The organism is Methylicorpusculum oleiharenae (assembly GCF_009828925.2).
Taxonomy (GTDB): domain Bacteria; phylum Pseudomonadota; class Gammaproteobacteria; order Methylococcales; family Methylomonadaceae; genus Methylicorpusculum; species Methylicorpusculum oleiharenae.
The window spans coordinates 3,112,781-3,170,451 of sequence record NZ_WUTY02000001.1 but is presented as its reverse complement, the minus strand read 5'-3'; the positions used below and the strand labels follow the sequence as shown (position 1 = coordinate 3,170,451).

51 protein-coding genes and 1 pseudogene (2 of these 52 running past the window's edge) are annotated in these 57,671 nt (G+C 47.6%); 29 read left to right on the top strand and 23 right to left on the bottom strand.

Annotation, left to right across the window (positions count from 1 at the left end):
- Positions 1 to 786, top strand: the 3' portion of a protein-coding gene (locus GO003_RS14300) for a LysR substrate-binding domain-containing protein (RefSeq protein ID WP_159659552.1). 90 nt of this gene lie to the left of the window's left edge; only the last 786 of its 876 coding nucleotides appear in the window; the start codon falls outside the window, past its left edge; its stop codon occupies positions 784 to 786.
- 179 nt (positions 787 to 965) lie between these two features.
- On the opposite strand, the gene rlmN is transcribed toward GO003_RS14300, so the two are convergent.
- Positions 966 to 2,021: a 23S rRNA (adenine(2503)-C(2))-methyltransferase RlmN gene (rlmN, locus tag GO003_RS14295; RefSeq protein ID WP_159659553.1), complete on the bottom strand. Its 1,056-nt coding sequence runs from the start codon at positions 2,019 to 2,021 to the stop codon at positions 966 to 968.
- Positions 2,022 to 2,852: 831 nt separating this feature from the next.
- Between rlmN and GO003_RS14290 the strand changes: the two genes are divergently transcribed.
- From GO003_RS14290 to GO003_RS14270, 5 genes are all read left to right on the top strand, one after another.
- Entirely contained in the window at positions 2,853 to 3,578 is a 726-nt protein-coding gene (locus GO003_RS14290) for a peptidase (RefSeq protein ID WP_164505755.1), read from the top strand.
- Positions 3,579 to 3,644: 66 nt separating this feature from the next.
- Entirely contained in the window at positions 3,645 to 4,355 is a 711-nt protein-coding gene (locus GO003_RS14285; protein WP_231089002.1) for an N-formylglutamate amidohydrolase, read from the top strand.
- Between the two features lie 67 nt (positions 4,356 to 4,422).
- Positions 4,423 to 5,244 (top strand): transglutaminase-like domain-containing protein, encoded by an 822-nt coding sequence (locus tag GO003_RS14280; RefSeq protein ID WP_159659554.1) that lies wholly within the window; start codon positions 4,423 to 4,425, stop codon positions 5,242 to 5,244.
- 689 nt (positions 5,245 to 5,933) lie between these two features.
- Positions 5,934 to 6,539, top strand: coding sequence for a DUF3047 domain-containing protein (locus GO003_RS14275; RefSeq protein WP_231089001.1), 606 nt, complete (start codon positions 5,934 to 5,936; stop codon positions 6,537 to 6,539).
- Between the two features lie 463 nt (positions 6,540 to 7,002).
- Positions 7,003 to 8,013, top strand: coding sequence for an SGNH/GDSL hydrolase family protein (locus GO003_RS14270; RefSeq protein ID WP_159659555.1), 1,011 nt, complete (start codon positions 7,003 to 7,005; stop codon positions 8,011 to 8,013).
- 318 nt (positions 8,014 to 8,331) lie between these two features.
- Here GO003_RS14270 and GO003_RS14265 read toward each other — a convergent pair whose 3' ends face one another.
- From GO003_RS14265 to GO003_RS14255, 3 genes are all read right to left on the bottom strand, one after another.
- Entirely contained in the window at positions 8,332 to 8,538 is a 207-nt protein-coding gene (locus GO003_RS14265; RefSeq protein WP_159659556.1) for a hypothetical protein, read from the bottom strand.
- Positions 8,539 to 9,217: 679 nt separating this feature from the next.
- Positions 9,218 to 11,242 carry a cache domain-containing protein gene (locus GO003_RS14260; protein WP_159659557.1) on the bottom strand — a complete coding sequence of 675 codons (2,025 nt, stop codon included), beginning with the start codon at positions 11,240 to 11,242 and terminating at the stop codon, positions 9,218 to 9,220.
- A gap of 536 nt (positions 11,243 to 11,778) precedes the next feature.
- Entirely contained in the window at positions 11,779 to 12,006 is a 228-nt protein-coding gene (locus GO003_RS14255) for a hypothetical protein (RefSeq protein WP_159659558.1), read from the bottom strand.
- Positions 12,007 to 12,203: 197 nt separating this feature from the next.
- On the opposite strand from GO003_RS14255, the gene GO003_RS14250 reads away from it, so the two are divergent.
- The 5 genes from GO003_RS14250 to GO003_RS14230 all read left to right on the top strand — a co-directional run bounded on the left by GO003_RS14250 (position 12,204) and on the right by GO003_RS14230 (position 16,121).
- Entirely contained in the window at positions 12,204 to 12,485 is a 282-nt protein-coding gene (locus tag GO003_RS14250) for a hypothetical protein (protein WP_159659559.1), read from the top strand.
- A gap of 479 nt (positions 12,486 to 12,964) precedes the next feature.
- Positions 12,965 to 13,384 (top strand): transposase, encoded by a 420-nt coding sequence (locus GO003_RS26190; RefSeq protein ID WP_331001641.1) that lies wholly within the window; start codon positions 12,965 to 12,967, stop codon positions 13,382 to 13,384.
- A 105-nt stretch (positions 13,385 to 13,489) separates the two neighbouring features.
- The gene (locus GO003_RS14240; protein ID WP_231089201.1) at positions 13,490 to 13,900 is read left to right on the top strand and encodes a DUF4112 domain-containing protein; all 411 of its coding nucleotides are present in this window, start codon (positions 13,490 to 13,492) and stop codon (positions 13,898 to 13,900) included.
- Positions 13,901 to 14,291: 391 nt separating this feature from the next.
- Entirely contained in the window at positions 14,292 to 15,290 is a 999-nt protein-coding gene (locus tag GO003_RS14235) for a diacylglycerol/lipid kinase family protein (RefSeq protein WP_231089000.1), read from the top strand.
- 9 nt (positions 15,291 to 15,299) lie between these two features.
- Positions 15,300 to 16,121, top strand: coding sequence for a metallophosphoesterase family protein (locus GO003_RS14230; RefSeq protein WP_159659579.1), 822 nt, complete (start codon positions 15,300 to 15,302; stop codon positions 16,119 to 16,121).
- 207 nt (positions 16,122 to 16,328) lie between these two features.
- Here the strand turns inward: GO003_RS14230 and GO003_RS26600 are convergent, their stop codons facing one another.
- A complete protein-coding gene (locus GO003_RS26600; RefSeq protein ID WP_159659586.1) occupies positions 16,329 to 16,484 on the bottom strand; it encodes a hypothetical protein in 156 nt (51 codons plus the stop codon).
- 286 nt (positions 16,485 to 16,770) lie between these two features.
- Here GO003_RS26600 and GO003_RS14225 point away from each other — a divergent pair, with 286 nt between their 5' ends.
- Positions 16,771 to 17,394 carry a metallophosphatase domain-containing protein gene (locus tag GO003_RS14225; protein WP_159659578.1) on the top strand — a complete coding sequence of 208 codons (624 nt, stop codon included), beginning with the start codon at positions 16,771 to 16,773 and terminating at the stop codon, positions 17,392 to 17,394.
- 24 nt (positions 17,395 to 17,418) lie between these two features.
- On the opposite strand, the gene cysZ is transcribed toward GO003_RS14225, so the two are convergent.
- Together cysZ and mtnA are read right to left on the bottom strand one after the other, a co-directional pair.
- Positions 17,419 to 18,147, bottom strand: a complete 729-nt coding sequence (gene cysZ / locus GO003_RS14220; RefSeq protein ID WP_159659577.1) for a sulfate transporter CysZ — start codon at positions 18,145 to 18,147, stop codon at positions 17,419 to 17,421.
- Positions 18,147 to 19,181 (bottom strand): S-methyl-5-thioribose-1-phosphate isomerase, encoded by a 1,035-nt coding sequence (gene mtnA / locus GO003_RS14215; protein WP_159659576.1) that lies wholly within the window; start codon positions 19,179 to 19,181, stop codon positions 18,147 to 18,149. The genes cysZ and mtnA overlap by 1 nt, the downstream gene beginning before the upstream one ends.
- Before the next feature lie 59 nt (positions 19,182 to 19,240).
- Here mtnA and GO003_RS14210 point away from each other — a divergent pair.
- From GO003_RS14210 to sufT, 5 genes and pseudogenes are all read left to right on the top strand, one after another.
- Positions 19,241 to 20,554, top strand: a pseudogene (locus GO003_RS14210) (TRZ/ATZ family hydrolase).
- Positions 20,555 to 20,699: 145 nt separating this feature from the next.
- Positions 20,700 to 21,407 (top strand): bifunctional 2-polyprenyl-6-hydroxyphenol methylase/3-demethylubiquinol 3-O-methyltransferase UbiG, encoded by a 708-nt coding sequence (gene ubiG / locus GO003_RS14205; RefSeq protein WP_159659574.1) that lies wholly within the window; start codon positions 20,700 to 20,702, stop codon positions 21,405 to 21,407.
- 4 nt (positions 21,408 to 21,411) lie between these two features.
- Positions 21,412 to 22,092 carry an HAD family hydrolase gene (locus tag GO003_RS14200; protein WP_159659584.1) on the top strand — a complete coding sequence of 227 codons (681 nt, stop codon included), beginning with the start codon at positions 21,412 to 21,414 and terminating at the stop codon, positions 22,090 to 22,092.
- Entirely contained in the window at positions 22,083 to 22,811 is a 729-nt protein-coding gene (locus GO003_RS14195; protein WP_159659585.1) for an SDR family NAD(P)-dependent oxidoreductase, read from the top strand. The genes GO003_RS14200 and GO003_RS14195 overlap by 10 nt, the downstream gene beginning before the upstream one ends.
- Positions 22,812 to 22,826: 15 nt before the next feature.
- Positions 22,827 to 23,375, top strand: a complete 549-nt coding sequence (gene sufT, locus GO003_RS14190; protein ID WP_159659573.1) for a putative Fe-S cluster assembly protein SufT — start codon at positions 22,827 to 22,829, stop codon at positions 23,373 to 23,375.
- 158 nt (positions 23,376 to 23,533) lie between these two features.
- Here sufT and GO003_RS14185 read toward each other — a convergent pair whose 3' ends face one another.
- The 6 genes from GO003_RS14185 to chrA all read right to left on the bottom strand — a co-directional run bounded on the left by GO003_RS14185 (position 23,534) and on the right by chrA (position 29,058).
- Positions 23,534 to 24,202, bottom strand: a complete 669-nt coding sequence (locus GO003_RS14185; protein WP_159659572.1) for a peroxiredoxin family protein — start codon at positions 24,200 to 24,202, stop codon at positions 23,534 to 23,536.
- A 23-nt stretch (positions 24,203 to 24,225) separates the two neighbouring features.
- On the bottom strand, positions 24,226 to 25,209 hold the full coding sequence (trhO, locus tag GO003_RS14180) for an oxygen-dependent tRNA uridine(34) hydroxylase TrhO (RefSeq protein WP_159659571.1): 984 nt from the start codon (positions 25,207 to 25,209) through the stop codon (positions 24,226 to 24,228).
- A gap of 33 nt (positions 25,210 to 25,242) precedes the next feature.
- Positions 25,243 to 25,527 carry a hypothetical protein gene (locus GO003_RS14175; protein WP_159659570.1) on the bottom strand — a complete coding sequence of 95 codons (285 nt, stop codon included), beginning with the start codon at positions 25,525 to 25,527 and terminating at the stop codon, positions 25,243 to 25,245.
- Positions 25,528 to 25,746: 219 nt separating this feature from the next.
- On the bottom strand, positions 25,747 to 26,703 hold the full coding sequence (locus tag GO003_RS14170; RefSeq protein ID WP_231088999.1) for a YVTN family beta-propeller repeat protein: 957 nt from the start codon (positions 26,701 to 26,703) through the stop codon (positions 25,747 to 25,749).
- Between the two features lie 11 nt (positions 26,704 to 26,714).
- On the bottom strand, positions 26,715 to 27,278 hold the full coding sequence (locus GO003_RS14165) for an SRPBCC family protein (protein ID WP_159659582.1): 564 nt from the start codon (positions 27,276 to 27,278) through the stop codon (positions 26,715 to 26,717).
- Between the two features lie 406 nt (positions 27,279 to 27,684).
- Complete coding sequence (gene chrA / locus GO003_RS14160) at positions 27,685 to 29,058, bottom strand: chromate efflux transporter (RefSeq protein ID WP_159659569.1); 1,374 nt, start codon at positions 29,056 to 29,058, stop codon at positions 27,685 to 27,687.
- A 402-nt stretch (positions 29,059 to 29,460) separates the two neighbouring features.
- On the opposite strand from chrA, the gene GO003_RS14155 reads away from it, so the two are divergent.
- The 7 genes from GO003_RS14155 (at position 29,461) to GO003_RS14125 (ending at position 36,192) form a co-directional block, all read left to right on the top strand.
- On the top strand, positions 29,461 to 29,643 hold the full coding sequence (locus GO003_RS14155) for a YezD family protein (RefSeq protein WP_159659568.1): 183 nt from the start codon (positions 29,461 to 29,463) through the stop codon (positions 29,641 to 29,643).
- Positions 29,644 to 29,750: 107 nt separating this feature from the next.
- Positions 29,751 to 31,259, top strand: a complete 1,509-nt coding sequence (locus tag GO003_RS14150; protein WP_231088998.1) for an alginate export family protein — start codon at positions 29,751 to 29,753, stop codon at positions 31,257 to 31,259.
- 71 nt (positions 31,260 to 31,330) lie between these two features.
- Positions 31,331 to 32,335, top strand: coding sequence for a sulfate ABC transporter substrate-binding protein (locus tag GO003_RS14145; protein WP_231088997.1), 1,005 nt, complete (start codon positions 31,331 to 31,333; stop codon positions 32,333 to 32,335).
- 77 nt (positions 32,336 to 32,412) lie between these two features.
- On the top strand, positions 32,413 to 33,240 hold the full coding sequence (cysT, locus tag GO003_RS14140; protein WP_159657959.1) for a sulfate ABC transporter permease subunit CysT: 828 nt from the start codon (positions 32,413 to 32,415) through the stop codon (positions 33,238 to 33,240).
- An 11-nt stretch (positions 33,241 to 33,251) separates the two neighbouring features.
- Positions 33,252 to 34,112: a sulfate ABC transporter permease subunit CysW gene (cysW, locus tag GO003_RS14135; RefSeq protein ID WP_159657958.1), complete on the top strand. Its 861-nt coding sequence runs from the start codon at positions 33,252 to 33,254 to the stop codon at positions 34,110 to 34,112.
- Between the two features lie 98 nt (positions 34,113 to 34,210).
- On the top strand, positions 34,211 to 35,254 hold the full coding sequence (locus tag GO003_RS14130) for a sulfate/molybdate ABC transporter ATP-binding protein (RefSeq protein ID WP_159657957.1): 1,044 nt from the start codon (positions 34,211 to 34,213) through the stop codon (positions 35,252 to 35,254).
- Positions 35,255 to 35,265: 11 nt separating this feature from the next.
- Positions 35,266 to 36,192, top strand: a complete 927-nt coding sequence (locus tag GO003_RS14125; RefSeq protein WP_159657956.1) for a LysR substrate-binding domain-containing protein — start codon at positions 35,266 to 35,268, stop codon at positions 36,190 to 36,192.
- A 91-nt stretch (positions 36,193 to 36,283) separates the two neighbouring features.
- On the opposite strand, the gene GO003_RS14120 is transcribed toward GO003_RS14125, so the two are convergent.
- The 8 genes from GO003_RS14120 to GO003_RS14085 all read right to left on the bottom strand — a co-directional run bounded on the left by GO003_RS14120 (position 36,284) and on the right by GO003_RS14085 (position 47,742).
- Positions 36,284 to 37,951 carry a family 2A encapsulin nanocompartment cargo protein cysteine desulfurase gene (locus tag GO003_RS14120; RefSeq protein ID WP_159657955.1) on the bottom strand — a complete coding sequence of 556 codons (1,668 nt, stop codon included), beginning with the start codon at positions 37,949 to 37,951 and terminating at the stop codon, positions 36,284 to 36,286.
- The gene (locus tag GO003_RS14115; protein ID WP_159657954.1) at positions 37,938 to 38,855 is read right to left on the bottom strand and encodes a family 2A encapsulin nanocompartment shell protein; all 918 of its coding nucleotides are present in this window, start codon (positions 38,853 to 38,855) and stop codon (positions 37,938 to 37,940) included. The genes GO003_RS14120 and GO003_RS14115 overlap by 14 nt, the downstream gene beginning before the upstream one ends.
- A gap of 119 nt (positions 38,856 to 38,974) precedes the next feature.
- Positions 38,975 to 39,841, bottom strand: coding sequence for a serine O-acetyltransferase EpsC (gene epsC, locus GO003_RS14110; RefSeq protein WP_231088886.1), 867 nt, complete (start codon positions 39,839 to 39,841; stop codon positions 38,975 to 38,977).
- A gap of 59 nt (positions 39,842 to 39,900) precedes the next feature.
- Positions 39,901 to 40,878 carry a cysteine synthase A gene (cysK, locus tag GO003_RS14105; protein ID WP_159657952.1) on the bottom strand — a complete coding sequence of 326 codons (978 nt, stop codon included), beginning with the start codon at positions 40,876 to 40,878 and terminating at the stop codon, positions 39,901 to 39,903.
- A 215-nt stretch (positions 40,879 to 41,093) separates the two neighbouring features.
- On the bottom strand, positions 41,094 to 41,966 hold the full coding sequence (locus tag GO003_RS14100; RefSeq protein ID WP_159657951.1) for an EAL domain-containing protein: 873 nt from the start codon (positions 41,964 to 41,966) through the stop codon (positions 41,094 to 41,096).
- 379 nt (positions 41,967 to 42,345) lie between these two features.
- Complete coding sequence (locus GO003_RS14095; RefSeq protein ID WP_159658547.1) at positions 42,346 to 43,104, bottom strand: hypothetical protein; 759 nt, start codon at positions 43,102 to 43,104, stop codon at positions 42,346 to 42,348.
- A 214-nt stretch (positions 43,105 to 43,318) separates the two neighbouring features.
- The gene (locus GO003_RS14090; RefSeq protein WP_159658546.1) at positions 43,319 to 46,894 is read right to left on the bottom strand and encodes a hypothetical protein; all 3,576 of its coding nucleotides are present in this window, start codon (positions 46,892 to 46,894) and stop codon (positions 43,319 to 43,321) included.
- Positions 46,895 to 47,175: 281 nt separating this feature from the next.
- Positions 47,176 to 47,742, bottom strand: a complete 567-nt coding sequence (locus GO003_RS14085) for a hypothetical protein (RefSeq protein WP_159658545.1) — start codon at positions 47,740 to 47,742, stop codon at positions 47,176 to 47,178.
- A 486-nt stretch (positions 47,743 to 48,228) separates the two neighbouring features.
- Here GO003_RS14085 and GO003_RS14080 point away from each other — a divergent pair, with 486 nt between their 5' ends.
- The 4 genes from GO003_RS14080 to GO003_RS14065 are packed head-to-tail and all read left to right on the top strand — an operon-like array spanning position 48,229 to position 52,643.
- Positions 48,229 to 49,695: a sensor histidine kinase gene (locus GO003_RS14080; protein ID WP_231088996.1), complete on the top strand. Its 1,467-nt coding sequence runs from the start codon at positions 48,229 to 48,231 to the stop codon at positions 49,693 to 49,695.
- 22 nt (positions 49,696 to 49,717) lie between these two features.
- The gene (locus tag GO003_RS14075; protein ID WP_159658544.1) at positions 49,718 to 50,311 is read left to right on the top strand and encodes a hypothetical protein; all 594 of its coding nucleotides are present in this window, start codon (positions 49,718 to 49,720) and stop codon (positions 50,309 to 50,311) included.
- A gap of 3 nt (positions 50,312 to 50,314) precedes the next feature.
- On the top strand, positions 50,315 to 51,934 hold the full coding sequence (locus GO003_RS14070) for a sensor histidine kinase (protein WP_159658543.1): 1,620 nt from the start codon (positions 50,315 to 50,317) through the stop codon (positions 51,932 to 51,934).
- Positions 51,915 to 52,643: a response regulator transcription factor gene (locus tag GO003_RS14065; protein ID WP_159658542.1), complete on the top strand. Its 729-nt coding sequence runs from the start codon at positions 51,915 to 51,917 to the stop codon at positions 52,641 to 52,643. The genes GO003_RS14070 and GO003_RS14065 overlap by 20 nt, the downstream gene beginning before the upstream one ends.
- A gap of 81 nt (positions 52,644 to 52,724) precedes the next feature.
- Here the strand turns inward: GO003_RS14065 and GO003_RS14060 are convergent, their stop codons facing one another.
- Positions 52,725 to 53,066 carry a zinc ribbon domain-containing protein YjdM gene (locus GO003_RS14060; RefSeq protein WP_159658541.1) on the bottom strand — a complete coding sequence of 114 codons (342 nt, stop codon included), beginning with the start codon at positions 53,064 to 53,066 and terminating at the stop codon, positions 52,725 to 52,727.
- A 312-nt stretch (positions 53,067 to 53,378) separates the two neighbouring features.
- On the opposite strand from GO003_RS14060, the gene GO003_RS14055 reads away from it, so the two are divergent.
- Complete coding sequence (locus GO003_RS14055; RefSeq protein ID WP_159658540.1) at positions 53,379 to 54,770, top strand: glycoside hydrolase family 30 protein; 1,392 nt, start codon at positions 53,379 to 53,381, stop codon at positions 54,768 to 54,770.
- A gap of 18 nt (positions 54,771 to 54,788) precedes the next feature.
- Here GO003_RS14055 and GO003_RS14050 read toward each other — a convergent pair whose 3' ends face one another.
- Positions 54,789 to 57,671 carry the 3' portion of a hypothetical protein gene (locus GO003_RS14050; protein ID WP_231088995.1) on the bottom strand. Its footprint extends 297 nt past the window's final position, so the window shows 2,883 of its 3,180 coding nt (coding positions 298-3,180); its start codon lies beyond the right edge, outside the window; its stop codon occupies positions 54,789 to 54,791.

Genomic DNA, 57,671 nt, shown 5'->3' with positions numbered 1-57,671 from the left:
ACGTTAAGTACTCAGATCAAAAAACTAGAGGATTACTTGGGTGCAGACCTGTTCGTGCGCGAGAAAAATAGCGTGGAAGTGACAAAAACTTGCCAAGAGATTGTACCGATTGCGAGAAGAATTCTCGATGACGTTCAAAGTATTCGGCAAATCGCCACCCACGCCAGCGATAGGCATCGCAACATGCTGTCTCTGGGGGCTTTTCCTTCTCTGGCGAGTTACGTGCTGCCAGAGTATGTATTCCGAATCAAGCAACATTATCCGGATCTCAAGTTACAATTGGTTGAGGAAAAAACCAATGCGCTCATCGATTTGCTGCTCAGCAAAAAACTGGATGCGGCTTTGTTAGCCTTGCCGGTAGAGCATGAGCTACTGGAATGCCGAAGACTATTTGAAGACCCATTTACCTTAGCCGTCTACGTCGACCACCCCTTAGCTGATTTAGAGGAAGTAGACCTAACTATGGCGGCCAAGGAGAATCTGCTGTTACTGGATGAGGGTCATTGCTTGCGTGATCAGGCCCTAAATTTGTGCGACCCATCCCGATTTGTGGAACATGACTTTCGGGCTTCCAGCCTGGAAACCCTGCGTTTCATGGTCAAAAACGGCGTCGGGGTTACGTTGATGCCTTCCGTTGCCGTTCAGCCCGAGGATAACGACATTCGCTATATCAACATACGCCAGCGACCGAGCCGGACTATTGCACTGGTTTGGCTACAGGCTCATCCACGTAGCGCGACTTTTGAGACATTGGCCAAACTGCTGACTTATAAACCACTGCCCTGACACCATGCGGTATCGCAGCTAAAGCTGGCAGAGAATAACTCAATTTCTATTGCTTATTACCAGCTTGTACTATGAAATAAAGTTAATGCACCGCGTAGGCTGCGGTTGGCGGATAGTCAACCCAACATTTCAGGACCATGGCGCAAAGGGTTAGATTGCTAAATAGCTTGTATCCCAACTTACTCTGAATAATTACTTTGATTTTTAGAATTGAGTTGTCCACAAGCAGCTAATACATCATCACCTTTTGCGCTTCTTATTAAAGTCGGGATTCTAAAAGTATCTAAAACTGCTTTAAATTGTTCAATGCTATCCAATTCGGGAGGCTCGTATCGCGATCCCGGAAATGAATTAAAAGGAATTAAATTGATATAAGCCCTTTTATCAGCCAGTATCGTTCCCAATTTTTTAGCATCAACTGAAGAATCATTAAAATCTTTTATCAGAATATATTCATAAGTAATAAATTGCTTTTTATTTAAAGGTATCTTGTCAATATAGGTCAATACCTCATCTAGCGGATATTTTTTATTAATAGGAATAAGTTCATTTCTCTTTTCTTCAAAGGGTGAATGAAGCGATAGCGCAAGGTTCACCCCGGGAATCTCCTGGCTCCATCTTTTAAGCCCAGGTATATAACCCGCCGTTGAAATAGTGATTTTTTGAACACCAATTGAAGTTCCGTGTTGCGATAAAAAAATTTCACACGCCTTTTTAACGGCATCAAAATTATGCAAAGGTTCGCCTTGTCCCATAAAAACAATATTTAAAATCCGCTCCTCTCCAGGCCTGTTTGTTGCCAACCAACGCCAAGCCTGTAGAAATTGCCCAACAATTTCACTTGTTGTCAAATTCCTTTTAAGCCCTTGTTCTCCGGTAAAACAAAAAGAACAATTCATTGCACAGCCAACCTGCGATGAAAGGCAAATAGAATATTTATTATGAAACGGGATAAGGACGGTTTCAATTTTATGATTGTCTTTAAGTTTAAAAAGAAATTTTACTGATCGATCTTTTTTTGACTCATATACCGTATTGATTTCGGGCAAAGAAAAGTCGAAATTTTCTTCAAAAAAGGCCAATGAGGATTTGGCAATATTATCATTGCATTGAGCATTTTCTTTTTTCTTATAATGCCAATTAAAAAGAACCGCCGCTGCTGAGCCGTTTAAATTATTTTGATTTATAACCGTTTCTAAATCAGAAAAATTTAGGTCATAAAAGGATTTTTTCAAAAAATTTCTCCAGGTAATACTAATAATTTACTTATATCCATTATCTTTAAATAGTGGATTTTATACTCCCAATATATGGCAATGCCGTTAAATTAAGGTCATCGCAATGAATCGATGGCCCGCTCTTACAAAATAGGCTTAGCTTAGGCATTGACTCAACTGCCCACACTTTCCGATTACGCGAAATTTCCGTACTGGGCTTTTCTGAACTTCGCACTTTGCAGAACAGGTGTCTTTGGAAATGATGACAGATTCGTGGTTTGGTTTTTTCGGCCCCCTTTTATCATCGCTTTAACCCTTTCTACATTATAACTTTTGCGCTGACTGCGTCTATTAAGCTATTTGTAAAGGAGATTTCCAACTTCATAAACAAAACAACCTGAGCCTTTGCGGTTCCCTCGAATACCGGAGAAATTATAGTATCCAGCCAAGCCAAAGTGGACCCTTCGGGTCAATGACGGGTAAATCGCCTTTTTACGCTTTTGTTGAAACACCCACCTTGATCTTAATCGTCGCTGTTAATGGCCGAAGCTGGTTTAGTTTTGTTGGTCATTAACAGCATGCCCGGATTGGCACAGAACCCCTACTATGTTCGGCAACGTACAGATAATTACTTGTGGCCACTTAAAATGACTAACAAAGTTTAGTCTCCGTCATCCATTTAGAAACTCACGAGGTATGGAAGGGAGGTAGTATATTTGGTAAAAAAATGCACCTCAGATCTAAAATGGAACTGCTTAATCATAAAAATTCGCAACGCTACTACGGCAAACACCCCTATTCAATTGATACAGGATTTCTCTTAAACATCATGAACGACGCAATATATCCATGACTTACTGTACTGGCATCATGCTCGACACCGGACTGGTCTTTGCGTCAGACTCACGGACTCATGCGGGAGTCGACAATATTGCACGATTCTGCAAGATGACAGTGTTTGAACGCGTTAACGATCGGGTCATCATTCTTTTAAGTTCAGGCAACTTAGCCGGAACACAAGCCGTTATCAGCGTGCTGAAACAACGTAACGCCAAAAATGGGGAACCCAACCTATGGAGTGCGGAGTCTATGTTTGATGCCGCGAACTTGGTGTCGGACGCAGTTCGTGACATTGATCGGCGTGACGGCCAACACTTGGCAGCCAGCGCTGTTAGCTTCAATGCCTCGTTCATACTCGGAGGACAAATTTCCGGGGAACCGCCACGTCTTTTTCGACTCTATGCGCAGGGCAACTTTATCGAGGCTAGCCTGGAGACGCCCTATCTCCAAACTGGGGAAACCAAATACGGAAAACCAATCCTTGATCGGGTCATTACCCGCTCAACCTCTCTGAACGACGCGGCAAAGTGTGTCCTCGTTTCTTTTGATTCTACGATGTGCAGTAATTTATCAGTCGGCATGCCGATCGATCTGATCTGCTATCAACGTGACAGTCTTGAAGTGCGAATGCGTCGACGCTTCGATGAGGGGGATGCCTATTTCACTGAACTCGGCAAGCAATGGACGGAAGGCACACGACAGGTTTTTAGACAACTACCCAACCTTGACTGGTGAGATAACTTAACATGAGCCCTGAGAAAATAGCGATGGATGGACTTGTCACCAGTTATGGTGAGTAGCATGGTGATCACGTGTGAGCATGGTGGCAATCGGATTCCCGAGCCGTATCGCTTCCTGTTTCATGACCATCAGTCACTACTGGACTCTCATCGTGGCTTTGACCCCGGCGCACTCAGCATGGCAAGAGGGCTGGCAACGGCATTTGGATCTCCGCTGGTGACCTCCACCGTCAGCCGCCTGCTTGTTGACCTGAATCGCTCTGTCGGCCACCCGCGTCTCCATAACGAAGCGATCAGAAACGCACCCACCGAGATTCGCCAACAAATATTAAAGCATTATTACCAGCCGTATCGTGAGCATACGGAGAGTTTGGTAAAACAGGCGATCGAAGACCACGGTCGGGTGATCCACCTTTCATCCCACAGTTTTACTCCCGAGTTGGATGGCAAGGTAAGAAATGCCGATATTGGCTTACTCTATGATCCAAGCCGAGCGGGCGAAGTGGATCTGTGCGAGCGCTGGAAGGCAGCACTCAAGACTTGCGCGCCCGATCTCCGCGTCCGTCGAAATTACCCTTATGCAGGAAAAGGCGACGGCCTGACTGCCTGGTTTCGGCAGCGGCTGTCACCCACAACCTATGTCGGTATCGAGTTGGAGATCAACCAAAAGCACATTATGCGGACCGGTCGACATTGGACTGCGCTGCGCAAGCAGATAGTTGAGTCCCTGCGCATAATCCTTGAGAGCGATTGTTCAAGGATTTCCAGGTAGAAACGATCCACCCTAACCAACATCAAAGTTTACACCAGACTATTCTGGCGTCAGCAGGAGCACCTCCATGAAGATCCGCATAGGCTACGAACTAATTTACAACTTCCCGCAGCCAACACCCATGATCCTGAATTTGAGCGTGCATTATACTCGTGCCTCAGACATCATCATTCCGGACTACCTGATCACCGACCCGCCAGTCCCGATTACCGCTTATCGCGATAATTTTGGTAACTGGTGTAGCCGTATCGTCGCCCCCCAGGGTCGGCTTAGACTGTCCACCGACGCGCTTGTAAGAGACACTGGCCAGCCAGATAGAACAATCTCACAGGCGAAACAAACACCAGTAGAAAAACTGCCTGACGAAACGTTGTTGTTTCTGTTGGGGAGCCGATATTGCGAAACCGATCGCTTATCCGAGACTGCTTGGCAACTGTTCGACAACTCACCCACTGGATGGGCCCGCGTTCAGGCAATCTGCGACTATGTAAATCAACATATTACCTTTGGCTATGAATATGCGCGCCGCACAAAAACTGCCTGGGAGGTTTTTCAGGAAAGATCAGGGGTTTGCCGGGACTATGCGCATCTTGCCATCACTTTTTGCCGATGCATGAATATTCCAGCTCGTTACTGCAGCGGCTACCTGGGCGATATCGGTATACCGCCACCCTATGGTGTTATGGATTTTGCTGGTTGGTTCGAGGCCTATCTGGATGGCCAGTGGTTCACCTTTGACGCTCGTAACAATATCCCGCGCATTGGACGCGTGCTAATCGCTCGGGGTAGGGATGCCGCCGATGTCGCCATCACCTGCACTTTCGGCCCCAATACTCTGGAGAGCTTCAAGGTTAGGACCGAAGAGGTGAGCGAGATAGATCTAGGATAACGGCTCACTGTCATCTAAGGTACTATCGGTGATTTGCTTTGCATGGCTTGGTTTACTGCCCTGGCAGTTTCAATTAAATGCCTTTTTCATGTATCAAAATCGACTATTTAAAGCTGGATTTTGAGCTAAATTTATTGGGCGCAGAATGCTGTTTCAGCATTGCCATTAAGACCTGCTTGATTCGAACTTTGCATCTGTGATCATGTTTAGTTCGGTAGCTTTACAAACCGAATTTCCTTACCTCGCCTTGGTGGCTACATCCAAGAGCGCGATAGAGGGGCTAACCCGCACGTTGGGCACAGAATGGCTGTTCAAATGCGCTGGACTGTTGCGAGCCACATGACCAGCCTGGGCGTTTCGAGACTGACCGTGTTAAAGATACTCAATCACAGTGAGAGTGGAATCACCGCTGTTTATGATCGGCACAGTCATGACCGGGAAAAACGTGCGGCTTTATTGTTATGGAGCGACCGCTTGCTCGATAGGGCAGCGGCAAAGCAGAAATGCAGGTGTCGGTCACCGGATATATGTGCATCCATCACTCTTAAATTTAGTTGTAAGCCAGCAAATTAGGTGTTAGAAAGTTCGATAATTCCGCTTCATAGAGTAATCCCTTCATGCAAAAATCTCATAAATTAATGTTTTTCTCCCTTTTAATGCTACTCAGTGTAGTTATCCGGGCTGAAATAATGGATGACAGACTGATGATAGGTTCATTTTCATCAGGAATACTCGATAACTGGGAGGCAAAAGAGTTTAAAGGACAAACCCGCTACCAATTAGTTGATCTTCATGGAACCCAAGTATTAAAAGCAGAAAGCGTTGGCAGCGCTTCAGGGCTTTTTAATGAGCAGCGCATTGATTTACAAAAAACACCGGTTATGAACTGGCGCTGGCATATTGAAAATCGGCTGGCCAAAGACATCAATGAGCAGGCCAAATCCGGCGACGATTATGCAGCAAGAATCTATGTTGTCGTCAGTGGCGGCGCTGCTTTCTGGCAAACGAAGGCGATCAATTATGTGTGGTCAAGTACCCTGCCTGTCGGCAAAGTCTGGCCCAATGCCTACGCCCAATCAGGTCTCAACGGTAAATTAATTATGATTGCACTGAGATCATCAACCGATCAAACGGGTACCTGGTATTCAGAAAAACGCAATATTTATGATGACCTTAAACACGAATTTGGAGAGGATATACACTACATTGATGCTGTTGCCATCATGTCTGATAGTGATGACTCCCAAGGTAAAGTAACGGCTTATTACGGTGATATTTACTTTAGTAAAAACTGATTAACTAGGCTCGAAACATGACCCGGTCTTGAGTAAACCGATTTTCCGGCGCTACACAACCACAGGCTCAAGCCGGCAAGTTTGAATAACGGACTAAAATCCGGATACGCAGTAGCTCACGGGTGCGTTTTAGTCGGGGTTTCATTTTGAAAATGTCGTTTGGATTACATTGAATCCTGTAATCCACATCGGATTCGACTGGCGGCACAGGCGGTTTCGCACAAGATGCATCGCAGCTAAGGATTGACTTAGCGCGCCCTGACTGAGTTGCGTTTACCGAAAGCCTCGCCATCGCTTCGGCTTATCTCAAGTCGAATTGCTTGAGCTTTAAAGTGGCTATCAACTTCACGATATTCTGAAGCCGTTATAGCCAAATTACTCAGCTAAGTTTTTTTTATTGTATTCAACCAATTCCAGAGTCCGTTATCATTCAGCACCATCATCTTTAAAGAGGTTACAGAAAATGAACAACCCTAAAAGCAATATCCTGTTATTGAGTTTAATCCTGAGTACCAGCTCTGTCGGAGCTTCTCCCTTTTCAAGTCTCTATGTTTTGGGTGACAGCCTTTCCGATATCGGGGCCAGTTCATCCGCCGTGTACAGTATTTATAATTTTTTGGGGGGCAATTGTGATCCAGGACATCCTTGCCCTCCTTACTATGAAGGACGTTATTCGAACGGCCCGATTACCGCTGAATTATTGGCAGACTCCATCTTACCGGGTGGCGCAGACAGTTCTAACTATTACAGTTATGCGGTTGCCGGCTCAACGACTGGAATAGGAAATTTTGGCGATGGTGGTTCAGCTACTAGTCTGGGATTTGGGCTTTTGCCGGGAATGGCCTTTCAAATTGCGACTTATTTACCCAGTGTAAATACTCATTCTGATACCTTACACTTGGTTTGGGGTGGCGCTAATGACTTCTTGACCGGGGACTCGGCGTCCGGGGCCGCTCAAAACATAGCGGGTACTGTCAGCACCCTTGCCGCAGCAGGCGCTAAAAATATTTTAGTCCCGAATCTGCCGAATCTAAGCGTAACCCCCTTTGTTCAGTCACAAACCTCAGTGGTAATAGAGTCTGCCTATAATTTTTCTGTAGATTTCAATACCGCCCTAAGTGATCATTTAGATCAACTGGGGGCCTTATACCCGACAACCACTATTTTCCAATTCGATACCTTCAGTTTGTTTGATAAAATTATAGAGGATCCGACCAGTTACGGTTTTAGCAATACGGTTGATGCCTGTGTAGTGTTGCCCGATGTTTGCGCTAATGCAAGCGGTTATCTATTCTGGGATGACTTTCATCCTACTCACCAGACACACCAAATATTTGCATCTGCCATGGCCAGTGCCGTGCCTCTTCCCGGTTCACTTTTTTTATTCATAACCGGATTGATCGGTTTAGTGTGGACCCCGATACAAAAGGCCAAATCACTTAGTTTTCCGCCTGGTTTTCCAGGGCGTTCATAAGGGGATGTTCTTAGCTTTAACGTATTAAACCACTAATTGGTGAGAGCATCTGGTCTAATCAAAATCAGCCGGATAGAAAAATGACTCATCGACAAGTTTGGAACCGGCTGAATACGGAAGACTTCCTTAGGAGCCTAACGTATTCAGCTTTTTGGCCATGACTCGAGTGTTAAAGCCATAAGACCGCCGACATGACTGCCAACATAGGCTTAACTGAAGTTTCCCACTCTTTTCAAAAACGGGCTGCTATTTTGCTTGGACTGCAGCAATTATCAGCCACTTTGCGACATTCAAGACTTGAAATGTATGACAATTGCATCACAAATAGCAACTTTTCAGTTTAGCTATTCTGCGCGTGGTCATGTTTGCGGCTTTTATGGCAAGGCTATTTTGTTCGACGCTTACAAGGAAGTAAGCGGTAGACTGCGTCGGGAACTGGCAATCGAGAGCAATGCGCGGAAACAGGCGCAGAGCAAGCTCTGTAACTGTTTCCGCGCCTTGCTCACGTTCCCTACTTCCATCCATGGAGGCAACGCCTCTATCGGACAAAAGAGCGCATCAGAAAACCGCAAATGTGGTCGCGCGAAGTATATAGACCTTTCGCACTTCAAATGTCGGCAGTGCCAAAGGAGGCAACGGGTTGTTCGGCAAAGGCTTTGCCAACATGGATGCTGGCATAGAGCTTACATGGATGTATTTACGGCGTCCTTTGACGGGCACCCCGGTGCCGAATTTCGATCTACAATGGGTATATTTGCTTGATTGCATAACCCTTGGCCAGCTCCTTCAAGACGTTGCCTGAAAAAATTCAGGGACTCTGTCAAGTTTATTTGTAGAAATAAAGTCTGAAAAAGTGGCTCAAAATTGTTGGCCATTTTGGCTCCGTTTATTTCGTCATTAACAGATTGACCCCGACCAGCAGGTATATGGCCTAAATGGGATATCGAGAAACCCTACTGCGCCAAGAAGCGGGCATCAAAAGTTCAACAGGAAATGAACACTTTGTAACGTTATGTAAATCTTCACAGAGCGACCGAGAGCTGCTATTCGGCCAGACACATGCTTGGCTTTTTTGAACGACTTATGCGTATTGGTCAACTGAAGCATGTCATCAGGTACAACCCGTATAGGAAAGCCGCTCTAAATGCTACATCCAAATCAGAAGGCGGAATTCACAGATCAACCAAAAATATGAGTGTTTTCTTCAAATTGGAATAAAAACGAATGCCATCACATCATTATGGTAATTGTCTTTTGTCTTGTATTCCCTATAACCCTTACTAGCGGCAATACCTAGCACATAATTTTCTCCCGAGTGCTTGATTAGCATCGAACGGGTTCCGCCATTTTTCAATTTGAAATAGGCATCATCTATTGGCAATTTATCCCCCACGCGATAGTGAAGATGATTAGCAACGCTCAAAATCATCCCTTTGCGATCAGTAAATACCGCAAAACTATTCGTCATAGGAGAACCGTCGGGCTTTTTTGGCAGGATTTCGCGCAGCATCGCAGCAAATTGTGGCTCACTGTCAAAAACAAGGCCGATTCCACCCAACACTTTATCGGTGTCTATCAAATCAGTAATAGCAGCGTTGTAAATATAGGTAGGGCGATCGTTATAAAGTACTGTGGACGAAAAACTTGATACGCTGTAGGACTGGCTGTTGGCATTATCCATGTCGATCTTAAAGCCTGACGATTTATTGACCTTCACGCCTATCAAACCTGACTGCTGCGGGTTTGAAACTGCAACAATTACGCCTTGCGTATTGTAGACATAGATGTTGGTGTAAACCGTATAGAGGGCGTTGATATAAGAAAGAATTTCACTGATCTCACGCGTATCGACATCAGAAATTTCTGACTTTGCCAGGTTGCGGCGAAACAACGAGGTCAAAGCCCACCATCGGCAATCGTTAGCTCTCTCGTAAAGATTGCGATCCATGATATCTACCGCCAACGATGCCAGGAAGCCGGCATTATTCAGATGCGAGGACATCACGGTTACTTCCTGTAAGCTATTGACGGAGGTTGTAAACAAAGAGGAAATGTCAGTACCAATTTGTTTAATAGCCTCCAACACCGGCATAAATTCCGCAGCGTTTCTTCGGGCCGAAGCAATTTTCCCGTTCAACACCAGTAAACTAAGATCCGCATTGATATCCGAGGAGGCTTTACGGATTACTTTTAGATCCTGTGGAAAACTATCAGATTGGTCAATGATCTCTTTATATTCCTGGCCCTCTTTAACAGACAGGTCTCTCTTAAAAGCCGAATCTAATCGGGTTAACATCTGCCCGTGCCAACCCAGACCATAAAAGCCCTGATAGCCATTGGTCCTTCTCGTGTTAACGATGTAATCAAAGCGTTGAAAACGAGTCAATGAGCTCGTCTCATAGTAATCAGAATAGGTCCCTAATGGTAAAATCTGTTCGTTACTGCTAGCGATAACTCGTCCTTCTGAGTTCAAAATACTGATAACTTCGTTGTTGCATTCACTGACTAAATTGGCAAATATACCCTGCATTTCATCGTCAAATCGGAAACACAAACAGAGTACGCCAAGAATTCGCGAGTTTTTTTGATCAGTTTCAGTAATCTTGCAGGAATAAATTAACGAATGGCGTCGGTTTGCTTGCAGTTCACTGTAGCGAAAGGTTTCCACATAGGCCTGTTGCGAATCTAAGGTTTCCTGTATTAGAGGATCGGTTGATACAGTAATTTGATTGCTAGGGTCTAAATGCGCTCGGATTTTGGCCTGAGTGTCTAATATGATGATTTCGTCGTAAACACTGTATTTTTTGACATATTCCTTTAGGCGATTTTCAATGAACTCAATCTGGCTTTGATCAGATTGAGCCTGGTTAAGAAAAACCCGAATATCATTGTCTGTTGCCAGAAAGCCAACATCGGCGGTGCGTTCAAAAAGATTACGAATCAGTAAGTCAATGGCAACTTGTGCCCTGGAAGCGTTATCCAACAGTAGCTTTTGTAAGTTTTCACGTAACAAGCTGTCGGTCAGGTTTCGCTGCAGTACCCCAAATTTAATTTGAGTACGATTCATGTCATCCAAAATCATCGACGCAACATTGTGGCTGTTAATCTTGCCGATGAGAGTAATTTTACCCCACAATTTGTTTAATTGGGCTAATTGGGTTTCTAAACTTTTGACCTCAGGCAAAGCGGCTAACAGTTTGGTAGAGTGGGTATTGAATAAGGTATCCATGCTTCTCCAAACAGTGGGTTGAAAGGATCAATTAAGACAAATTTTCATTTTGATTCAATATTAATCGCTTACAGGTTTAAGCAAAAATTACACCATAGCCACCCTTGCTGATTTTTCCTAAAATAAATATCGATTGATAATATCCGATGCACTAAAACAGTGCGCTATGCACCTTTATAAGCACTGAGACCTTTCCGAGCGATCACACATCATAGGCTCGATTTAATCATCTATCTCGCCCTAAATAACAGCACAAATCCTGCCTGTCGGTTAAAAAGAACAAAATGTCAGCGAAAATGAAGGCGCACTTAGCGCGTCTCCTCCATGCGTAGTTGCGAGCTAGGAGGCTGCCCGATAATTGAAAAAGCATGGTATCAGTTCATTCCCTGGGAACTAAACGCAGGATCCGGATGCCTTTATGTTATATTGTTTAACAATATCAACAAGATAATGTATCTTTATTAAAAATAACAGGCCTTTGCGCAGCGGTGACGATTCCCTTCAAATCCTGACCGTTTGAGTTTCATCAATACCAATTATTTCCCGGCAGTGTGTTTGACCCCCTTCCGGAGGATCATGAATGCTTTCTCTACGGCGAACTGTTCGAGCAGTTGGATACCGCTAGCGTTGAGCAGACCTATAGCCGGAAAGGCCAGCACGCCTATCACCCGAAGTTGATGGTTTCGATTCTGATCTATGCCTACAGCCGCGGCGTATTCAGGCAACGATAAACCTGCTTGGAACTGAATGCAATTCATAGCCATATGACGAGACTCCTTTGTAAATTAAACAACAGAATGCGTTTTCCCAGTCACGAAATACCGGGTTATCTGGCTTGAGCTGAAGCATCTGGCTAATCAGGAAAAATTAAGTAAGCTATCGCACAGAAATTCTAATAATTAGCAGTCATTATCAATCTAAATAGCCGCTTTAATTAGGGTAACAAGTTTATGTCCAGGATATGCTAGTACAAGCAATCGCTCGGCGTCGCGAAGCACTCCATAGCTTGGTGCAACGAGCCGAGATTGTGTTGTCGGCAAGAACAGCGAGCTATAACAAAACCATCAGCCAAGACTTGGGGTTATGCGAGGAGACGGTTGGTTTTTGGCGAAAGCACTGGGTCGATAACACCGCTGAATTGGAAAAGTTTAAGGATAAACCCAAGCAGTTACGGGAAGCGGTCGGCCAAGTGCTGGCGGACAGACCGCGCCCAGGTAGCCCCGGTACATTTACGGCAGAATAGATTTGCCAATTGTTGGCGGTTGCCTGTGAAACACCCCCGGAATACCTCAGTCACTGGAAGCAGCCGGAGCTAGTTCGGACAATGATCAATCGGGGTATTGTCGCCAGCATATCAGCCAGCGGTGTCGAGCGTTTTTTAATATCAGGGGAACTTAAAACTCCATCGGATCAAATTTTGGTTGATTCATAAGGTCGAGAATGAAGCGAACTTTCGGCAATACGTGCGAGCTGTGTGTAAACTTTATCACCCAGCACAGGAGCTTCATGAGTCGGGCGTTTAGCTGATAAGTGTTGATGAAAAGACAGGCATTCAGGCACTGGAACGGATACATCCCGACCATGCGATGTCCAAAGGGAAACTGGGTTGCATGAGTTTGAATACACGCGGCATGGCACACAATCCCTGATAACTAATTTTGAAGTGGCTACCGGTAAAGTCATCTGTCCCACTCTTGGCGACGCCCGGCAGAAGACGACTTTGTGTCTCACATCCGGGCGACGGTAGCAACCGATCCCGATGCAAAATGGGTGTTTGTCGCCGACCCGCTCAATACCCATAAGTCGGCCTCGTTGGTTGAATGCTTGGCGGAGCTCTGCGGCATAAAAGACGCATTAGGCGAGAAAGGCAAATCCGGTATTTTAGAGAATATGGCTTCCCGCGCAGACTTTTTACAATGCTCTGATCATCGTATCCGTTTTGTGTATACGCCCAAACATTGTTCATGGCTTAATCAGATAGAAATCTGGTTCGGTATCCTGAGCCGTCGGTTACTAAAACGTGGGAGTTTTCCATCAAAGGAAGTTTTAAATGCACGCATTCTGTCATTCATTGAGTTTTTTAATGTGACTTTAGCAAAACCGTTTCGATGGACTTATATTGGCAAACCTCTGCTTGTTTAGATTATCGAATGTATTTCGGAAGCTGGGTACTCGCTTTTTATAGATTAGTACGATCAATCTTATGTAAGTACTGACCAAATTAGCGGAACAATTAACTTGAATAAAATGAAGTCCTTACCCGACGATGAAAAAATTCAGGCTGAGCAAGGTTCTGACGCGTCTCAAGTCCTTGTCAGGTTAACGAAATTGTCAAGTTGGCTAGATGATCGTTACCTAATACCTGGCACCGACTGGCGAGTAGGATACGATAGTATATTAGGTTTGATACCAGGGATTGGAGATATCTTAACCAGTTCTTTAGGCTTATATATTGTTTATAAAGCCAAGCGATTAAATGTGCCGAATTGGGTTTTAGCACAAATGCTATGGTATTTGGCAGTTGACGCGGTGGTGGGCTCGGTACCTGTTTTTGGCGATTTTTTTGATATGAGATATAAGGCTCATCGTAAGAATGTTCAGGTTTTATTGAATCATTTGGAAAATAAAAAGTACGTAAAATCAGGGTTAGATCTCTAGTCACTTTTAATAAGCTCAAAAAAGACTGTAAGTTTACATGAACTAATCGATTGACTTGTCTTGCCGGTCGTCATAATTGGACGCCAGCCCGAGCAAGTGGCTGAACAAAACTATTGAGGTGGTTTCGAGTAAGGTGTTGCCTCTAGAAACGGTAATTTTAAGGTATCTGCTCACCCCCTCCAATTTTAGTGGGTGTAGGTGGTTGATTGAAAAGGCTTCTGCGACAGGGATGTTGCAGAGAACTACAGGGACGTATTGATGCGTCCTTTGAAATCAAGCATCTACACCCTTAATTCAAAGCGGGCGAGCAGTTACATATTAAGTTTACATTACTGTTATTCGCCTGTGACTAAAGAGGACAACAGTAAATCTAAAAATCAAAGTTATCATCATGGCCTGGAGTGCAATGCATTCACTGGCTCCGGGGGTCAACTTAGTTGGAGCTGCGTCAATGTCTAAACTCAAAAATTCTTCTCTCCATATTCTGTTAAATGCTCAGTCAGGAAAAGACGATTCAAAAGAAGTCCGCAAAATTATTGAAGATACCTTAGTTGCAGCAGGAAGAAGTTTTAACATTTACTTAATCGAAGATCCGGAGGAGTTAGTCAAAATCGCACAACAAGCCGTAAACTCCGCTGCGCGTGATAAGGGCATTCTGGTGGCGGCCGGCGGTGATGGCGTTATTAACACCGTGATTCAGCAAGCAATACAAAGTGACTGTTATAGGGTCGGGATAATTCCACAAGGTACGTTTAATTTTTTTGCAAGAACGCATAACATACCCGAGGCGCTGGAGGGCGCTTTAGACACCATTTTGAATGGATATTACGAGCCGGTTCAGGTTGGTGTGATAAATGGTAAGGTTTTTCTGGTTAATGCCAGTCTAGGGCTTTATCCAGACTTGCTGGAGACCCGCGAACAATTTAAAAGTCGATGGGGCCGAAGTCGTTTCATCGCTGTTATTGCCGGAATGTACTTTCTGGCTCTTAATCGGCAGATTATTCATCTCAAGCTTACAACTCAAACTAGAAGCATTGAATTAGACACCCCCAGCCTTTTTATCGCTAACAACGCCCTTCAACTTAAAAATGTGGGGGTAGCTGAAGCGCAGAAAATTGAACAGGGCAAACTGGTCGCTATCATTCCCCGGCCACTCAACAAATTGGCGATGGTTAAATTATTAATCAAGGGAGTACTCGCTGATCTTGATAATGATGAAAATATCCTGAGCTTCCCATTTGAAAAAATGACTGTCCGTTTTGCCAGATTTTTAGGTTCTAATGTTAAAGCAGCGATTGATGGGGAAGTCATTTGGCTTAAAGCACCGATTGAGATTGGTATAGCTGAACGGGCCTTATTGTTGATTAAGCCACGATACACACCCGATTGATTAAAATTGATGGACGTAATCCTGCATCTCTCTGACCCACATTTCGGAACCGAGCTACCTGAGGTGACGCAAGCTTTAATTGAGTTAACGTATCAGGAACAACCAAACTTAACGATTATATCCGGCGACATAACCCAAAGAGCGAGAACTAAACAATTCACCGCAGCCAAAGCCTTTACTGAAGCCTTACAAAGTAAGACCAAGGTTGTGATAGCTGGAAATCACGATATACCGCTCTTCAATCTACCCATGCGATTATTCTGGCCTTATTATAATTATCAAAAAACTTTTGGAGAAAATCTTGAGCCGGTCTTTGAGTCAGACACCTTACTGGTTGTTACCGTCAAAACGACGCGCCGTTATAGGCATGTAAATGGTGAACTATCGGTTACTCAGATCGATCGGGTTTGTCGCCTATTACAGCAAGGTAAACCATCGCAGTTACGCATTGTTGTTGCGCACCATCCCCTCTTTGTAAATAATATGGTGGATGAGGATAACGTAGTTAAAGGGCGCGATAGAGCTATCTTCCAGTGGGCAAAAGCAGGCGCTGACCTTATTTTAGGTGGCCATATTCATTTGCCCTTTATTATTCCGCTGCACCAAAAGATTGATGAATTAACGTATCCGCTTTGGGTGATTCAGGCTGGTCCTGCAGTATCGGAGAGAATGCGCTGGAATGCCGGTAACTCAGTCAATATTATTCGTTACCAGGAGTCATCGGATGAGCCACGACATTGCAAAGTCGAACAATGGGATTATCACGACCAACAATCCGGCTTCCTTTGTGTTGCAAAAGAAACATTAAAACTTTCCCTTGCAACTTTATAGAATTAATTTATTGCACAAGAAGTGGTTTACCGCACGCCAAAACTTACCGTTCGCTGGGATCGGTGTTAGCTACCGGCTTAATTTTCACTGCTGCTGGCATAATTAACCGGCATCACCCACTGTATTTCACATAGAGCCATAAAAAATAGAGTGACATTCTTATTTTGCAGTTCCTGATGAACCTTTAACAAGTCAGGCGATACGCAATCATCTGGCTGATGACTGAGCCAATGTAGGAAACAATAACTTCTCTGACTCCGCATCAGTTAACGTATCCGGCAAAAGCCAGGATAATCCGGCTTGCTCGGCACGTTCCACATAATTCGTCACTGCTGGCCTTGAGATATTGCATCTTTGGGCAATCTTTCGATTAGGCTTATTTCAGGCGTAAGGTCTTTTATTTTTCGCATAGATAACCTATTAGCCGGCATCTGCTTCCTCTTAATAATGATGCAGAATATCCCTTAGTTATACCCATCGCAGATCGAAATTCGACACCGGGGTGCCCGCCAGAGGGTGGCAGCTTTGGGGCAGGAATACGCAGAGTTAGAACTCCATTATTCGATAACCAATGTAATGCAATAGTAAAGCACCCCAAAAACCCTTATTTCATTTATAATTTTTGTCATGGCCACTGAAGAGGAAGCCTATGCGAATTGTTTGCCTGTCGGATACTCACGGAATGACCGACCGGATCGAGGTGCCTGATGGCGATGTGCTGGTGGTAGCGGGAGACATCTGTCTGGCAGGATATGATTCGGAATTGAAGATATTTGATGAATTCATGCTAAGCCTGCCGCACAAAGCCAAATTTTTAGTTGCAGGCAATCATGATTGGCCGATTGCAGATGGGGTCAGTTTTCATTTTAAAAGACTGATTAAAAATGTAATTTATCTCGAGGACAGAGGCGTTGAAATTAATGGCGTGAAATTCTGGGGGTCTCCCTGGCAACCTGAATTTTTTAACTGGGCGTTCAATCTGCCGCGTGGACAGCCGCTAGCGCAGATGTGGTCATTAATTCCCGACGATACCGATGTACTTATTACGCATACCCCCCCTAACGGAATATTGGACCAGATCTATAGCGGCGAAGTGGTTGGCTGTGAAGACTTGCTTTATGCATTGGAGCGTATCAAGCCGAAGCTGCATATTTTTGGGCACATCCACGAGGGTTATGGCGTTATGGAGCGTAAAGGCACCACTTTCGTCAATGCTTCAATTTGCGATGCAGGGTATCAGCCTGTCAACGCGCCGATTGTAATTGATTTGTAGCTGAAATGAAAAAACACCCGGCAATCAGTTTTTCGGCTGAATTAAGTCCCTATCATGAGCCCATAGCGAAGCGCCTATGACCGCAGCCGGTGCTATTAAAATATTCAATAGCGGCAAGGTGAGACCCAGCATAACCAAACCTCCGAAACTCAGCGTGCTAAGTCTATAACGCGACAGAATCTGTTTTTGTTCGGCAAATAAAATACCTGCGTTTTCAAGCGGGTACGCAAAATATTCCATAGCCATAGCCCATGCACCAAAGAGACCCCATAACACCGGCGCTACGATGTTGATGCCCGGTATAACCGATAGGATAAGCAACGGTAAGGCTCTGAGCAGTAAATAGCGGGCCCTGCCTAATTCAGCCAGAACAACCTTGACTACCGGAGGTTCCTTGACAAAAACCGGATCGGCTTTTATGAGCCGCGTCGTTTTCGCCGACAAGGCGCCATAAAAAGGTGCAGCCAACAGATTTGCTATCAGCGTAAACGTAAAAAAACCGATCACAAAAAACCCGACAAAAAATAATGGCCACAATATCCAGTTCAACCAAGTGAGCCAGTCTGGAATAAATTGCTGAATCAGCGCATCGATATAGGTATAGGCAAGAAAAAGCAGTGTGCTGTAAAGAACCAGATTGATGGCTAACGGAATCAGGATAAATTGGCGCAACTCTGACTTGGTCAGCCATTTCAGACCTTTGACCAAATAACCGAAGCTTGCCATGGGGTTGTTGTCGTTGATCAATCGCATTACTGTAAACTCCTGATACCTTTTTCAGAGGGGTTTAAAACCACTCCTTTTTCGGTCACTATCGCAGTAATTAGTTCCGCAGGGGTAACGTCAAATACCGGATTCCAGGCAGTGACGAGCGAGCCGCTTTGCTCATAACATTCAGGAAGCAGTTCTCTTGCTTCGCGCTGTTCTATTTCGATGGTATTGCCGTTTTCCAAGGACCAATCGATAGTGGATGTAGGCGCGGCAATCATCAGTTTGATGCCGTGTTGTTTGGCCAGCACGGCCAATGAATAGGTGCCGATTTTGTTGGCCGTATCGCCGTTTGCCGCAATCCGGTCGGCCCCGACGACGATCCATTCGATAGCACCTGATTTCATGAGCCAAGCTGCAGCAGAATCGGCAACCAGCGTCACAGGGATACCATCCTGAGCCAATTCCCATGCCGTCAATCGGGCGCCTTGCAGCCAGGGTCTGGTTTCACCGGCGTAGATAGATTTCAGTCCTCGTTTATACGCGCTGCGAATGACGCCTAATGCTGTTCCGTAGCCGCCGGTAGCCAAGGCCCCTGCATTGCAATGCGTCATAACGCCTTTCGCGTTGCCGATGATATCGGCACCGAACTCAGCCATTTTATGATTCGCACTGATATCCTCTTCATGAATTTTATTAGCCAAACTTAAAAATTCATCGACGGGATTGCCCTGAATTCCGGCCAGCAAGTCAGTCATCTGCTTCAAAGCCCAGAACAGGTTGACAGCCGTCGGGCGAGACTGTGCCAGTTTGGCTATATCTTCGGCAACTTTTACACGCCACTCATCGCCTGTTTCGTCAAAATGCTGGCGAACCGACAAAACCACGCCGTAGGCTGCGGCAATACCAATCGCGGGAGCGCCTCGTACTTCCATACTTCTTATCGCATCAAAAACACCCTCTGCATCGGAATATTCATGATAAACGATGGTTTGCGGTAAACAACGCTGATCCAACACTTTCAGCGAATGGCCTGTCCAATGCAGAGCCTGAACAGTCAATTGAGTTTGTTCATTCATTATTGATCCAATCAAGGTTAAAAAAGTTATAATTCTGTTACTTGATTCAGGAACAGCACATGAACGTCGATATTCTCATCCATGCACGTTGGATTATACCCGTTGAACCGGCATCCGTAACCTATGAAAACCACACGCTGGTCATTGATGACGGCAGAATAATCGATTTACTTCCCGAAGAGATGGCCAGTTCCAAATATCAGGGACGGACAGTTGAAAGAATGGATAAGCACGCGCTGATTCCGGGACTGATCAACAGCCATACGCACGCCGCAATGTCACTGATGCGCGGCATAGCGGACGATTTACCGTTGATGGATTGGCTACAGCATCATATCTGGCCTTTGGAACAACAGTGGATGGGCAAGGCCTTTGTCCGGGACGGAACCGACCTGGCAATTGCGGAAATGATCCGAAGCGGTACGACCTGTTTCAATGACATGTATTTTTTCCCTGAAATTGCCGCTCAGCAAGCCATACAGCATGGCATGCGTGCTTCCATAGGCTTGATACTGATTGATTATCCTTCGGCGTGGGCTGACAACAGCGATCATTATCTGGAAAAAGGACTCGCCTTGTACGATGAGTTTCGGCACGAACCGCTGATCAGCATGCCGTTTGCTCCTCATGCGCCTTATACGGTATCAGATGGGCCCTTACAAAAAGTCAGAACCTTGGCCGATGAACTGGACATACCGGTTCATATGCATGTGCATGAAACCCAACACGAAGTTGAAGATGAACAAAAGAAGTCAGGCAAACGCCCGATTCAGCGCCTGCATGAACTGGGACTCATCAATCCTTCGTTGATCGCGGTTCATATGACGCAATTGACGGATGAGGAAATCCAGTTATTTGCCGCAGCCGGAGCGCATATCGTTCATTGCCCGGAATCAAACTTAAAACTGGCCAGCGGCTTTTGTCCTGTCGCCAAATGCCTGGACGCCGGAATTAACGTGGCACTGGGCACTGATGGTGCCGCAAGCAACAATGATTTGGACATGTTTTCCGAAATGCGAACCGCTGCACTGCTCGGCTAGGCTGTTGCTAGTGATGCCAGCGCAGTTCCGGCAGCAACCGCATTAAGAATGGCGACGCTGAACGGGGCCAAAGCCTTGGGACTGGATAGCGAAACCGGTTCACTGGAAATAGGCAAAGCAGCTGATGTGGTTGCCATTGATTTATCGCAGCTGGAAACTCAACCGCTTTATTGCCCGGTGTCTCAAATCGTCTATGCTGCCGGCCGGCAACACGTCACCGATGTGTGGGTTAACGGCAAGCGGCTCCTCAAGCAACAGCAACTCACGACACTGTCAATCACTGATCTGACAATTAGAATTAATGAATGGCAGGCGCGTCTCGCCAAAGGCTAATTAAAGAGCCAGACGACCCTCTTTTGTGGGTGAAATGATTTTTCCTGGATTATCCATTCGCATGATTTAAATAAATGCGAATTTCAACGATACCAATAACCTAGTATTTTAGTATACAATAGCCATAAAGCACGGACCATTACTTATGACAGCAAAAGAAAACGTTCACTTACATGAGATTCACAAATTCGGTTCCCTGGCAGAACGCTGGTGGGACACACAAGGTGAATTCAAAACATTGCACGATATCAATCCTCTTCGGCTGAGGTTTATTCGTGATCATGCCTATATTGACGGCAGACGCATCGTTGACGTGGGATGCGGCGGCGGTATCCTGACCGAAGGTCTCGCCAAGAATGCGGCAAAAGTATTGGGAATTGACCTGAGTCAGGAATTGATAGACATTGCCGACTTGCATAGTCTGGAGTCCGGAATCAAAGCCGAATACCGCAAAATCAGCGCCGAAGCCTTGGCACAGGAACAACCGGAAAGCTTTGATCACGTCACTTGTATGGAAATGCTGGAGCATGTGCCGGATCCATTATCTATTGTTTACGCTTGCGCTCAACTGGTTAAACCGGGCGGCATGGTGTTTTTCTCTACACTTAACCGTAAACCCAAAGCCTATCTTCTTGCAATTGTTGCAGCTGAACATATGTTAAAAATGGTACCCAAGGGAACGCATGATTTTAAAACTTTCATCAAACCCTCCGAACTAAGCCAGTGGGCCCGTTATGCAGGGCTTGAGCTAGTTAGTCTGTGCGGCATCGAGTACAACCCGTTCAACAAACGTTTCAGTCTTGGCAAGGATATTGATGTCAATTATCTGGCCGCGTTCCGACGACCCGAATAACGTTATGAGCCATGATTTTAAATTGTCCTGCGTCTTGTTCGATTTAGACGGCACCCTGGTCGATACTGCCCCGGATTTGATTGCCTGTCTGAACTTCGCCTTAGCCGACTCAGGTATCGAAACAATTAGCGTAGAATCGGTACGCCCGTTGATATCGTTCGGTGCATCGGCCATGATCAAACTTTGTTTACAAGACCGTTTTACACAGGACTTGCACGACTCACTGCTGATCACCATGCTTGATCACTATCAGACCCATATTGCCGAACACTCTGTCTTCTTTCCCGGCATGCCTGAAACGCTGGCCGGCATCGAAGCCAGCGGTCTTAAATGGGGGGTGATTACCAATAAGCAAAAACGCTTTACTGAACCGTTGATGACTGCATTAGACCTTAATCAGCGGGCGGCTTGCATTATCAGCGGCGACAGCACCGGCAACAGCAAACCGCATCCCGAACCCATGTTCGCCGGCTGCAAACAGGCTGACGTAGCCCCCGAGGAATGCGTTTATATCGGTGATGCTTCTCATGACATTGCCGCCGGAAAAAATGCCGGCATGAAAACATTGGCAGCCTTATACGGCTACCTGAAGCCCGAAGATACCCCACACTCATGGGGAGCCGACGCTCTGATTGAACACCCTGAACAGATTGAAGCATGGATAAAAACAGCACTATGTCATTAAGCGGACAAGTTATTCTGATAACCGGCGCCGGGGGCGGATTAGGCGGAAGCGCCGCGCTTGCGCTTGCCAAACAAGGCGCGCATATCATTTTACTGGATAAAAGCATTCCAAAACTGGAAGCGGTTTATGACGCCATTGTTTCGGAACAAGCGCCCGAACCCGTTCTTTATCCGTTCGATCTAGCCGGTGCCAATGAAAACGATTACCAGGATTTGGCGGACCGTATTGAAAGCAAATACGGCCAATTGAATGGGTTATTGCATTCAGCAGTTGAGTTTGTCGCGTTTGAACCGATTGCGATCACTAAAACCAAAGACTGGGGGCATACGCTGAATGTCAATTTGAACGCCCCTTTCTTACTTTGCCGGGTTTTGTTACCCCTTTTACAAAAAAGTGAACCCGCGTCCATCGTTTTTACAAGCGATTCTCGAGCCAGAACCGCACCTGCCTATTCCAGCGCTTACGGCGTATCGAAAATAGCGCTGGAGGGACTCGCGCACATTCTGGCGGAGGAACTGGAAGCAGAAGGCAAGATCCGGGTCAACACCTTGATTCCTGGACCTGTTAACTCACCGGTACGCAAAAAATCTTATCCGGCCGAAGATAAAAGCCTTTTACCGGAAATGCATTCACTGGCTGATATTTACCTTTATCTGTTCAGTCCGGCTAGTATCGGCATGAACGGACAAATCATCGACGCACACACATTCAAGCAATAAAGGATCCTTCTAAATATGGCTGCAAGAGAAACGATAACCTTAACTCGCGATGTCAACGTCGTCATGATACCGGATGGCAATCCCAGTACATTGACCCAAGGCACAGTGGTCACCCTTCATCAATCGCTAGGCAATAACTACACGGTGGTGACCGATTACGGCCACATGGTGCGTATTGCCAGCGCTGATGCCGACGTATTGGGTAAAGAACCACATCATTTGGAAACGGTGGTCACTGAGACCGACCCGGAATCTGTCGAAAAAAACTGCTGGGAAGTCATGAAAACAGTGTATGACCCGGAAATCCCGGTCAACATCGTTGATTTGGGCTTGGTTTACGGTTGCTATGTCACACCCGTCGAGAGCGGCAAAAACAGGGTCCAAATCCAGATGACACTGACCGCCCCTGGCTGTGGCATGGGGCCCGTTATTCAGGGTGACGTTGAAAAATCGATACGCGCCCTGCCCGGCGTGGAAAGCGTTGACGTTGAAGTCGTTCTTGATCCGCCCTGGTCACGAGAAATGATGTCCGAGGTTGCGCAAGTTCAACTGGGCTTGTATTAACCTGATTAGCAAGATGTTTCAGCTAAATAGTGCCATGGATGGTTAGCTTCGAGTTTCCATAAAGTATGGAATTAGGCAATCTCTGCCGAAACGACGCGGTCGGCTAGGAAAATAGAGTTAGAGCTGAAACATCTTTATAAAGTTGATCCGGTATTGATTTAATCGGCCTCTTCAAGAAAAAGTCCGGCAATTTGGTCTTCCAGATCAGGGCTTGTGCCAAATGCAATCTCTCGGATAATGCCCTGCTGATCAATCAAGACCTGCGAGGGCGTGCCTTTCAAATCAAAACGATCAAAAGTTTCGGCGTGAAATTGCAATGATTGAAAATAGTTTTTAACGTGTGCGCGAATGTTTTCTTGATGCTCAAACGTTTGTTCTGAAAAATCCGGTACCCGTTCACTGATGAAGCTGTCTATCACGCCATCGTTCACAGGTTCAGAACGCTTGACCAAACGGTCCATCGCGACAGGAAAAGGAATTTGGTAGGGCCAACGGCCATTAACCAATTCGCCTCGCTGCGATAATAATTCCAGCGTCGCGCCGGTGAGTTCATGCTGATTGATGAGTCTCTTTAGATTCTCCAGCGTATTTTTATCAAAATCTTCAAAAGCCGTAGCAATCCCTAAAACCACCAAACCTTTATCCGCAAAGCGCTCATGCAAAGAGATGGCGTGAGGCAGCGCATAAAGAAAACAGCCGGGGCAGTTGACTTGAAAAAAATCCAGCAAAACCACTTTACCCAACAGTTGGCTCAGTTGCACGGACTCACCCTGAACCCATTCTGAAATAGATAACTCCGGTGCCTGATCGCCTGTCTGCGCCTTCATGTCTTAACCTTCACTGATGAATCTTATACGATTTGAATTTTCAGCTTGAGCTTACGATCCAGTTTTTGCTGCCGCTTGGCTTCCAGCAATTTTGCAGCATCCGCCCCCATGTGAGCTTCACCTCTTTGCCGGGCCAGATTCATTTGCTTTTCACGCTCTATAAACCGGGATTTTTGCGTTTCAGTGACTTTGCCGAAGCAAAGCGGACAACTGACACCTTGTTCATATCGGTGGTCGGCTTTCTCAGCTTCCGTAATAGGCGTTCTGCACGCATTACACAAATCATGCCGGCCTTTTTGAAGACTATGATTAACCGTCACCCGGTCATCAAAGACAAAACATTCACCGTCCCAAAGCGTTTCCTGTTCGGGCACTTGTTCCAGGTATTTTAAAATACCGCCTTTCAAGTGAAAAACATCCGAAAAACCTTGCTCTTTTAAGTAAGCGGTTGATTTTTCGCAACGTATGCCGCCCGTGCAGAACATGGCTACTTTTTTGTGTTTAGCGGGATCAAGATGTTGTTTTACAAACTGGGGAAATTCTCTGAAGTTTGTGGTCTTGGGATTGATTGCATTTTTAAAAGTGCCCACCTGATATTCATAATCGTTGCGTGTATCGATCAGGATAACCTCAGGATCAGCAATCAACCGGTTCCAATCTGAAGGCTCCACATAGGTGCCGACGACTTGCTTGGGATCAATACCTTCTATACCCATGGTCACGATTTCATTTTTAAGCTTAACCTTTGTGCGGTTGAACGGCATGGTTTCACTGAACGATTCCTTGAAATCAAGATCTTTCAGACGAGAATCATTTCTTAAAAAAATCAGCAACGCATCAACGTTTTCCCGGCTTCCTGCGACAGTGCCGTTAATCCCTTCTTTTGCCAGGATCAATGTTCCCCTGATTTGATGGGCTTCCATACAGTTGAGTAGAGGCAGGCGCAGCGCCTGATAATCTTCCAGCGTGACAAACTTATACAACGCACAAACAACATTTTGAAACATATAACGCCTTCTACAAATCAGGGCAAATACAGGTTAATCCGCAATCCATTCCTGTAATCCTTCAATAATACTTTTGGCCTGGTCTTTACTCGAAATATTAAATTTTGATTTTTGCTGGTACTCGCCGTTTCTTTTTTGATACCGGCGTATTGTATATTTATCAGGACCATAGGCCTCCTTGGCTCTGTCCCAGTCTTGATAGCGATACATAACAGTTGCCCAGGCTCCTTTAGTCAGGACTTTCTTATCCAATTCCTTGACGGTTTCAATGCCCCCATCTTCATAGGTCACTGTCAATTCATCCACTGTTTCAGCCATGTTCTCTCCTCTTTCAAATCAATTGTTTAATCCAAGGGCGCGCATCTTCTCATAAATGCAAAAACCCACAACTATTTTTTAAAAAAAGAGCCTTTACTGTTCTTCAAATACGTATTTTGACGGAAGTCATTTAAGCCTTGCTACAAGACTTATCCGGAGAACTTATTTGTTGGCTTGGGATTTTGCAGACACGCTGGATATTGATCAAACCGCCACTTTTTAGCGGCTTATGAATTGGCCAAACGCCCGGCTACCCTCGCCCGCTTCTATCGTATCAATGACTTGCAGGGTTTTCGCATCAATCACGGAAACGTTATTATCAAACCAGTTTGCGACGTAAACCCATCGGTCATTGGGATGAGTACTGATACCTTCCGGCTTGTCGCCGACCTCGATCACCGCTATTTCCTGCATTGCTTGCGTATCGATAACGGACACGGAACTGTCGTCCTGGTTCGTGACAAACAGCCGTGAATCATTCAGGGCCAGCGTCACGGCATAAGGCAGCGTCTTCACTTTGATAGTCTGCAACCGTTTCAAATGCTGGGCATCCAGTACCGTTACATCATCACTTTCGACATTAGCCACATAAAGACGCTCGTCCTTAGCGTCAAGGATCAGCCCAAAAGGATGCTCGCCAACTTTGGTCGTATTTCGAATCCGCATGGTTTTCATGTCAATTTGGGAAACACTGTTATCCAAACGATTGGCGACGAACAACCATTTGTTATCTGAACTAACCACCATACCGGAGGGCGACTTTCCCACAGGTAGGGTGTTGATCACTTTAAAAGTATCGGCATCAATCACAGCCACCGAGTTATTGAACCAGTCCGCCACAAAAATCAGGTGGCCGGTTTTATCGACAGTGATACCCAGCGCGCCTGAACTGACAGGAAATTGCGCCAATAGTTTATGATTGACTGCATCCAAAACGGCAATTCCCTTTGCCTCCGGCGTGCTGATATAAACCCGCCGGCCATCTTGAGATACGGACACACCAGCCGGTTTACCCGAGACTGGAATGGTAGAAATGACTTTAGCCTGGGCCGTATCAATGACCGATACACTGTCACCCAGTTGATTGGTTATAAAGGCATAAGGCTCAGCTGCAACACAGAAAGTTAATGAAAATAATAAAATGCCAGTCGCATTGATCATGCCTTTAATAATCATCTAACTTGACCTTATTTCTCAGCCAGTTTTTTAATATTTTCCAAACCTGCGGTAAAAACAGCTTTTACGGATGAATTAGCCGCTTCTTCATTCATTTCAGCAGGAGGATTGTTGTTCATATAGGCACGATAGTAACCTGCTTTCCAGATCACAACGCTGGTATCGCCTTTAGCTTTTACTTCAATATCAGCGGCATAGTTACTGACAGGCAAAACAGGCACATTTTCGTCTTTACCGGAATGATTGATTGTTTTGGCGGTACTCATGTCTGAAATCTTGTAGGAATAAGACATTTTCTTTTCATCGTATTTTTTTAATTCTTCGGTAATAGTGCCGCCGTCTTTAAGCGTCAATACGCGCACAGAACCTTTTTTATTGCCTTTATCCGTTTTTGAACTGGCGACTGCCGGCAACCATGACATATCGTCATAATTTTTGATGATGTCCCACACTTTTTCAGCAGGCGCATTAATTTTAATTTCTTCTTTTACTTTTTGACGAACAGGCCCATGAGCATTAGCGAGCGCTGAAAAAAATAAAAAAACCACAGAGACCAAAAAGATGTTTTTCTTCATATTATCTTCCCACACTGAAAACATTAGTTAATAAGCCGGGCATTATATGACAATTTCGAAAACGCTTAAATCTGATTGCATTTTTCCAGCTAATTAGTAACGCATTCTCGCCCCTATATAACTTCTCACAACTTAGCCCAGAAATGATATGGCGAGCCAGATGCTGACAGTAAGTAGACTATGAAGGTCAATGTGACGGTGTCCGCGCTTGCAGTATCTATCACCTGCAATTCGGGAAATAATCCTGCTCTTTGCAGAACTAAAAGAGTTTAACCCGGTTGAAACAGCACTTCGACTTCTCAACCGCCAGTGACAACTTGAACCAGGAACAACGCAAGAGACTCTTGGCTTTAGCCAAGTCACTGGAACAATTGCGTCTTTCTGAATCCATTCCCATTGAATAACACTACCCTAATCCGACTGTTTTGATCAGCGTAAAAAGCAGACCTGTAATACCGGAAGCGGCAATTATCCGAATGACGCCGACCTGGTAACGGAAGATAGCAAATAAGGCGACCACACAGATGACCGCTGCCATAAAATCGAATTGACCCTCAATGCCCTCAGGCCACAAGACATGCCAGGCAAAAAACAGAGCCAGGTTTAAAACCACCCCGACTACCGCAGCAGTAATTGCCGTTAACGGTGCTGTAAATTTCAAATTTCCATGCGTGGACTCCACCAAGGGTCCCCCTGCCAGGATGAATAAAAAGCTGGGTAAAAACGTAAAATAGGTCACCACGATTGCAGCTACTGTACCGGCAAGCAACAGATGATCGGGACCGAAAAGCGCCTGAGCCCATCCCGCTACAAATCCGACGAAGGCGACTACCATGATCAGCGGTCCCGGCGTGGTTTCGCCTAAAGCCAGACCGTCTATCATTTGCTGAGGAACCAGCCAATGAAAGTTTTCGACAGCCCCCTGATACACATAAGGCAAAACGGCATAAGCCCCTCCAAAGGTTAACAACGCCGCCTTGGTAAAAAACCAGCCCATTTGTGTCAGCGCATGAGCCCAGCCATAATGTATCGTCAATGCCGCCATGGGTATAAGCCACAACACAGCACCAATCAACCCAATACTGAATAGTCGTGACCAGCGAAAGTGAGTATGATCAAGCCGTGGCGTATCGTCATCTATAACCGCCGGACCGTATGATCTGGCTGAACTGCCATGCCCACCGGTTTTGAATTTGACGGGCATAATTCGGCTCCCAAAAAACCCTATCAGAGCAGCACTCACAACAATGGCCGGAAAGGGAACATTCAGCGCAAAAATGGCAACGAAAGAGGCGGCGGCAATCGTCCATAACACAGCATTTTTAAGTGCGCGTGAACCAATACGGTAAGCCGCCTGCATGACGATGGCCGTAACGGCAGGCTTAACGCCATAAAACAGCCCCGCGACCCAGGGTAAATCGCCCAAAGCAAGATATATCCAAGACAATACGATCAGAATAAACAAGGATGGCAAGACAAACAGAACCCCCGCAATAATGCCACCCCAGGTCTTATGCAATAACCAGCCGATATAAATTGCCAGTTGTTGCGCCTCAGGTCCCGGTAACAGCATGCAATAGTTAAGTGCATGCAGGAATCGCCGTTCCGAAATCCAGTGACGATTTTCAACCAGCTCTTGATGCATGATTGAAATTTGCCCGGCTGGACCGCCAAAGCTGATGAAACCCAACTTAAACCAAAAGTAAAGCGCATCCTTGAAGCTGACGTGCTCCGACGGCATTAATTTATGCGGTGTTGCGGTTCTTTCCCTATGACTCATGAAATTGATCTCTCTTTGTAAATACCGCCAGCAATCCATCAAAAACAAAGGCTGTCGACTTCATTGTGAATGAGTATGGTACCTATATCTCATAAAACTACAAAGTTCAAAGCCTGACTGCTTATATCTAAATTTAAGATAAATAAATCTAATTATATCGTTTCAATAACTTTCTCCAGCTCGTTAGCATACACACAACAAAATCGATAACAATTCAGCAGAGCAGCAAAACAAAGGTGATGCTCCGCATAGGTTGCGGTTGGCGATAGCTAACCCAACATTTCAGGGCCATTGCGTTAATGGTTGGGTTGCGAAAAACATGCTACTCAACCTACGCTGAATAATTGCCAAAAATGTTTGATCTCAACAATGTGACACTATCACAACGTCAAGGAGCGGTTCATGACTTATAAATTTGAAAGCGACTTATCCGTTGACTTAAATCAGGAGGTGGTCATGCGTGTACTCACTTTATTGGAAGGTGTTCGTTTTGGTTCACTTGAAATCGTTGTTCACGACGGACGGATCGTGCAAATCGACAAGCGTGAAAAATTTAGAGTCAACAAACAAAAGGAATCCAGTTAATCGACCGCTTTAACGGAGATTAATCGTGATACTGAGGTTAACTGACCGGATCACCGGAAGTGACTGAAACAAAGCTTATTAAAACATCAGTTAACAAAGGTAAAAACATGAATACTCATCTTGATAACACTCGATCCTGGGCTGGCCTGCTCGGTTTATTGCTGATATCGCCCGGACTCGTTCAGGCCGAGGACTATTACGCCAAAACCCGTGGCTACCGGGTCGAACCGGATCCCGATCCACCGGCCTATGTGCGCAACCTGAGCCGAACCCAGTTTGAACAATTCCGGGACGTTGACTGGCTGGATGTAGGCCTGGATTTTCGTACCCGTTATGAATACCGTGAAAATGACTACCGGCCCTGGGTGGATACCTCATCCGGTTCGCGCGTGTCCAAATACCGCGATGCCCCCGATAACTTATGGTTGCTCAGAACCCGCGCCTATCTGGGCATCAAGGACATTCTCGATCCGTTACGTTTTGCGGTCGAGATGGAAGACGCCCGCAGTTATAACGGTGAATACGAAAAGTCGGATGCCGATGTCAACGAATTCGAATTGATTCAAGGCTATGGCGAGCTGTATTTCAATCATGCCCTGGGCCATAACCGGCCCTTGAGCCTGCGTGCCGGCAGAATGCACATGGAACTTCTGGATCGGCGTCTGATCGGCAACAACCAGTTTCGCAACACCACCAATAATTTCGAGGGTTTCCGGGTTCATTTCGGTAAAAAACAAAACAACTGGGACCTGGACACCTTCGCGATGCAACCGGTCGAGCGTTTGAAATATGAATTTGACCGGCCCGATGAAGACACCTGGATTTATGGCGGCGTGCTGAGTATCCGTCAATGGTCCCAATTCATCACGGTTCAGCCTTATTTCCTGGGCCGAAAACAAAATGGTGATCCCCGTAATACAGTGACGGCCAATCGTAAACCCGACATGGATATCTATGCACCGGGGCTGCGGGTTTACGGTTTGATCGGCCAAAGTGGGTTTGATTATGACGCCGATATCAATAAACAGTTTGGACGCTTTGGCGTCTTATCTAGAAATGGGAACACACAAACCCTGCAGCAACATGATGCCTTGGCTTACTCACTGGAGTTGGGTTACACCTTCGACCATGAATGGAAACCGCGGGTCAGTGCCTATTACGGCTTCGGTACCGGTGACAAAAACCCCAGAGACGGCAGCAACGAACGTTTTGATGCGTTTTACGGCTTCAATCAACCTTGGTCGCGCAATGATTATTTTTCCTGGGACAACATCCACGCCCCCAAAGCGCGTCTGGAAATCACCCCGCATCCCGATGTGCGCGTTGATGCCGGTTATAACGCCTATTGGCTGGAAAGCGAAACCGGCGGCTGGAACCGGGCGCGGTTGACCGACCCTACCGGGCAAAGCGGCAATTTCCTGGGACAGGAGATTGATATTCGCATGCGCCACCATGTCAATCATTATGTGGATTGGAGTTTGAGTTATGCCCGCTTCAACCCCGGCGATTACACCGAGTCTTTCGCAAAATCCGGAACCGGGCCTTATACCTCTGAAGCCAGTAACTTCTTTTATTTCGAGCTGTCACTGAACGCCTTTGGCGATGGCAAGCTCTAGGCGTGCTGACCGGGCCGTGAGTGGCCACAAGCACGAAGAATAGATCACTTTATAATTTAAACGGAGTCAACATGACTATATTAACACCCTTGAAATCCGCTCTGATCCTGGCTGCGGTGCTGTTCAGCGGCACCGCTTTGGCCGAACGCACCTTACTCAATGTCTCTTACGATCCAACCCGGGAGTTATATCAGGCATTCAATCAGTCATTTATTGCCTACTGGAAAGACAAGACCGGTGAAACGGTCAGTATCCAGCAATCGCACGGCGGCGCCGGCAAGCAGACCCGCGCGGTGATCGACGGTTTGGAAGCCGATGTCTTGACCTTGGCCTTGTCGTATGACATTGATCAAATCGCCAAGCAGGCGCGCTTGTTGCCGGACAACTGGCAATCGCGCTTACCCAACAACAGTCTGCCTTACACTTCGACGATTGTCTTTCTGGTGCGCAAAGGCAATCCCAAAGGCATTAAAAACTGGGATGACTTAATCAAGGAAGGTGTGTCGGTCATTACGCCCAACCCCAAAACCTCGGGCGGTGCGCGCTATAACTATTTGGCCGCCTGGGCTTTTGCCGAAAAACAATTGGGCAGCGCCGAGGCCGCCAAAGCCTTCGTCAAGCAACTCTATAAAAACGTGCCGGTACTCGATTCCGGGGCGCGCGGATCGACCACCACGTTTGTCCAACGCGGTCTCGGCGATGTGCTGCTAACCTGGGAAAATGAAGCGTTTCTGGCCTTAAAGGAATTTGGCGAAGGGCAATTTGAAATTATCGTGCCTCCGGCCAGCATCCTGGCGGAAACGCCGGTGGCTGTCGTCGACAAAATCGTTAAAAAAAACGAAACGCAGGATTTGGCGGAGGCCTATTTACAGTATCTCTTTTCACCGGCCGGACAAAAATTGGCCGCCAAACATTTTTACCGCCCTTATCAACCGGAACATGCCGACCCTGAAGATTTAAAACGCTTTCCCAAACTGGAATTTTTTACCGTTGATAAAAACTTTGGCGGTTGGCACAAAGCGCAGAAAGACCATTTCGATGACGGCGGCAGTTTCGATCAGATCTATGTGCCGTAAAGGTATTTGCCGAGGGGATGGGGCCGCAGCCTGTCCCGACCACCGCATCCAACGCTAGTGACACTACATATAAAACCATGACGCAAAGTAATATCATGCCGGGATTTCGCCCGGCGCTGGGTTTCACGCTGTTCTATCTGGCCTTGATTGTGCTGATTCCGCTCAGTGCCATGTTGTTGAAAACGATGCAGTTAAGTCTCGACGAATACGGGGCGATTTTGACGAACAAGCGTGTGCTGGCTTCATTTTATGTCAGTTTTGTCTCGGCACTGATTGCAGCCGTCGTGGCCTGCCTGTTAGGGTTTGTCATTGCCTGGACGCTGGTGCGCTACCCGTTTCCGGGTAAACGGGTCTTCGATGCCTTGATCGATCTGCCTTTTGCCTTGCCTACGGCAGTGGCGGGCATTGTCCTAGCGACGATTTATCAACCCAATGGTTTTATCGGCCAGCTGTTGATGCAAACCTTCGGCGTCCAGGTCGCCTACAAGCCATTAGGGATTGTGGTGGCATTGATTTTTATCGGTCTGCCGTTTGTCGTGCGCACGATTGAGCCGGTCTTGCAGGAGTTTGATTCGGCGATGGAGGAAGCGGCCGCCAGTTTGGGGGCGACCCGATTGCAGGCGTTTATTAAAGTGATACTGCCGAATATTTTGCCGGCGACGATTACCGGTTTTGCTTTGGCTTTCGCGCGCGGTGTCGGCGAGTATGGGTCGGTGATCTTTATTGCCGGCAACATGCCTTATGTCTCTGAAGTGGTGCCGCTGTTGATTATTACCAAACTGGAACAATACGATTACGCCGGTGCCACGGCCATCGGTTTGACGATGCTGATCGTCTCGTTTGTATTGCTGTTAATCATTAACGGCCTGCAGTGGTGGGTTCGCCGCCGCAGCGGTCAACTGTAAAAGGGTTTATCATGTCTACCGCACTTGCCAGTCAGAAGGCCATCGCCGCCCCCACACCGAACCTGGCGGATCCGAACTGGGTCCGCTATACCTTGGTCGGCGCGACGCTGGCCATTATCGGACTGTTTCTCATTTTGCCGTTAGCGACGGTCCTGATTTCTGCCTTTGCCAAAGGCTGGACGGCCTACAGCAGCAGTTTGTCGCACCCGGATACGCTCGCGGCGATACGCCTGACCCTGTTGACGGCGTTGATTACGGTCCCGTTGACCACGGTGTTCGGGGTCTCGGCCGCCTGGGCTATTGCCCGTTTTCAGTTTCGTGGCAAAAGCCTGTTAGTGACCTTGATCGACCTGCCCTTTTCAGTATCACCGGTCATCGCCGGTTTGATTTATGTGCTGATCTTTGGTGCTCAAGGCTGGTTTGGCCCCTGGCTGTCCGACCATGGTATTAAAATCGTGTTTGCCGTACCCGGTATTATCCTGGCAACCTTGTTCGTCACGTTCCCGTTCGTGGCGCGCGAGCTGATCCCGTTGATGCAGGAAATCGGCCATGAAGAAGAGGAAGCGGCTTTATCGCTGGGTGCCAGCGGCCTGCAAACCTTTTTTCGGATCACTTTGCCGAATATCAAATGGGGCTTGCTCTATGGCGTCTTGTTGTGTAATGCCCGGGCTATGGGTGAGTTCGGCGCGGTGTCCGTGGTGTCGGGTCATATCCGCGGACTGACCAACACGCTGCCGTTGCATGTCGAGGTCAGTTACAACGAATACGACTTTGTCGGCTCGTTTGCCAGCGCTTCGCTCTTGGCCGCACTGGCCATAGTGACGCTGGTTCTCAAAGCCCTATTGGAATGGCAACAACCAGGCAAACATTAAATCAGGCTGGAGCCGGCCGATTATTTTCTAAACGTATTTCTTTGCCCATTACCGCAACCGTATCCATTATTTATCTCAAGTTTGAGTGAGCACAGCCCATGAGCATTACCTTACAGCACATCAGTAAACATTTTGGCGCGTTTAGCGCTTTGGACGACATCAATCTGGACATCCCCGAAGGTGAACTGGTCGCCTTGCTGGGCCCGTCCGGTTGCGGAAAAACGACGCTGTTACGGATCATAGCGGGCCTTGAGCACGCCGATCAGGGCCAGGTGTTTCTAAAAGGCGACGATGTGACGCGCAAGCCGGTTAAAAACCGGCAGATCGGCTTTGTGTTTCAACATTATGCCTTGTTCAGACACATGACCGTGTTTGATAATATCGCTTTTGGTTTACGGGTCAAACCCCGTAAAGAGCGGCCTTCAGAAACGCTGATCCGGGAAAAAGTCCATGCTTTGTTAAATCTGGTCCAGCTCGACTGGCTGCATGACCGATTTCCCGATCAGTTGTCCGGTGGACAACGCCAGCGTATCGCCCTGGCGCGAGCGTTGGCGGTAGAGCCGTCTGTATTATTGCTGGATGAACCGTTTGGCGCCCTTGATGCCAGCGTCCGCAAGGATTTACGCTTGTGGCTGCGGCATTTGCATCATGAATTGCACGTCACCAGTATTTTCGTCACCCATGATCAGGAAGAAGCGATGGAAGTAGCCAGCCAGATTGTCGTGCTCAATCACGGCAAGATTGAACAAAAAGGCACCCCCAGCGAGATCTACGATCATCCCGGCAGTGATTTTGTATCCCGCTTTATCGGTCAGACCAATGTTTTTCATCTCAAGCAGGAAGACAGTGCCTGGCTGCAAACCGCGGGTATTGCGCTGGATGATCCTCAAGGCATCATCGTCCACGTCCGCCCGCATCATATTGCGGTTGAAAAAGCCGCTGATCCTGCCAATGCGCCGGTCTATTTGAACGATTGGCAACATCTGGGCGGCACTATCCGGCTGGAACTGAACCGGCCGGGTATCAACGGTTCGGCAGCCACCCTCTATGCCGAAATGCCGAACGAGCAGTTCAAGGAACTGGCTTTGCAAAAAGGCGATCGGGTCGCACTAAAAATCAAGCACGCGCATTGGTTTAACTGACATAATCAGACATGAATATCAGCCAACTCGAAATTTTGCGGTTATTGCAGGAAACGAACTATAACGTCACCAAAACCGCGGAAAAAATGCATGTGGTCCAATCGGCCGTTAGCCGTCAGCTGATTTTGCTGGAAGAGGAATTAGGTGCACCCTTGTTCGAACGCCATGGCAAACGATTGCATGGCCCTACACCATTGGGTCTGCGGGTTCTGGAGGAAGTCAATCTGGTCAATCAGGCGATGAAAAATATCCGGGCCTTGGCCGATGATTTTATCGACAATCGCAACGGCTTTTTGCACATCGCCACCACCCATACCCAGGCAAAATATTTTTTGCCGGGGCCTATCGCCAAATTCAGAGAACACTATCCGGGCATTAAAATCTATATCGAACAATCGTCGCCGGATAATCTGATTAATTTACTGCATCAGCATAAAGCCGACATCGTGATCTGTACTGAAAAGCTGGGTGACGATGAAAAACTGATCATTCAGCCTTGCTATCATTGGCACCATACCGTCATTGTGCCGATCGGCCACCCTTTGGGCAACGAAACGCTCACGCTGGAACGCCTGGCCACGTATCCGATTTTGACTTACAGCAAGGGCTTTACCGGGCGCAGCAATATTGAAAAAGCGTTTGGAGATGCAGGCATAGCGCTGGATGTCACCTTGGCCGCAGCCGACTCCGATGTCATCAAAACTTATGTCCGCCTGGGTTTTGGCGTAGGGATTATCGCCGAAACTTCTTACGAACCGACCAAAGATCAGGATTTACTGGCCTTGGGTCTGGGGGAACTAATTCCCCTGTCGACGACAAAATTCGCCTACTTAAAACACAGCTATTTGCCCACTTATACCCGGTTTTTTATTGAGCAGTTGTCGATCACGGCGAGAGCCCAGCCCAATAAAATCAAAACTGGTGAAATTAACAGTTAACGGGCTATTTACAGCCAAGCCGATAACAAACGTCTCTTTATCGAATGCCCTACACACTTCCCGCTAAAAAAACGGGAAGTGTGAGTACCACTTAACCGCCAAAAATCCGTTTACTGCATTGCAAGCGCTTGAGCACGCTGACCAGTCGATCTATTTCCTCATAGGTATTATAAAACGCCAAAGACGGACGTATCGTACTTTCCAGGCCAAAACGACGCAGAATCGGTTGCGCACAATGGTGCCCCGAACGCACGGCGATTCCGGCTTTGTTCAGTTCAGCGCCGACTTCTTGCGTCGAGTGCCCGGCCAGCACAAAGGACAGCACACTGGTTTTATCCGGCGCCGTGCCGATCAGCTGCAGTCCGGGTAGGCTTTGTAAAGCGTGCATGGCATAGACCAGCAACTCATGCTCATAGCGCGCCACGTTGTCGATGCCGAGCTTACTGAGATAATCCAATGCCGAGCCCAAACCGACCGCATCGGCAATATTGCCGGTGCCTGCTTCAAATCGGGCCGGCGCGGCTTGATAAGTGGTTTTTTCGAAGGTCACATCGTCGATCATATTGCCGCCCCCTTGCCAAGGTTGCGTCGCATTTAGAAGCGCTTCCTTGCCATACAGAACGCCGATCCCGGTTGGCCCGAAGATTTTGTGCCCAGAAAACACCAGCCAGTCGCAATCGAGCTGTTGCACATCGACGCGCAGATGCGACACCGATTGAGCCGCATCCAGCAAGACTTTAGCACCGGCGCGATGCGCCATGTCTATCATTTCCTGTGCCGGGGTAATCGTTCCCAGTGCGTTGGAGACCTGCGTAAACGAAACGAGCCTGGTTTTGGCATTCAGCAGGCGCTGATAGTCACTGAGGATGACCTGACCGCTGTCGTCCACCGGTATCACCCGAAGGATGGCCCCGGTTTCCTGGCAGAGTTGCTGCCAAGGTACGATATTAGCATGATGCTCCAGCCAGCTGATCACGATCTCATCACCTTCGCCAATATGTTGTCGACCCCAGCTTTGCGCAACGAGATTGATGGCCTCGGTGGAACCTCGAACAAAGACAATTTCATTGGCGGAAGCGGCATTGAGAAAACGCGCAACACGCTCCCGTGCCCCTTCATAAGCGTCTGTCGCCCGCGCCGCAAGTTCATGCGCGGCGCGGTGAATGTTAGAATTTTCGGTTTGATAGAACGCGGCGATCCTGTCGATGACGACTTGCGGTTTTTGGGTGGTGGCGGCATTATCCAACCAGGCCAACGGGTAACCATTAACCCGTTGTTGCAGTATTGGAAAATCCCGGCGCACGGCATGCACGTCAAACGGCGGATGCGCCGAACCCAAGCCGGGCAGGTAAGGGTCCCGGGCTTGCTGAGCGATAGAGGTCAAAAAATAATAGGCTGACGCCTGCCCTTCTTCGGCACCCGACCTGCGATCAAGGCCTGGAACGGGCGCTCTCAGTAAGGCTTTCAACTCAGGCTCCAAGGGAACGCCATGACTGCGCTCTGCCAACTCTGTCAAAGCCGAGTCATCAATGCCGGAAAAATGCGCGAACGGGTCGGCTGAAGCCACAGGAACCGTTTGAGGAATGGCAAAACCAGACACGTTATCTATCGCCTCGGGAGTGCCAGGTACTGCGTTAAAGAACTGATTGGCCAACCGGTTCAACTCGGCAAGATCGGGTAATCCCGCAAGTTCGGTGTCAGTGCCACGCTGCGCTTGCGCCAGCCCTGCCGGCAAATCAAGGGTGTTACTTATAGTCATAGTATTGGCCTATTTCGACATTCTCCAATACGCCAATTGCGTCTTCGGTCAAGATGGCCAATGAGCAATATAACGAAACGAGGTAGGACGCAATGGCTTTGTGGTTAATACCCATAAAACGCACCGATAAGCCCATGCTCAATTCGTCGGTCAGATTAGGTTGATACAAACCGACAACCCCTTGACGGCTTTCGCCGGTGCGTAACAATAAGATATTGGTTTTGCCGTCTACAATCCTTAACTTGTCGGTGGGAATCAACGGCAAACCGCGCCACGTCAAAAATTGTGAACCGAACAAACTGATTGTGGGCGGTGGCGTGCCCCGACGGGTTGCTTCCCTGCCAAATGCCGCAATCGCACGCGGGTGGGCCAGAAAGAACGCCGGTTCCTTCCAAACCCGGGCAATCAGTTCGTCCAAATCATCCGGCGTGGGTGCGCCGTTGCGCGGTTGAACTTTTTGGGATTCGGCAACATTGTTCAACAGTCCGTATTCGCCATTGTTGATCAGCTCGCTTTCCTGACGTTCTTTGACTGTTTCTATGGTCAGGCGTAACTGTTCATGAATTTGATTGTGTGGACTGCTGTATAAATCCGCAACGCGCGTGTGCACGTCAAGGACGGTGTTGACGGCATTCAAACGGTATTCACGGCCCCATTCCTCATAATCGACATAGGTTTGCGGCAGTACTTTTTCATCCAGACTGGAACAGTCGACAGCAATGCTGGTTTCACTTTTAACTTTGTTGACCCGGTAAATACCGGCTTCAACCGGCACCCATTGGAGCAGATGAACCAGCCAGCGCGGGGTGATGGTGCCCATCATGGGCACGGTCTTGGTGGCGTTCGATAAGGTGCGGGCGGCTACGTCGCCCAATGCGGTATGGGCTTGATGAATATCTGACATGGTTGTTTCCTATTGTATTGATGGTAATGGAGTGTGGGTATGGGCCGCTGATGCGACGCATTTTTTAGTTATTTAGCTGCTAGCGCTTGGCGATAATCGCAAGCTTGAGAAGTTAACGGTTAAATGCCTCCCCCGCCTTCGAACAGCTCGCTGCGCACTTGTGCCTGACTGATGTGACTGCCGGGGGCGACGCTGTGCGTCAGCCAAACGTTACCGCCGATGGTCGAGCCGCGGCCGATGGTGATCCGGCCGAGTATCGTCGCACCGGCATAAATGACTACATCATCCTCGACAATCGGATGGCGGGCATGGCCTTTAACCAACAGGCCCTGTTCGTCTTTGTCAAAGCGCTTGGCACCTAAGGTTACGGCTTGATAGAGCCTGACATGGCGGCCGATCACGGCGGTTTCTCCGATGACGACGCCCGTCCCATGGTCGATAAAGAAGCTGTCGGCAATTTGAGCGCCGGGGTGAATATCGATACCCGTGGCCGAATGGGCAATTTCGGTAATGATGCGCGCGACCAGCGGGGCGCCGAGTTTATAAAGCAGGTGCGCGAGACGATGATGGAGGATGGCCAGAATGCCCGGATAGCACACCAGCACTTCATCCGAGCTTCGCGCGGCCGGATCACCTTCATAAGCAGCCTGAATATCGCTGTCTATCAGGGTTCTGACACGGGGTAAGCGGGTGGCAAATTCATGGGTGATGACCGCGGCTTGTTTGACCGTATCCCCCTGACTTTTTTGCTCTTCGGCGATAAATTGCAGTTCCAGCAGAATCTGCTGGTTGAGCTCGCGCAACAAGGTATCCAGCGTGTGGCCGACGAAGTAATCGATGCCTTCATCGGTTAGATCGGGCAGACCCAAGCGATTGGGAAACAGCACGGCCCCTAGGTTATCGACAATCTGACCCAAGCGCTTGCGAGACGGCAGCTTTGGCGGGTGATGGCGGCGGCGACGCGTTTCCAAAGAGTGCAGACGCAAGGCTCTGAGTTCGGTTACCAGGGCATCGATGTCCCACCGTTTCTCGTTATCCGGCAAGCTCATACGGCAGCGCCTTGACCATCGAAAACACCTTCAAACAGCGCTGAGCTCAAATACCGCTCACCGGAATCGGGCAGGATAACCACCAGGGTTTTGCCCTTGTGTTCCGGGCGTTTAGCGACGCGCACGGCGACCGCCACAGCGGCACCGCAGGAAATACCGGCTAATATGCCCTCCTCTTTCGCTAAGCGGCGGGCATAGGTGATGGCCTCTTCATTGCTGACCGATTCAATTTCATCAACCAGGGATAAATCCAGTACTTCCGGTACGAAGCCGGCACCGATGCCTTGAATTTTATGCGGTCCGGGTGCTAATGGCTCACCGTTACGGAACTGACTTAGGACGGGACTGTCGGATGGCTCGACGGCTACCGACAGTATCGCTTTATGTTGGGTACGCTTGATATACCGGGAAACGCCGGTGATCGTGCCGCCCGTGCCAACCCCTGAGATCAGGATATCGATGGCGCCTTCGGTGTCGGCCCAGATTTCAGGTCCCGTGGTCGCTTCGTGTATGGCGGGATTGGCAGGATTTTTGAACTGCTGCAGCAGGATATAGCGGTCAGGGTCTGACGCGGCAATTGCTTCGGCCTTGGCGATAGCCCCCTTCATGCCTTGGGCGCCTTCGGTCAAGACCAGTTTGGCGCCATAAGCAACCAGCAGTTTGCGGCGTTCAATACTCATCGTGTCCGGCATCGTCAAGGTGAGCGGGATGCCTCTTGCGGCGGCAACAAAGGCCAAGGCAATGCCGGTATTGCCGCTGGTCGGTTCGATCAATTCTTTGCCTGCACCTAAAAGACCCTGGCGTTCGGCGTCATTGATCATGGCTGCACCGATACGGCATTTAACGGAATAAGCCGGATTACGGCCTTCGATTTTAGCCAATAAGGTGACCGGGGCACCTTCGGTAATGCGATTAAGCCTAACCAGGGGTGTATTACCGATGGATTGTGAATTGTCAGGATACCAATGAGCCATGTTTGTCTCTCTGTGTATTTTCTACAAGCCAAAAAAAAGCCAGTGGCCCCATCAAGAGGCTCACTGGCTTCCGGTTGTCCGGTCAGCGTGTAGCAATATGGTGGTAAGTCTGTCCGATTAACCCAAACCTGTCAATACGGTTAATCGGCGTTAAATCGGTTTTTGCTGTCAATGACAGCGCGTGCTGTTCAAAAATTATCAAAATCTTCCAGGGATTAGCCGCCACTGGCCGCTAAACGAACCGGTTCTTTCACCTCTTGATGACCGTAGGACTCAAAATAAGCGCCTTGAACCAGATTAAAGCCAATTTTCCGGGCTAAGGCGGCGGTCTGTTTATCGCCAATTTCCAACAGGATGGTTTTGCCCAATTCTTTATGAGTCAATAGCTGTAAACGCGCCAGTTTTTCAAGTAATTGATTATCCTGGTGCGTACTCAGTTGCCGTCCGGAGAGACTGACAAAATCAGGGGCAAGCGCAGCAATCAAGTCATTTGTCGCCTTGCCCAGCGCTTGATAGTCAAAGCGAAGGGCGAGCCTGTAACCTCTTTCACGGTAGTTTTCCAGACCTTTGAGCAACGCCGGATAATAAGCTCTATACGTGCTGGTGACCCGTAACGTGATGACCACGTTATGCGCTTCCAATCCGCATTTACTGATCACTTCCTGGAAATAGGCGCCATGATCTTTCTTAACACCCAGGATATGGCGAGGATCAACGTCCAGTTGCAAAAATCCGCCGTCATGAGCCAGTGGCAAAAAATTGAGCATATGAACGGTTCGCGTCAAGCGGTCAAAGTTGACGATGGAATCGGAATTGATACCCTGCTGTGCGGGTAAAGACAACAACAAATCCAGTTCATGACTCAATAAATCCGGGATCTCGGCCGTCGTTACATTTAATTGGGCTGTGTACCCGGCAATCTGTTCAGGCTTTGCCAACTCGCGCAGAGGGGTTAATTCACTGCTGATCTGGACCGGTCCGAACAACCCGCGGGCGACGCCATTGTCAATGATGAAAGGCCGGAAATTAGTATGGTGTTCCCATTCCAGACGATCATTAAAATATTCTACTAATTGTTGTAAGGGCATGACGAATTCCTGATGTCAACGCGAGACGCGTATTTTTTACAAAGTTGATTGCGTTAAGGTTTGAAGTCATCCTAATTACCGAACGGAACCTCTGCTCCCAAGCCGTGTTGGACTCGCCGAAAAAGAGGCGGGGCAACCCCGCCTAAAAGTATCCCTATAGCAATGAGAGAGGTAAGACGACGTTAATGCTGGACCGATTCAATCAACGCTTGAGGGACATCTTAGCGGTCTAATTCGTTTAAATTAAACGATATAATTAGATTTATAATTCTAATTTTTAGATAAGGAAGACTATTCCGCATCAACCAGTACTGCAAAAAAAAGCAAGAATTCCGGTTGCTTTTAATGTCGGGCCCTATCGTGATAACTAATAAGACCTTCATCTGCTAAGCTGCGAACGTATATCGATTTGGTAAAACCGCATCAGGATAATCCGGCAACAATCGCACAGGTAACGATCAGGTTCGTTTTCACGAACCAGCATCAGAAAGACATACCAAAGAATCAGACTCAGTGAGACCATTTCGCCGCTGTCTTCAATCAGGCCTATCAGCAAGCCGATTACAGTGCCTAAATTAACCGCGCTATGCACCGTATCAACGGCAACCCCAAAAACGATCAAGACAAGGATCAGCAACGAAATGTCTTGAGAAACCTTGCGAAAAACCCGGGTGCCAGTCTTATAAGCCCATGAAAGTGGAATAATCAGTATTGCACCGGCCATCGTTGAGACCGCCAATTCGCCCAAATCCTGCTGTTGAAGTCCGAGCCCCGGCATAAACTTAAACTTGCCGGCGATAATTTCTCCAACTCGTTCATGCACCTGCAAAGAATCGTCAAGAAGAAAGTAGGCAAAAACCACTGACCATGCAAGATAATGCTTTGAAGCCTTTTTTGATGAGACAAAGACCAGGATGATGATAACCCACAGCCATTTGATGTATTGATAAAATTCCGCATAGCTTTGATCCGTCTCCAGACTCAGCAAAGGGATTTTAAGTCCTGGCACGATAATATTAAGACAATGCAACACGAAAAATGCTGTATCTGCGCTCAACAACAATACCAGGAATAATAAAGCACTGCGCTGATTAAATGATTCAAAAGAGGCGGGTCTTTCATAATGTTGCGCTTGCATGTTTGCTCCTTACGTTGTTCAATCGTTTCCGGAAAGTGACTACTCCCCGCTTGGAATTGAAGGTGAGCAGATACCCAAAAAAATCTTGGTACCTATCCAGCGGAGCAACAAAACAAAGTTAATGCGCTCTGCAGGTTGCGGTTGGCGATAGCCAACCCAACATTTCAAGGTCATGGCGTTAGTTGGTGGGTTCCAAAAAACAGGCAATCCAAGCTTAATACCGTGTCAATTGTTTATAGTCCAAGCGCGTCAGCACATAAACCGGGCTGGAAGAAATCGGTATGTCGGCAAGGCCTGAGGCATCAACTGTTAGTTCCTGAAGCCTGCCAACCACATCCACCAGCACCCAGGATTTAGCCTGATCAAGCGGCAGCTGCCAAGTCCCGGAGGCCTCATCGGTACGCCAAATCATGAAGGTATCGCCGAAATAAGCCGCCTGAATGCGGTCGTCTTGAGTGTCTATTGCTTTATAGGGAAAACCGTCGATTAAGGCACCGGCCGTATACAACGCCGCCTCGCCAGGTTTGTGTCCCATCGAATAATCCCAGATCCGGCCATAAGCCAGATCGTATTCGTGACCGATGCAAAATGCCAAACCCAGGTAATTGCTGCGACTGTTGACCCAGGCGATCATTTTTGCAACCTGCTCTGCCTGCCAGCGCCGTCCGGTTGATCCATGCATGGCCTTCGCACCGGTTTCTCCCAGCCAGAAAGGCAAGCGGTTCTTCCTGCCCAGATCGGTATAAGCAGCAAGAACGCCCAACTCGTCTTCAGCTTTACTGTTGCCTATGGGAGCTTCGAAACGCGGCGCATTTTGAGGGTAAGCATGAACATCCCAAGCGTCCTGGTATTTATCCAGCCCTAACTGCAAAACTTGCCTGAACCACTGCCCTGCCCCTTCCTGATCTCCCGGTCTTACCAAACTGCCACCCACGTAATGCGCATCACTGCGCCGCTGATGAGCCGCTTCATATTCCCGCTTGGCTCGTTCCACCCAATGAGCAGGGTCACGTAATTTTTGCCATTCAGTTTCAAGCCGAATATCGATCTCGTTGGTCGATTTGAAAAATCGCGTAAAGGCTCCCGCCTGATTTATGAAATTTTTACCTTCGGCCGGATGATCATTAAGCCATGCGCTATCGCCTGAAGAATCGGCAAACAAAACCAGGCCGCGTTGTTTGGCGTCTTCCCACTGATCTTTATACTGCGGATCAAAGCCCGGATAACTGCCGACACTTTTGAAGATGCCCATCCGTTCCAGCCAGAAAAAATAGCCGCCTTGCTGCATAAAGCTTTTATCGCCGTCCGCCAGGGCGTAATAATTGTTGTTCCATAACTTTTTCTTATCCAATCTCTGCTTTTGGGCGGCATTACCACGTACGACTGAAAATCCATCGGCTGGATAATTCATAATCAACTGATCATCGGGGGTATATAAGGATGAATAAACGGCGTAGTAACCGGGTAGGTCAATCTTTCCGAAGTCTGCTTCAATCTGACCGGGAAACAAACCCTCAACTTCCCGAATTGCAACATCGTTTCCGCTGTAGTCGACCAAGCGCAAACGCAAAATTGCCTTGAAGCGAGGTAACGGCGCAAGCAGACTGGGTTCCTCCAAAATGGGATGCCAACGCATGTCCACCCGCAGTTTAATGATCTCGCCAGGATGCGGAAGATTGGCCCGAGCGTCTGCAAAGATCAGCGGGCGCAGCTTCGCAGCGATCTGATTCAACTCAAGATCAGCACTGGGATCAGTCAGTTGCGTCCTTATGTTAGTTAAAGGCCTGCCGGTCTGATCGGTGAATAAACCGGCAAAATTAAACCGTTGGTCTTGTTCATGCTGCATCACCATTTTTATCAGTAAACTATGCCATCCCTGAGGCAAATGCAGTTCAGCAACTTGGGGTGAACCGGACTGGACCTTGGCAAACCCTACCGGGGGATTGTGATCATCGATAAAAGTGAACAGCTTTCCGTCAAGCCAGCCCTGGCTAGCGATACCCGATTGTTTCAAGTGCAGCAACGTGGGTGTGGCCTTGTCGGCATGCAAATACAGCTGCGCATAGCCGCTGCCGCGAGACCATAGGTAAGAATGTTTGGTCAGCGCCTCGATATCAGTTACACCGCCGGCTTGTGTCTGAGCAATGCGCCAAGCCTTCATCTCCCCGCCCATCATTTGCAGACTGAGGTAGGGTTGATCCGGATTAGGTCGTAGCACGGTTTCGTTATCCATACCAAAAATTGAAACACCCGCAAGGCCCGCCTGTAAACCGCCAACCAGCCAGGCAATCGGCACGCCCTCGCTAAGCGATGACACTGCTGTTTGTTTGAGCTTAATTGGCGATGGCAAAAAGCCCGAAGTAGCGGGGTCAGCCAAAAAATCAGCCACTTCCGCTTCATTTTCAGGCTGGGTTAGTACACCCAAAATGCTGTAATATTCATCCGTCATTACCGCTGCAGGCAAAGAAGAAAGATTCAGGCTTTGAGCCATGATTTCGGCAGCTTGTCCTGATAAATAGGTCACTGCAAGATTTTTATAGCTTTGACGGACACCCTCGGCAACCAGACCACTAAACAGAACACCATCCTTATTGCCCTTACCGTCAAGCACATAAAGGCGTTGCGAGGCATAAGGAACAGCCTGAATCAATGCCAGGAAACGATGTCTTGCCTGGGCCTGATCTGCATCCATCCAATCATCCAACTGCGATTCCTTCTGCAGCAGGAATGCATCAAAAACTTTAGCGCCATCGGCTTTACCACTATTGCTGATCTCCAGCCAGCGATCACCCGGAAACAAGTTGAACCCGCCATTGGCCTGCATCCATTGGTATTCCCAAGGCGTGTTGTTGGTCAAAGTAAAATCGCCGCGCGTTGACAGATCATCGGGTTTGGGTCCGGCCTTAATTGTGAATTTTTGACTGGCTTGAGATATTTCTCCACCTGTTTTGTAACGCGCGAGAAAACGATAGAGCCCCGGCATGACGGCTGGGGTAAGTTCGAAACGAAAATCTGCATTCCAGGTTCCAAAGCCCTGATGAAATACCTGAACTTCATCCCTTTCGGTCAGCAGTGAATCCGCTCCCGAACCTTTGACCGCGGTCCCAGTCTGAACTTGCACTGCGGGATCCTTTGCCATTGCCGAAAAAAAAGGCGCGCTGCCTAATTCCAGTAAAACCAGAGGATTATCAATTGATCCCTGTAGGGGCATTACAGCACTGAGCAAGAAGGCGTCGAAGACTTTGGCATCATGACCTGCACCGCTGTTACGCACTTCAATGACAGTATCATCCGCTTTGAAAATTATCGGTTCATCGGCACTGAGCCAGGCATAATCCCAACCTTTAGGTTTTATCGTTAATGTCGCACGCTTCTCCAAACTTGTTGATTCAGGCCCCGCCCACACTTCAAAACTTTGTACGCAAACATTCGGTTCTCCGCCCTGCTTCCAACGCGCTAAAAAACGGTGAGGTTTAGCTAACAGGCCAGGAGTGATGTTAAAACGAAAGCCGACCTTCCAATTGCCAAACCCGGAATGCAACGAACTGACCTCATCTTTACCCTCCTGAATTGATGTGTTTTCGTCATAGGCTGAAACCTGCCCTATAAAGACCTGTCTCGATTGGTCGTTAACGGCAGGCAATGAAGGTTCCTTACCTAACTCAAGAAGAATTTCAGGACTTTGCGCTGAAGCTTGAACAGGTATTTGAGTAAATCCGTCAGAACCTGAAACAGATAAAATCACCAGCGCGAGCCAAAAAGTTTTTTCAAGGAAAGGAAAAAGAGTCATGGTCAAAGAGTTCGTTTGCTGTTTTTATTTTGGAATAGGACTTCTGACGATCCAGCGCAAAGGATTATCACTCATCGTTTTAAACTCAACTGCTGTTAGTCCACGAAAAATACTAAAGACACTCAATAATTAACTGGAAGCAATGTACCGCCATTTACCGCTCTTGGTGTTACGACACAACAGGGTGATTCGATAAATATTTTCGTGCTTTAGCGTTTTTCGTGGATCAAATCATTTTTATACGTTTACTCAACTAAAAAGCAGATCCTCAGATGATGGAATTAAAGCCTCCGGCACTGATCTTCCTTATTACCTCCGACCACATTTCTTCCCCCTGTAGGTGCGGGATTGTTTTCCTTACATTGAAGATTGCCGTCAATGACATTATTACGAATTTCTGCCCCACCGAAATTTTTGACAACCTGTACACTGCCGCCTACATCATTTCGCAATACTTTCAGCGGGTTGTTGTTTTCATCATATTGAATGTCACCATCGATAAAACTATCGCTGACATTGGCTCCGCCACCTTGTTTAATCTGTACAGAACCACCCACTCGCGATCCTTCAAATACATTGACCTGATAGGCATTTTCACCCTGGATATTACCGACAACCATCACTTTACGAGCCGTCAACTTGGCATTAGATTCGACTTTCACTGTACCCAGTACGCGCGTGCTGGTCAGGATACATGTCGCATTATCAGGAACACGGAGGTTATCAACAGTAACACGGCCCAATGAACCCCGGCATACGGTTTCATCAGCATATACCGTTGATGCGCCCAAAAGAATCATTGAAAAACCGGCCATAATGCAATTAATTTTGGTATTTTTAGATTTCATAAACCACCTCAGCTATTTATCGTTAATTTGGTATAAAACCGTGGCTATGTAATGAATGCATAGTCTCGGCCCTACTATCACCGCAATCAACTTGCCTCTCATGTCGTTGCGGTTGGGATTAATCTACCGAAGCAAAATGAATATAAGCCGGGTAGTTTGATTAAGATTAAATTAAGATCGAGTTAATCTTCTTTGAAGACTGTCTTGAAAGGTCGAAACAGGGATATCATCTTTCCTGAAGACAAGCCGGTTGTTGAAGTTATAAGAATCGCGTTCCTTAGTGTACTATTCCGAGTTACTTGCGAATTTTTGCTTTTTTGGTCTCCCGGTGTAAGTTGTTAAAAATTTGTTTTGATTTATTTAACCCGCCCTTCATTTTCCTATCCAAACTGAAAATCAATGAAAGGACACAAGTCTGCCTTTTTTCTGAATTTGTTCAGAAACACTGATCTTTTGATGCCTTGGAGAGGAATCACAAACCCCTCCATGCGTCTTTATTTCACCCGTTTATTATCGTTAAAATCACTCATTATCCTGGGCTTTGTGATTGCCGTAATGCCGCATTTTTTAGGCGTAATGTATGCCTCTTTTGCGATGCGGGAAACGGCCGGATTAGGCAGAACCCTGAACTATCAGGTCTTCGAACAAACCAAAACGATTCGTCAGGTTTTACAAAAGGCTTCCGATATCGAGCGCAAAGCGAGGCTTTTTGTTTTGCTGTCAGATCCCGCGCTACGTCAACCCTATGAACGGCAATCATATGAGTCGGTCAGAGGCGCATTTAAACAGGCCTTGGATGAATTATTAAAACTTCATGTCGATAATAAAATTGCTCTGCTGGTCAATGAGTTATCGGAAAAGGAAAACCTGATTTACCAGCAAATTATTGGCTCCACGGATAATACCGCCATCACTATGCCCATCGATAAAGCCTTTCAGGGATTGCGAGAATCCTCCAATAATCTTTCCCGTCAATTCGAGCAGCATGTTGAGCATGAATTTAATGAATTACGCAGACAGTCGGAATCCTTGGAGCAAGGATTGCTGGTTAAAGGAACCTTCCTGTTGATCATCTCGTTTGTCTTCATAGTGGCCTTATTGATTACACTTTCACGTTCAATGCGGCAGTTGGATGCATCGATTCGCCGTCTGGGTTCCGGCGACCTCGCCGAACCGATAGCAGTGACAGGCCCGGCCGATCTTCGCTATTTGGGCGATAGGCTTGAATGGTTGAGAACACATTTAATGACGCTGGAGGTTTCAAAACAGCAATTCATGCACAATGTCGCCAGAGAGATAGAGTTGCCGCTGGAACATATCAGGGAAAGCGCACAACGGGTTGCAAACGAAGCCGAACAGGAACCCCTAGAACCGCGTCAAGACATTGCAAAAAACCTGTGCGCCAATATTGACAAGCTTAAATCAGTATCTGAAGAGTTGATCCGATACAGTCAGATCAATTCCCAACCGGCTAAGAAACTTAAAGAACACATTAACATGAAAGATCTGCTTGAGTCGGTGATCGATCAATTTCAAACCGATCTGGATGCTAAATCAATCAGCCTGAAAAAACTGGTCAGACCGGTCCGGATTTCAGGAATTAACGAGCAATTGCGCAGCATTATTGAACAGTTGCTTGCCAATGCGGTCAAGCATTCACCCGCGAACAGCGAAATACGCATTATGCTTCGGGACTCGGGAACACAGATGGAATTGGAAATTGAAGATGAAGGACCGGGGATTGACCCTGACGAACGCGAGCATGTCTTTGAACCTTTTTACCGCGGCAAAACCGCTGAAAACACTGACGGTGCAGAAGGATCAGGACTGGGTTTGGCTATCGTCAGAGAATATGTTGCCAACCACCAGGGCAAAGTTGATATTATCGATTCACGGCAAGACCAGCACGGTGCCCGTTTCAGGGTTCAAATACCGCTTACCGAAGAAGTCTGATGATTATGGAAATTTCTTTACTATGTCTTTAATTACCCTACAACGCATAGGCCTGATGTTTACTCTGGCCTTGATGTCTGGTTGCACACAAACCCATTCCAGCTATTGGCAGAACAGGTTTCCAACCCATTTCAATAATGACCCTTACACTCAGATAGACGTAGATGAACTGCTAAGTTTTGGTGCAAACATGGCCAATGTGCCGGCCGCATCACGCGCTGAACTGTGTAAATCGTTACTGATGCGTCAAAAAAGTTCACAGGACGCCGGCATTCAATTGCATCTTATGGTTGGCCGACTGCTTTCCGACAGCTGCGGCTCGATTCCCGGTATTCTGGAAGGAATAAGGTCTATCCCTGCGGATTACCTGTCCGACACTCGATTGCAAAGGTTGGTTTCCATTAATACAGAAGCGTTAAAACGCATGGAGAATACCCCTGAAAAACGCAACCGTGTTGAGCGCAATTCCAATAGAGCTAAATCGGTGAGCCAATCGAAAAACGCCAAGGAAACAAAGCCTATCAATCAGGATGAAAATCGTCTGCTGCGTGAAAAGCTGGAAGCCATCAGGTCCATGGAAAAGCAATTGGATGAAAGTGGCGACGGAATTCAATAGCCTATGTTTCGCTTTCGGCTGGCAATAGTCATCGTTTTTTCCTTCAGCTTTGTTTTAATGCTAGGCGTTACGCTTTACTGGGGTTCCAATCAGGTTGCCCTGTATTTTCAGCGCAGCCAAAGTGCCTACGACACGTTCGACCACTATGAACGTTTGTCGCTGGAAGCTTATCGTTATTTCAAACATCGCATGGACCGGCTGATTATAGACAGCCCCATAGCCGAAGCCGGTTTGGAACGGTCCAAAGATCGCCTCTACGATGCCATGGATGAATTGAGAACGGTTGTTGTAAACACACCATCTGCGGGTAACATAGGTGACACATGGCTTGATAAATCGGCCGAACTGGAAAGAGTGGCGCGGTTCACCGCTTTTCTGGAAACCAGCGAATACCAGTTCGACGAAGTCGAACGCATCCATCAAGAAGGTAATCATGAGCTCGCGCTGCAAATGCTGTCGAAATTCTCCGAAGAAGAAATAGACGGAAAATTCCAGCCGCTGATTGATGCCGCCATTAACGCTGAACGAGAAAGAGCCGCAAAAGCCAAGCAGGAACTGGAGGCTTTGGTGGCAAAATCGCATTGGATAGCCATTGCGGTTTCATCGCTCGCCGCTCTATTCAGTCTCACTTCAGGCGTGTTGTTGCTACGCGGGGTCAAGAAACCCATAGAAGCCTTGATGAAAGGAACCGACGAGATAGCCGCCGGCAATCTGGTTTACCGTATTAATCTGGATTCGAATGATGAATTTTCTTTTCTTGCCGCTCACTTTAACCAAATGGCACAGGAATTTGGACTGCAGCAACAAAAACTGCGCGAGGGCCGCGCCCTGCTGGAAAAAAAGGTGGCTGAGCGAACCTTTGAATTGCATCAATTGAATGAAGAATTAAAGCATATGGACATTGCCCGGCGTGAGCTTTTAGCCGACATCAGCCATGAACTGCGCACCCCGATTACTGTGATTCGTGGAGAGGCCGAAGTGACTCTGCGGGGGCACGAACGCGATGCCGATGATTATAAGGATGCGTTGCAACGTATCGTTGAGCTGGCCATGCAACTGGGTAAATATGTCAATGACTTGCTGTTTCTTGCCCGCGCCGATACCGCCAACCTGCAATTTGAGTGGGATTACCTGAATCTGACTGAATTGATAACAAGTACTGTTGAAGATTTTCAGGTAATGGCCCAGGAAAATTCGATTACCGTATCGCTAACAACGCCGGATGAACCGCTCTGGGTTAGAGGCGACAAACAACGGCTCAGACAGGTGCTGTTTATTCTGGGCGATAATGCCTGCCAATATTCGAAACCCGGCGGACACATTCAGGTTACTCTATGGGCAGACGAAAACGAAGCCAACTTCAGCCTTAGCGATCAGGGAATTGGTATACCGGCAGAAGATTTGGAGCGTATTTTCGACCGCAAATTCCGCAGCAAAAATGCCCTCAAATCAAGAGATGACGGCTCCGGGCTGGGCTTGCCCATGGCCAGATCGATTTTAAAAGCACACGGCGGGCACATCAGCGTGTCCAGCACCGAAAATTCAGGCTCGCTATTTACAGTTTCACTTCCACTGGTTTCGATAGAACAGGATACATTTTCAAATGAACGAGCGATATCTTAATTCCGGCAAAACTTTGGATAGCGGATACAAGCATATCTTGCTGGTTGAAGACGATAAACGGATTGTCGATTTTGTGCAGCGCGGCTTAAAGGCAGAAGGCTATACCGTTAAAGTGGCCGATTGCGGGCAGGACGCCCTGGTCATGGGTACAGAAGGTAATTTTCAGTTGATCATCCTGGATCTGGGCTTACCTGATCTGAATGGCCGGGAAGTTTGCGAGCACTTGCGTAACAAAGGTACCGACACCCCCATTCTGATGTTGACAGCCAGAGACACGGTGCAGGACAAAGTGTCAGGCCTTCGTTCCGGCGCTGATGACTATATGACTAAACCTTTCGCCTTTGAAGAACTGCTCGCTAGAATCGAGGCGCTATTGCGCCGCCGCGGAGGTGGAATCCAACCGGAAGCCAAAGAATTGCAAATTGCTGATCTGGTATTGAACCAGGAAACCCACGAAGTGAAACGCGACGGGGTGGTGATCGAACTGACGCCGAAAGAATTTGCCCTGCTGGAATGCTTCATGCGGATGCCGGGTAAGGTGCTGAGCCGGACCCGGATTCTGGAACAGGTTTGGGGCTACAGCGCCGATCCGTTAACGAACGTCGTGGATGTCTATATACGCCAATTACGGCGCAAAATAGACGACGGCCATGATCAAAAACTTCTCCAGACCGTACGAGGATACGGTTACAAAATGGACGCGTCTTAAAGATTGTATGACTTAACATACAGGCGTTCGAAGCATGATGAACGAGATTATTGATAGGCATCAGCTCCGAACGCGACGTGATTAAACCTTTTTCACAAACTCTGTTTTCAGTTGCATCGGCCCAATTCCGTCAATTTTACAATCAATGTCATGATCACCCTCGATCAGCCGGATATTTTTAACCTTGGTACCTACTTTGACAACCAGGGATGAACCTTTAACCTTAAGGTCTTTAATAACCGTAACGGTATCACCGTCTTGCAGCACATTACCGTTTGCGTCCTTAAAAACACGCCCCTCATCCGTAGCTTGGGCATTCGCATCTTGAGGCCATTCGTGTGCGCATTCGGGGCAAATGTACATCGTACCATCAGTGTAAGTGTATTCAGAGCCACACTTAGAGCAATTGGGTAGTTTACTCATTTAATTTAATTTTTTATTGATATTTAAATAATGCATTTATGGGTTTAAGCGCAACAGGCAAACCTATAAATTTGGCATGACGGATTGTCTAACTGTACTGAATAGCGAACAGCCGCTATTCAGTACCAAAGCCAATAAGCTCAGACCGAAACACAGCCATAAAATAGTCAGAGCACATGTTTACTTAGCAGGTGGCTGCTATTTTATTACAAAGCCATTCAATAACAGCTACTCTATTTTTCGTACAGACATTCAAAGCCATAAATTCACCCTTCCCTTTAAACCGGTTTTTCCCTTAACAAAAAGACTCGCATGGCAGAAAAAAACAATCCCTATAATCTTTCTCTAACTGATGCAGAGAATGCGCCTTCTTTAGCAGTTTGGCTGACCTGCGCTGATCAAACCCGCTTGTTTCAAAGACAGGCTATGGGGCTGAATTTTGTCAATGAAGATGCCAACGGCCTCCCGGTGATAACGGTTGACAGCGGTCAACAGTATCAGGCTATTGAGGGCTTCGGATTTTCTTTGACGGGGGGCAGCGCCTTGCTCATCAGTCGCTTGCCGCTTGATGACAAGCGCGCATTATTAGAGGAATTGTTTTTGCCTGCGGGCGACGGTATCGGCATTAGCTTTCTGCGCCTTAGTATCGGTGCATCGGATCTAAGTGAATGCTGTTTCTCCTATGACGATATGCCGGATGGACAATCCGACTTTGATCTTGCCCATTTCGATTTAGAGGCGGGAGACATAGAAGTCATTCCGTTGTTGCAAGACATTCTGTCTATCAACCCCGATATCAGAATCATTGTCACGGCGTGGTCTGCACCCACCTGGATGAAGACCAACCCGCGTTACACAGGCGGAAAACTGAGACCGGATTGCTACGCGGTTTATGCCGCATATCTGGTCAAATACTTGCAAGCAATGCGGGAAAAAGGCATCACCCTCCATGCCATTACCCCGCAAAATGAACCCCTGAATCAAAAAAACGAACCCAGCATGATCATGGAAGCCCTAGAACAGGCCGACTTCATCAAAAACCATCTGGGGCCTGCTTTACAGGAAGCTGGATTGGGCGAAGTTGAACTGTTTTGCTGGGATCACAACTGCGATGTAAAAGAGTATCCATTGGCGGTTTTTGCCGATGACGATGCACGCCGGTATTTATCAGGATCGGCCTGGCATCTGTATGGCGGGGATATTTCGGTTCTCTCCGAGATGCATCAGGCCTATCCCGAAATGAAGCTGTATTTCACCGAGCAATGGGTAGGATCTGACGGCGAGTTTGGTGGTGATTTGCTGTGGCATGTTAAAAATGTCCTGATCGGTTCCCTGAATAACTGGAGCCGTATCGTGCTGGAATGGAATCTGGCCTCCGATCCTTTTTGCGGTCCCCATACGTCAGGTGGTGAAGCCCGCTGTGTCGGTGCGTTGACTCTGGGCGAAGAGATTACACGCAACGTCGCCTATTATGTCATTGCTCATGCATCAAAATTTGTTCGCCCCGGCTCGGTGAGGATTTATTCCGATGCGCAGGCGTCCTTGCCCAATACGGCATTGCTTACCCCCGCTGGTCAAATCGTCCTGATCGCACTCAATGACGGAGCGGACCCGCTCTCTTTTACCATTCAATTTAAAGGGAAAAATGCCTTCGCCTCGCTACCGGCAAGGTCGGTGGCAACTTATGTCTGGCCCGCGGTTTAAACTCTTTTCATCAAGTATTCAACGCTCAAGTGTCACATCGACCCTGCGAAATTGCCCCAGACGCAGCGCTTCAGCGGTTTGTCCCTTCAGATCCCGGCCTTCCACCGTTTGCATGCTGCCGTCGCGACTATGTAATTGATATCGGCAGGGTCTAACGGCATCATCACCAAAGGTGTCCTGGCGCGCAGGGTTGATGAAGACCAACAAGGTTGTTCCCAAAAATGCGCAAGCCGCGCTATCGGCCGGCAAGGTTTCTTCAAAACCGAAAGGATTGGCAGATTGCTCCGTCATTGAGAAGAACGCCTTAGACAGGAAGGGCGCGGGTTTGAACAGCAAATTGCCGGTCTCGCAGACAAAAGGTTGAGGACCAAGAAAAAGATGAGTCCAAAGGTGTAAAAACTCTACCGTGGAGCCCGAAAGACGAGCAACGCAGCCCCTGCCGTGTTGGCGCGGGTCAATGGCAAAACCGCTGCTGACCAGAAAGCTGGAGTTTTCAATCGGGTTGCGTCCGTATTCTGCAGGGTCACGAAAAGCCACCAGCAGTTTGTCAATATTCCGGTAAAATTCCCCGATTAACCCGGAGCGCACCATTTCCAATACAAACTTGTAGTGCATGTGCAGGAATATAGAACCGTTTTCCAACCAGCCATAGTTAAAAACGCCGATACGACCCAAGTCCAGCGCATTATCGCCCAATGGCTCATTGACGCGGTACATACCCAACTTTTTATCGAAAAGTTCTGAGTTTTGCACTGCATCAAATAATGATCGCGCTTCATCCGGTTCGGCGATCCGCAGAGCATGAACAAAGCCTTCCAGAAACAACGGCTGCGCCTTTTGACGAAAGCGCGTTACAACCACCCTGCCGTCTTCAAGTTTCTGGTACTGCTCAGCTTCATAGGCGAAATAGGTAATGATGCCTTCGGAAATTCGGGCTTTATTAATGGCCGCATCCAGGTAGCCAGACACTGTCCCTAAAAATTCATGCACCGAGGTGACCGCAATGACGCTTTCTTGACCCTCAAAGCCCATGAATACCTTTTCTCTATAGGCTTCTTTAAGCGCTCCACTTTCCTGCCAGAACAGATCAGGCGACAACGACGGATTCTGTAAAAGCAGGTTCAGCTCAGTCACAAAATCAGCCAGTTCCGCTGGAATAGCACAGTCACCCTGAACACCGGCCAAAGCCTTGATACTAAAGTCCACCAGACGCTTGAGTTCAATCGTTTCATTTACCGAAGAACCTAAAATGCCGGGTAGGCCGTTCAAGGCATCGCACCAACCGGGTCGATCTGCCTCCATTTCTATCCCCACGCCAAACGGGTCCAGGGACGACAGCTTGTTAGCGATCAGAGTGAGGATTTTTCCTAACAATGTGGTGTAAACAACCTCACCCAGTCCATATCGGGACCGGACTTGAAAACGGCGCCGGTTGCGGGAATTGATCAAAGCCATTTTGTCAGGGCGATCCTGCACCGCTCCGTATTGGCGAACGCCTCGCGGAGTCACCTTGTATTTCTGGGAACGCGGCAGCACAAAATGAGTAGGATCAAAAAAGGTGTAGGTTTTCTCATCGAACAGGCGTGCCAGCCTATCCGGAAAAATTGCCGCGTAACTGATGAGCAAATCCACTAAATACGTCCAGTGATCTGACCAATAGCCCCGGTCGAATTCAGCATCTTCGACTTCCTGAGCGATCACCAAAATATCCCTGATAACCGGTTCCGGGTTTTCAGTAGCGGATTCAAGTAGTTGCCAAAGCTGCGCGTATTTAAACTCTTTAGACAGCAGTTCTTCCAGACCGGTGAATCGGGCAAAATAATGTGCTAAGGCTTGCGGGGCCTCCACGGCAAATCGTGAATTTCTTAAAGAACAGGGGTTGTAGCCGTCCGGCTGAATCAGGTTGAAGAAATAGCGGATGTTTTTGGCATCCAGAGCGGGATCGAAAAATAAATCCATGCGCCGGTTTTGCAGTACATCCCGGAAATCACCGTTGCCTTCCGAAAAAGGTGTGTCCTGCAATAGAAAATCGTTGTAATCGCGTTCCAGATCGCCGTGCTTGCGGCCGAACAAATACAGCTGCGCGCCGCCCGGCACATCCTTGGGAAATCCGCCACGCAGACCATTGTCGAGATAACTCTGTCCGACATGGGCATCGAACATCGGTTTGGCGGTTGCGGTGAATGCCTTTTGAGTGATGTCTTCGACCAATCGGCGATTAGTTTCCCGCTTCTCCTCGAAATAAACGGTTTTATCCGTCTCTTCAAGAAATTGCTTAAATACAGTCTTTGAAGTTGCCTGACCGTAAAGTCCATAGAAAACTTGGCTTTCTCCCGGCTGGAGTTTAAGCGTCAAGACCTGGAAAGCTGAAGGCGTTTGATTACCCGTCACCTGACGCTGGAAATCCAGGCTTTCACCGGCAAAAAAGCGTTCAGGGATGGAAAAATCGCCGGCCAATCCGAAGATTCTCTCTGCGTCCACCAACACACGCGTGCGCCGGCCATAAAAAAAACCGGCAAAAAAATTACCTGCTATGACAGGTTCCACCTGGGGACTGTCCGTTGGCCATACTTTCAGCCGGTAAAAAGGCCTATTTTCATCAACATCCTCTACCCGCATAAAAGCTTCCGAGGTCCGGCTCATGAACTTAACCAGCCATTGATTGAGACCATAGGGCAACACTTGCGGCAAACCATCGACAATCTCAATTTGTCTGACCTGTGAGGACGTATTGACAACGGTGACCCGCCTCACTAAACCCGCCACCGAAGCTTCGGGTAACGTGAACATATCGGCTCGAATGCTCAGTCCCAAATGCGGATTAAGCTCTTCCACCCCAACTTCATGAGGGGTGACATAAAGACGTTGGCGAATCTCGGCTCCCGCATCCGCATTGCGCTG

Excerpts from the sequence above, each read along its gene's own strand:
- GO003_RS14290 (WP_164505755.1), top strand. The coding sequence starts at position 2,853 with ATGACTTACTGTACTGGCATCATGCTCGACACCGGACTGGTCTTTGCG.
- GO003_RS14285 (WP_231089002.1), top strand. The coding sequence starts at position 3,645 with ATGGTGATCACGTGTGAGCATGGTGGCAATCGGATTCCCGAGCCGTAT.
- GO003_RS14280 (WP_159659554.1), top strand. The coding sequence starts at position 4,423 with ATGAAGATCCGCATAGGCTACGAACTAATTTACAACTTCCCGCAGCCA.
- GO003_RS14275 (WP_231089001.1), top strand. The coding sequence starts at position 5,934 with ATGGATGACAGACTGATGATAGGTTCATTTTCATCAGGAATACTCGAT.
- GO003_RS14270 (WP_159659555.1), top strand. The coding sequence starts at position 7,003 with ATGAACAACCCTAAAAGCAATATCCTGTTATTGAGTTTAATCCTGAGT.
- GO003_RS14265 (WP_159659556.1), bottom strand. The coding sequence starts at position 8,538 with ATGGATGGAAGTAGGGAACGTGAGCAAGGCGCGGAAACAGTTACAGAG.
- GO003_RS14260 (WP_159659557.1), bottom strand. The coding sequence starts at position 11,242 with ATGGATACCTTATTCAATACCCACTCTACCAAACTGTTAGCCGCTTTG.
- GO003_RS14255 (WP_159659558.1), bottom strand. The coding sequence starts at position 12,006 with ATGGCTATGAATTGCATTCAGTTCCAAGCAGGTTTATCGTTGCCTGAA.
- GO003_RS14250 (WP_159659559.1), top strand. The coding sequence starts at position 12,204 with ATGCTAGTACAAGCAATCGCTCGGCGTCGCGAAGCACTCCATAGCTTG.
- GO003_RS14240 (WP_231089201.1), top strand. The coding sequence starts at position 13,490 with ATGAAGTCCTTACCCGACGATGAAAAAATTCAGGCTGAGCAAGGTTCT.
- GO003_RS14235 (WP_231089000.1), top strand. The coding sequence starts at position 14,292 with ATGGCCTGGAGTGCAATGCATTCACTGGCTCCGGGGGTCAACTTAGTT.
- GO003_RS14230 (WP_159659579.1), top strand. The coding sequence starts at position 15,300 with ATGGACGTAATCCTGCATCTCTCTGACCCACATTTCGGAACCGAGCTA.
- GO003_RS14225 (WP_159659578.1), top strand. The coding sequence starts at position 16,771 with ATGCGAATTGTTTGCCTGTCGGATACTCACGGAATGACCGACCGGATC.
- cysZ (WP_159659577.1), bottom strand. The coding sequence starts at position 18,147 with ATGCGATTGATCAACGACAACAACCCCATGGCAAGCTTCGGTTATTTG.
- mtnA (WP_159659576.1), bottom strand. The coding sequence starts at position 19,181 with ATGAATGAACAAACTCAATTGACTGTTCAGGCTCTGCATTGGACAGGC.
- ubiG (WP_159659574.1), top strand. The coding sequence starts at position 20,700 with ATGACAGCAAAAGAAAACGTTCACTTACATGAGATTCACAAATTCGGT.
- GO003_RS14200 (WP_159659584.1), top strand. The coding sequence starts at position 21,412 with ATGAGCCATGATTTTAAATTGTCCTGCGTCTTGTTCGATTTAGACGGC.
- GO003_RS14195 (WP_159659585.1), top strand. The coding sequence starts at position 22,083 with ATGTCATTAAGCGGACAAGTTATTCTGATAACCGGCGCCGGGGGCGGA.
- sufT (WP_159659573.1), top strand. The coding sequence starts at position 22,827 with ATGGCTGCAAGAGAAACGATAACCTTAACTCGCGATGTCAACGTCGTC.
- GO003_RS14185 (WP_159659572.1), bottom strand. The coding sequence starts at position 24,202 with ATGAAGGCGCAGACAGGCGATCAGGCACCGGAGTTATCTATTTCAGAA.
- trhO (WP_159659571.1), bottom strand. The coding sequence starts at position 25,209 with ATGTTTCAAAATGTTGTTTGTGCGTTGTATAAGTTTGTCACGCTGGAA.
- GO003_RS14175 (WP_159659570.1), bottom strand. The coding sequence starts at position 25,527 with ATGGCTGAAACAGTGGATGAATTGACAGTGACCTATGAAGATGGGGGC.
- GO003_RS14170 (WP_231088999.1), bottom strand. The coding sequence starts at position 26,703 with ATGATTATTAAAGGCATGATCAATGCGACTGGCATTTTATTATTTTCA.
- GO003_RS14165 (WP_159659582.1), bottom strand. The coding sequence starts at position 27,278 with ATGAAGAAAAACATCTTTTTGGTCTCTGTGGTTTTTTTATTTTTTTCA.
- chrA (WP_159659569.1), bottom strand. The coding sequence starts at position 29,058 with ATGAGTCATAGGGAAAGAACCGCAACACCGCATAAATTAATGCCGTCG.
- GO003_RS14155 (WP_159659568.1), top strand. The coding sequence starts at position 29,461 with ATGACTTATAAATTTGAAAGCGACTTATCCGTTGACTTAAATCAGGAG.
- GO003_RS14150 (WP_231088998.1), top strand. The coding sequence starts at position 29,751 with ATGAATACTCATCTTGATAACACTCGATCCTGGGCTGGCCTGCTCGGT.
- GO003_RS14145 (WP_231088997.1), top strand. The coding sequence starts at position 31,331 with ATGACTATATTAACACCCTTGAAATCCGCTCTGATCCTGGCTGCGGTG.
- cysT (WP_159657959.1), top strand. The coding sequence starts at position 32,413 with ATGACGCAAAGTAATATCATGCCGGGATTTCGCCCGGCGCTGGGTTTC.
- cysW (WP_159657958.1), top strand. The coding sequence starts at position 33,252 with ATGTCTACCGCACTTGCCAGTCAGAAGGCCATCGCCGCCCCCACACCG.
- GO003_RS14130 (WP_159657957.1), top strand. The coding sequence starts at position 34,211 with ATGAGCATTACCTTACAGCACATCAGTAAACATTTTGGCGCGTTTAGC.
- GO003_RS14125 (WP_159657956.1), top strand. The coding sequence starts at position 35,266 with ATGAATATCAGCCAACTCGAAATTTTGCGGTTATTGCAGGAAACGAAC.
- GO003_RS14120 (WP_159657955.1), bottom strand. The coding sequence starts at position 37,951 with ATGACTATAAGTAACACCCTTGATTTGCCGGCAGGGCTGGCGCAAGCG.
- GO003_RS14115 (WP_159657954.1), bottom strand. The coding sequence starts at position 38,855 with ATGTCAGATATTCATCAAGCCCATACCGCATTGGGCGACGTAGCCGCC.
- cysK (WP_159657952.1), bottom strand. The coding sequence starts at position 40,878 with ATGGCTCATTGGTATCCTGACAATTCACAATCCATCGGTAATACACCC.
- GO003_RS14100 (WP_159657951.1), bottom strand. The coding sequence starts at position 41,966 with ATGCCCTTACAACAATTAGTAGAATATTTTAATGATCGTCTGGAATGG.
- GO003_RS14095 (WP_159658547.1), bottom strand. The coding sequence starts at position 43,104 with ATGCAAGCGCAACATTATGAAAGACCCGCCTCTTTTGAATCATTTAAT.
- GO003_RS14090 (WP_159658546.1), bottom strand. The coding sequence starts at position 46,894 with ATGACTCTTTTTCCTTTCCTTGAAAAAACTTTTTGGCTCGCGCTGGTG.
- GO003_RS14085 (WP_159658545.1), bottom strand. The coding sequence starts at position 47,742 with ATGAAATCTAAAAATACCAAAATTAATTGCATTATGGCCGGTTTTTCA.
- GO003_RS14080 (WP_231088996.1), top strand. The coding sequence starts at position 48,229 with ATGCGTCTTTATTTCACCCGTTTATTATCGTTAAAATCACTCATTATC.
- GO003_RS14075 (WP_159658544.1), top strand. The coding sequence starts at position 49,718 with ATGTCTTTAATTACCCTACAACGCATAGGCCTGATGTTTACTCTGGCC.
- GO003_RS14070 (WP_159658543.1), top strand. The coding sequence starts at position 50,315 with ATGTTTCGCTTTCGGCTGGCAATAGTCATCGTTTTTTCCTTCAGCTTT.
- GO003_RS14065 (WP_159658542.1), top strand. The coding sequence starts at position 51,915 with ATGAACGAGCGATATCTTAATTCCGGCAAAACTTTGGATAGCGGATAC.
- GO003_RS14060 (WP_159658541.1), bottom strand. The coding sequence starts at position 53,066 with ATGAGTAAACTACCCAATTGCTCTAAGTGTGGCTCTGAATACACTTAC.
- GO003_RS14055 (WP_159658540.1), top strand. The coding sequence starts at position 53,379 with ATGGCAGAAAAAAACAATCCCTATAATCTTTCTCTAACTGATGCAGAG.